48 protein-coding genes, 3 tRNA genes and 1 rRNA gene (1 of these 52 running past the window's edge) are annotated in these 57,671 nt (G+C 68.4%); 24 read left to right on the forward strand and 28 right to left on the reverse strand.

From position 1 onward, the window contains the following. Nucleotides 1-101: ribosomal RNA gene (gene rrf, locus HGB39_RS21185) — 5S ribosomal RNA — on the forward strand; the annotation flags it as partial. Nucleotides 102-182: 81 nt separating this feature from the next. On the opposite strand, the gene HGB39_RS21190 is transcribed toward rrf, so the two are convergent. Then, entirely contained in the window at nucleotides 183-1,793 is a 1,611-nt protein-coding gene (locus tag HGB39_RS21190; protein WP_043790161.1) for a PucR family transcriptional regulator, read from the reverse strand. 140 nt (nucleotides 1,794-1,933) lie between these two features. Here HGB39_RS21190 and HGB39_RS21195 point away from each other — a divergent pair, with 140 nt between their 5' ends. Then, nucleotides 1,934-2,308, forward strand: coding sequence for a UBP-type zinc finger domain-containing protein (locus tag HGB39_RS21195; RefSeq protein ID WP_005262064.1), 375 nt, complete (start codon nucleotides 1,934-1,936; stop codon nucleotides 2,306-2,308). Here HGB39_RS21195 and HGB39_RS39925 read toward each other — a convergent pair. Together HGB39_RS39925 and HGB39_RS21205 are read right to left on the reverse strand one after the other, a co-directional pair. Then, nucleotides 2,274-3,047, reverse strand: coding sequence for an SWIM zinc finger family protein (locus HGB39_RS39925; protein ID WP_064080148.1), 774 nt, complete (start codon nucleotides 3,045-3,047; stop codon nucleotides 2,274-2,276). The genes HGB39_RS21195 and HGB39_RS39925 overlap by 35 nt on opposite strands. Next, nucleotides 3,044-5,845, reverse strand: coding sequence for a DEAD/DEAH box helicase (locus HGB39_RS21205; protein WP_064080149.1), 2,802 nt, complete (start codon nucleotides 5,843-5,845; stop codon nucleotides 3,044-3,046). Before HGB39_RS21205 ends, HGB39_RS39925 begins: the two co-directional genes overlap by 4 nt. 89 nt (nucleotides 5,846-5,934) lie before the next feature. Between HGB39_RS21205 and HGB39_RS21210 the strand changes: the two genes are divergently transcribed. Continuing rightward, nucleotides 5,935-6,717, forward strand: coding sequence for a TetR/AcrR family transcriptional regulator (locus HGB39_RS21210; RefSeq protein WP_043793467.1), 783 nt, complete (start codon nucleotides 5,935-5,937; stop codon nucleotides 6,715-6,717). Here the strand turns inward: HGB39_RS21210 and HGB39_RS21215 are convergent. After that, a complete protein-coding gene (locus HGB39_RS21215; protein ID WP_005262057.1) occupies nucleotides 6,664-8,259 on the reverse strand; it encodes an adenylate/guanylate cyclase domain-containing protein in 1,596 nt (531 codons plus the stop codon). The genes HGB39_RS21210 and HGB39_RS21215 overlap by 54 nt on opposite strands. A 42-nt stretch (nucleotides 8,260-8,301) precedes the next feature. On the opposite strand from HGB39_RS21215, the gene nucS reads away from it, so the two are divergent. Together nucS and HGB39_RS21225 are read left to right on the forward strand one after the other, a co-directional pair. Next, the gene (gene nucS / locus HGB39_RS21220; protein WP_005248359.1) at nucleotides 8,302-8,976 is read left to right on the forward strand and encodes an endonuclease NucS; all 675 of its coding nucleotides are present in this window, start codon (nucleotides 8,302-8,304) and stop codon (nucleotides 8,974-8,976) included. A 16-nt stretch (nucleotides 8,977-8,992) separates the two neighbouring features. Then, nucleotides 8,993-9,319: an Rv1322 family protein gene (locus tag HGB39_RS21225; protein WP_005262055.1), complete on the forward strand. Its 327-nt coding sequence runs from the start codon at nucleotides 8,993-8,995 to the stop codon at nucleotides 9,317-9,319. Here the strand turns inward: HGB39_RS21225 and HGB39_RS21230 are convergent. After that, nucleotides 9,316-10,401 carry a coiled-coil domain-containing protein gene (locus tag HGB39_RS21230; RefSeq protein WP_005262054.1) on the reverse strand — a complete coding sequence of 362 codons (1,086 nt, stop codon included), beginning with the start codon at nucleotides 10,399-10,401 and terminating at the stop codon, nucleotides 9,316-9,318. The genes HGB39_RS21225 and HGB39_RS21230 overlap by 4 nt on opposite strands. A 68-nt stretch (nucleotides 10,402-10,469) precedes the next feature. Beyond that, nucleotides 10,470-10,943 carry a methylmalonyl-CoA epimerase gene (mce, locus tag HGB39_RS21235; protein WP_005248354.1) on the reverse strand — a complete coding sequence of 158 codons (474 nt, stop codon included), beginning with the start codon at nucleotides 10,941-10,943 and terminating at the stop codon, nucleotides 10,470-10,472. A 94-nt stretch (nucleotides 10,944-11,037) separates the two neighbouring features. Here mce and HGB39_RS21240 point away from each other — a divergent pair, with 94 nt between their 5' ends. From HGB39_RS21240 to HGB39_RS21250, 3 genes are all read left to right on the forward strand, one after another. Next, entirely contained in the window at nucleotides 11,038-12,231 is a 1,194-nt protein-coding gene (locus HGB39_RS21240; protein ID WP_005262053.1) for an acetyl-CoA C-acetyltransferase, read from the forward strand. 64 nt (nucleotides 12,232-12,295) lie between these two features. Next, nucleotides 12,296-12,667, forward strand: coding sequence for a DUF3817 domain-containing protein (locus HGB39_RS21245; RefSeq protein WP_005262052.1), 372 nt, complete (start codon nucleotides 12,296-12,298; stop codon nucleotides 12,665-12,667). 118 nt (nucleotides 12,668-12,785) lie between these two features. Continuing rightward, the gene (locus HGB39_RS21250; protein WP_043790304.1) at nucleotides 12,786-13,703 is read left to right on the forward strand and encodes a tetratricopeptide repeat protein; all 918 of its coding nucleotides are present in this window, start codon (nucleotides 12,786-12,788) and stop codon (nucleotides 13,701-13,703) included. Between the two features lie 54 nt (nucleotides 13,704-13,757). On the opposite strand, the gene HGB39_RS21255 is transcribed toward HGB39_RS21250, so the two are convergent. Genes HGB39_RS21255 through HGB39_RS21270 form a run of 4 tightly spaced genes read right to left on the reverse strand, consistent with a single transcriptional unit; the run spans nucleotide 13,758 to nucleotide 17,911 of the window. Further along, nucleotides 13,758-15,071 (reverse strand): MFS transporter, encoded by a 1,314-nt coding sequence (locus HGB39_RS21255; RefSeq protein ID WP_005262050.1) that lies wholly within the window; start codon nucleotides 15,069-15,071, stop codon nucleotides 13,758-13,760. 5 nt (nucleotides 15,072-15,076) lie between these two features. After that, complete coding sequence (gene dgoD / locus HGB39_RS21260; protein ID WP_005262049.1) at nucleotides 15,077-16,225, reverse strand: galactonate dehydratase; 1,149 nt, start codon at nucleotides 16,223-16,225, stop codon at nucleotides 15,077-15,079. Nucleotides 16,226-16,277: 52 nt separating this feature from the next. After that, the gene (locus HGB39_RS21265; RefSeq protein ID WP_005567778.1) at nucleotides 16,278-16,904 is read right to left on the reverse strand and encodes a 2-dehydro-3-deoxy-6-phosphogalactonate aldolase; all 627 of its coding nucleotides are present in this window, start codon (nucleotides 16,902-16,904) and stop codon (nucleotides 16,278-16,280) included. Further along, on the reverse strand, nucleotides 16,901-17,911 hold the full coding sequence (locus tag HGB39_RS21270; protein ID WP_005567780.1) for a 2-dehydro-3-deoxygalactonokinase: 1,011 nt from the start codon (nucleotides 17,909-17,911) through the stop codon (nucleotides 16,901-16,903). Before HGB39_RS21270 ends, HGB39_RS21265 begins: the two co-directional genes overlap by 4 nt. 51 nt (nucleotides 17,912-17,962) lie before the next feature. Between HGB39_RS21270 and HGB39_RS21275 the strand changes: the two genes are divergently transcribed. Beyond that, nucleotides 17,963-18,748: an IclR family transcriptional regulator gene (locus HGB39_RS21275; RefSeq protein ID WP_005567782.1), complete on the forward strand. Its 786-nt coding sequence runs from the start codon at nucleotides 17,963-17,965 to the stop codon at nucleotides 18,746-18,748. Between the two features lie 32 nt (nucleotides 18,749-18,780). On the opposite strand, the gene HGB39_RS21280 is transcribed toward HGB39_RS21275, so the two are convergent. The 3 genes from HGB39_RS21280 to HGB39_RS21290 are packed head-to-tail and all read right to left on the reverse strand — an operon-like array spanning nucleotide 18,781 to nucleotide 24,465. Beyond that, nucleotides 18,781-20,202, reverse strand: a complete 1,422-nt coding sequence (locus tag HGB39_RS21280; RefSeq protein WP_005567784.1) for a neutral zinc metallopeptidase — start codon at nucleotides 20,200-20,202, stop codon at nucleotides 18,781-18,783. Between the two features lie 46 nt (nucleotides 20,203-20,248). Continuing rightward, nucleotides 20,249-22,447 (reverse strand): 1,4-alpha-glucan branching protein GlgB, encoded by a 2,199-nt coding sequence (gene glgB, locus HGB39_RS21285; RefSeq protein ID WP_005567786.1) that lies wholly within the window; start codon nucleotides 22,445-22,447, stop codon nucleotides 20,249-20,251. Next, on the reverse strand, nucleotides 22,447-24,465 hold the full coding sequence (locus tag HGB39_RS21290; RefSeq protein ID WP_005567788.1) for an alpha-1,4-glucan--maltose-1-phosphate maltosyltransferase: 2,019 nt from the start codon (nucleotides 24,463-24,465) through the stop codon (nucleotides 22,447-22,449). The genes glgB and HGB39_RS21290 overlap by 1 nt, the downstream gene beginning before the upstream one ends. A 160-nt stretch (nucleotides 24,466-24,625) precedes the next feature. On the opposite strand from HGB39_RS21290, the gene glgP reads away from it, so the two are divergent. After that, nucleotides 24,626-27,223 carry an alpha-glucan family phosphorylase gene (glgP, locus tag HGB39_RS21295; protein ID WP_005567789.1) on the forward strand — a complete coding sequence of 866 codons (2,598 nt, stop codon included), beginning with the start codon at nucleotides 24,626-24,628 and terminating at the stop codon, nucleotides 27,221-27,223. Between the two features lie 17 nt (nucleotides 27,224-27,240). On the opposite strand, the gene HGB39_RS21300 is transcribed toward glgP, so the two are convergent. From HGB39_RS21300 to HGB39_RS21320, 5 genes are read right to left on the reverse strand one after another with little or no spacing between them, the layout of a single operon-like run. Then, a complete protein-coding gene (locus HGB39_RS21300; protein ID WP_248949719.1) occupies nucleotides 27,241-28,833 on the reverse strand; it encodes an ABC transporter permease in 1,593 nt (530 codons plus the stop codon). Further along, complete coding sequence (locus tag HGB39_RS21305; protein WP_005570830.1) at nucleotides 28,830-29,750, reverse strand: ABC transporter ATP-binding protein; 921 nt, start codon at nucleotides 29,748-29,750, stop codon at nucleotides 28,830-28,832. Before HGB39_RS21305 ends, HGB39_RS21300 begins: the two co-directional genes overlap by 4 nt. Nucleotides 29,751-29,805: 55 nt before the next feature. Continuing rightward, nucleotides 29,806-31,854 (reverse strand): ATP-dependent DNA helicase, encoded by a 2,049-nt coding sequence (locus HGB39_RS21310; RefSeq protein ID WP_005262018.1) that lies wholly within the window; start codon nucleotides 31,852-31,854, stop codon nucleotides 29,806-29,808. 9 nt (nucleotides 31,855-31,863) lie between these two features. Continuing rightward, a complete protein-coding gene (locus HGB39_RS21315; RefSeq protein WP_005570832.1) occupies nucleotides 31,864-32,496 on the reverse strand; it encodes an isochorismatase family protein in 633 nt (210 codons plus the stop codon). Beyond that, nucleotides 32,493-33,872, reverse strand: coding sequence for a nicotinate phosphoribosyltransferase (locus HGB39_RS21320; RefSeq protein ID WP_005570834.1), 1,380 nt, complete (start codon nucleotides 33,870-33,872; stop codon nucleotides 32,493-32,495). Before HGB39_RS21320 ends, HGB39_RS21315 begins: the two co-directional genes overlap by 4 nt. Between HGB39_RS21320 and clpS the strand changes: the two genes are divergently transcribed. The 10 genes from clpS (at nucleotide 33,871) to rdgB (ending at nucleotide 40,798) form a co-directional block, all read left to right on the forward strand. Then, the gene (gene clpS, locus HGB39_RS21325; protein ID WP_039950843.1) at nucleotides 33,871-34,209 is read left to right on the forward strand and encodes an ATP-dependent Clp protease adapter ClpS; all 339 of its coding nucleotides are present in this window, start codon (nucleotides 33,871-33,873) and stop codon (nucleotides 34,207-34,209) included. The genes HGB39_RS21320 and clpS overlap by 2 nt on opposite strands. Nucleotides 34,210-34,245: 36 nt before the next feature. After that, nucleotides 34,246-34,833, forward strand: a complete 588-nt coding sequence (gene aosR, locus HGB39_RS21330) for an oxidative stress transcriptional regulator AosR (protein ID WP_005248321.1) — start codon at nucleotides 34,246-34,248, stop codon at nucleotides 34,831-34,833. Continuing rightward, complete coding sequence (locus HGB39_RS21335; protein WP_005570839.1) at nucleotides 34,830-35,900, forward strand: P1 family peptidase; 1,071 nt, start codon at nucleotides 34,830-34,832, stop codon at nucleotides 35,898-35,900. Before aosR ends, HGB39_RS21335 begins: the two co-directional genes overlap by 4 nt. Before the next feature lie 73 nt (nucleotides 35,901-35,973). Continuing rightward, complete coding sequence (locus tag HGB39_RS21340; RefSeq protein WP_005570841.1) at nucleotides 35,974-36,450, forward strand: M67 family metallopeptidase; 477 nt, start codon at nucleotides 35,974-35,976, stop codon at nucleotides 36,448-36,450. A 63-nt stretch (nucleotides 36,451-36,513) separates the two neighbouring features. Then, entirely contained in the window at nucleotides 36,514-36,786 is a 273-nt protein-coding gene (locus HGB39_RS21345) for a MoaD family protein (RefSeq protein WP_005262004.1), read from the forward strand. An 8-nt stretch (nucleotides 36,787-36,794) separates the two neighbouring features. Then, complete coding sequence (locus tag HGB39_RS21350) at nucleotides 36,795-37,757, forward strand: PLP-dependent cysteine synthase family protein (RefSeq protein WP_005570843.1); 963 nt, start codon at nucleotides 36,795-36,797, stop codon at nucleotides 37,755-37,757. Between the two features lie 10 nt (nucleotides 37,758-37,767). Further along, entirely contained in the window at nucleotides 37,768-38,451 is a 684-nt protein-coding gene (locus tag HGB39_RS21355) for a rhomboid family intramembrane serine protease (RefSeq protein WP_005570845.1), read from the forward strand. Between the two features lie 132 nt (nucleotides 38,452-38,583). Then, the gene (locus HGB39_RS21360) at nucleotides 38,584-39,342 is read left to right on the forward strand and encodes a cyclic nucleotide-degrading phosphodiesterase (protein WP_043792108.1); all 759 of its coding nucleotides are present in this window, start codon (nucleotides 38,584-38,586) and stop codon (nucleotides 39,340-39,342) included. A 45-nt stretch (nucleotides 39,343-39,387) separates the two neighbouring features. After that, nucleotides 39,388-40,176, forward strand: a complete 789-nt coding sequence (rph, locus tag HGB39_RS21365; RefSeq protein WP_005570849.1) for a ribonuclease PH — start codon at nucleotides 39,388-39,390, stop codon at nucleotides 40,174-40,176. Nucleotides 40,177-40,180: 4 nt separating this feature from the next. Beyond that, nucleotides 40,181-40,798 (forward strand): RdgB/HAM1 family non-canonical purine NTP pyrophosphatase, encoded by a 618-nt coding sequence (gene rdgB / locus HGB39_RS21370; protein ID WP_043792111.1) that lies wholly within the window; start codon nucleotides 40,181-40,183, stop codon nucleotides 40,796-40,798. Nucleotides 40,799-40,934: 136 nt separating this feature from the next. Here rdgB and HGB39_RS21375 read toward each other — a convergent pair whose 3' ends face one another. The 5 genes from HGB39_RS21375 to HGB39_RS21395 all read right to left on the reverse strand — a co-directional run bounded on the left by HGB39_RS21375 (nucleotide 40,935) and on the right by HGB39_RS21395 (nucleotide 43,108). Next, complete coding sequence (locus tag HGB39_RS21375) at nucleotides 40,935-41,300, reverse strand: DUF3817 domain-containing protein (RefSeq protein WP_005248298.1); 366 nt, start codon at nucleotides 41,298-41,300, stop codon at nucleotides 40,935-40,937. Next, a complete protein-coding gene (locus HGB39_RS21380; protein ID WP_005248296.1) occupies nucleotides 41,297-41,698 on the reverse strand; it encodes a hypothetical protein in 402 nt (133 codons plus the stop codon). Before HGB39_RS21380 ends, HGB39_RS21375 begins: the two co-directional genes overlap by 4 nt. Nucleotides 41,699-41,839: 141 nt before the next feature. Then, nucleotides 41,840-41,922 (reverse strand) — tRNA-Leu (locus HGB39_RS21385). Nucleotides 41,923-41,969: 47 nt separating this feature from the next. Then, nucleotides 41,970-42,452, reverse strand: a complete 483-nt coding sequence (locus HGB39_RS38895) for a hypothetical protein (RefSeq protein WP_005570851.1) — start codon at nucleotides 42,450-42,452, stop codon at nucleotides 41,970-41,972. Continuing rightward, nucleotides 42,449-43,108 (reverse strand): DUF8548 family protein, encoded by a 660-nt coding sequence (locus HGB39_RS21395; RefSeq protein WP_005570852.1) that lies wholly within the window; start codon nucleotides 43,106-43,108, stop codon nucleotides 42,449-42,451. The genes HGB39_RS38895 and HGB39_RS21395 overlap by 4 nt, the downstream gene beginning before the upstream one ends. A 454-nt stretch (nucleotides 43,109-43,562) precedes the next feature. Between HGB39_RS21395 and HGB39_RS21400 the strand changes: the two genes are divergently transcribed. Next, the gene (locus tag HGB39_RS21400; protein ID WP_064080151.1) at nucleotides 43,563-52,886 is read left to right on the forward strand and encodes a type I polyketide synthase; all 9,324 of its coding nucleotides are present in this window, start codon (nucleotides 43,563-43,565) and stop codon (nucleotides 52,884-52,886) included. Between the two features lie 9 nt (nucleotides 52,887-52,895). After that, a complete protein-coding gene (gene acpS, locus HGB39_RS21405; RefSeq protein WP_005248288.1) occupies nucleotides 52,896-53,288 on the forward strand; it encodes a holo-ACP synthase AcpS in 393 nt (130 codons plus the stop codon). Between the two features lie 68 nt (nucleotides 53,289-53,356). Here the strand turns inward: acpS and HGB39_RS21410 are convergent, their stop codons facing one another. Both HGB39_RS21410 and bcp read right to left on the reverse strand, forming a co-directional pair. Further along, the gene (locus HGB39_RS21410) at nucleotides 53,357-54,046 is read right to left on the reverse strand and encodes a TetR family transcriptional regulator (RefSeq protein WP_005248286.1); all 690 of its coding nucleotides are present in this window, start codon (nucleotides 54,044-54,046) and stop codon (nucleotides 53,357-53,359) included. A gap of 260 nt (nucleotides 54,047-54,306) precedes the next feature. Continuing rightward, nucleotides 54,307-54,780 carry a thioredoxin-dependent thiol peroxidase gene (gene bcp, locus HGB39_RS21415; RefSeq protein ID WP_005261992.1) on the reverse strand — a complete coding sequence of 158 codons (474 nt, stop codon included), beginning with the start codon at nucleotides 54,778-54,780 and terminating at the stop codon, nucleotides 54,307-54,309. A 161-nt stretch (nucleotides 54,781-54,941) separates the two neighbouring features. Between bcp and HGB39_RS21420 the strand changes: the two genes are divergently transcribed. Beyond that, the gene (locus HGB39_RS21420) at nucleotides 54,942-55,163 is read left to right on the forward strand and encodes a DUF3618 domain-containing protein (RefSeq protein WP_005261991.1); all 222 of its coding nucleotides are present in this window, start codon (nucleotides 54,942-54,944) and stop codon (nucleotides 55,161-55,163) included. Nucleotides 55,164-55,318: 155 nt separating this feature from the next. Here HGB39_RS21420 and HGB39_RS21425 read toward each other — a convergent pair. Beyond that, nucleotides 55,319-55,391: transfer RNA gene (locus HGB39_RS21425), tRNA-Lys, on the reverse strand. 289 nt (nucleotides 55,392-55,680) lie between these two features. Here HGB39_RS21425 and HGB39_RS21430 point away from each other — a divergent pair. Next, on the forward strand, nucleotides 55,681-56,919 hold the full coding sequence (locus HGB39_RS21430; protein WP_043791692.1) for a L,D-transpeptidase: 1,239 nt from the start codon (nucleotides 55,681-55,683) through the stop codon (nucleotides 56,917-56,919). 62 nt (nucleotides 56,920-56,981) lie between these two features. Here HGB39_RS21430 and HGB39_RS21435 read toward each other — a convergent pair. Both HGB39_RS21435 and orn read right to left on the reverse strand, forming a co-directional pair. After that, nucleotides 56,982-57,057, reverse strand: a tRNA-His gene (locus HGB39_RS21435). An 85-nt stretch (nucleotides 57,058-57,142) separates the two neighbouring features. Continuing rightward, nucleotides 57,143-57,671, reverse strand: partial view of an oligoribonuclease gene (gene orn, locus HGB39_RS21440; RefSeq protein ID WP_005570251.1) — the 3' portion only. 71 nt of this gene lie beyond the right edge of the window; 529 of the gene's 600 nt are visible here — the last part of the coding sequence; its start codon lies off the right edge, out of view; the stop codon is at nucleotides 57,143-57,145.

The raw sequence follows: 57,671 nt of genomic DNA on the forward strand, positions 1-57,671 counted from the left end.
GAGGGGAAACGCCCGGTCCCATTCCGAACCCGGAAGCTAAGCCCTCCAGCGCCGATGGTACTGCACCCGACAGGGTGTGGGAGAGTAGGACACCGCCGAACATCCGTTACCGAAAGCCCCCCAACCATGTTGGGGGGCTTTCGGCATTCCCGGGCACGAACACCCATGCCGCGCCTGTCTTTTCACCCCGACGCACCCCCGGCCAGGACCTGCAGTGCGCGGGACGCCAGATGAAGATTCAGGCGTGTGTCGACGCTGCGGAGATCACGCCCGGTCAGTTCGTGAATGCGAGACATCCGGTATCGCAGGGTGCTGCGGTGGATCCTGAGTGCCTGCGCGGTCTCGTCGTACTTGCCTCCGCATTCGAGGTATTGGGCCAGTGTGGCCGTCATCGTGCTGCGGTGTTCCCGGTCGTAGTCGAGCAGCGGGCCGAGCCATTCCTGCACGAATGCCTCGACGTCTCCGGTGCTGCTGTGCGAGTCGAGGATCCGGTAGACGCCGAGTTCGTCGAACAGCGCCACCCCACGGGGCGACAGCGACTGTTGTCTGATCTCGAGCGCCCGTATCGCGTGGGTGTACGAGTCGGGAAGACCACTGGGGGAGGTGCATTCGGATCCGACACCGATCACTCCCATCGCGGGGCCGAGTGACTTCTCCAGCGCTGTGAAGATGATGTTCACATCTGTCTTCGCATCCATGACGGCGGCGAGGACCCCGGTTCGGTGCTCGGTGTTGTGGACGAGGAGCGCCGACGAGTCGGAGGACGCCAGGTGACGCCGGAAGGCTTCCGCGACGGACTCGACGGGTGTGTCCGGCCCCCAGCGGACCACCAGGACGCGTTGCGGGGTGTGCAGGTCGTAGCCGAGTGCGTCGGCCCGGGAATAGGCGCTGTCGTCGTCGGTGCCGCCGAGCAGGTCGGCGCCCAGGTCGCGGCTCAGCCGCGCCTCCGCCTCGGCGAGTGATCTGCGATGCGCCATGTCGACGGCGAGCATCGTCGCGGCGTATTCGAGGGCGGCGGTGTCGAGGTCGGTGGCCCGATGTTCCGGGTCGGACAGATACAGAACGCCGAGAAGTGTCTGGCCGGGCCGGACTATCTGCACGATCCGGTTGTCGTGCCGCAGCGGGCGCCCTTCCATCGCGGCACGGCGCAGGACGTCGACTCGGTTCCCGCCGCCGATCTTGCGGTACCGCGGGGCCTTGTCCGGGCCGGCCCAGACGCGGAGATTGCCGAAGGCGTCCTCGATCCCGACGGCAAGTCCGGTCACGTGGTGGAGGGTCTCGGCGATGGCGGTCTCGTCGGCGCCGGTCGCGGCGAGGCGTCCGAACGTGTTCTGAATCTTCGCTTCCTCCTCGAGCCGCGCGACCCGCGCGCCGAGCGCGGTGATCTCGTCCGCGGCCTCGCGCAATTGACGTTCCTGTGTGGCCGCCCGGGAGCGGAGCGATGCGGCGCGCAGGGCCGACCCCGTGTGCTGAATCAACAACTCGAGCAGCGTGGCCTGCACCGGGGTAGGCGGGTAGTCGGCCCGCAGGGTGAGCGACACCGGCCTCGACCACGAATCGTCGAAAAGCACGCGGTGTCGACAGACGTCGTCGTCGTGGCGTTCGCCCGTCGGAGCCGACACGGGTTCCACCGTGAAGGGACCGACTTCGGGGAGAGCTTCGACCAGCAGGGCGAGGATCTCGTCCCGATTCCCGCAGTCGTGCATGTGCGCGGTGACGGCCAAGACCGCGGACAGGTTCGTCGCCCGCGGCGTGTGATCCACCCTCGGGTCTGGGGCTGCTTCCAGATCCATGGCTTGGAACTACCCCGTTTTGCGCCGTCGAAACCGGGACGCTGTCCGCTGAGGCCGGATTTCGGTGGATTCTTTCGTTCCGCCGTGACCATGTGGGGAGACGGATCAGCCGCCACTCTTGGTAACTGAGGGGTGGCACTATGACCCAATCCAATAATTGGCACGATCCCGATCTGAACATGATTCGCGATGTCGTCGCGCACACGTCGGACGGGTGCGAGGGCTGTCTCACGCTCGGTACCCGCTGGGAGCACCTGATGTTGTGCCTGACGTGCGGCTATGTCGGATGCAGTGACGGATCACCGATGCGGCACGCGCGACACCACGCCGAACGCAGCGGTCATCCGATCGTCCAGTCGCTCCACGCGGGGGACAACTGGCGCTGGTGCTTCGTGCACGACGCCCAGATCTGCACGCCGTATCCGGCGACCGGGGCCCGGGTGGTCGCACCGAGCCTCGTGCCCGGACCGTCGGACGACCTCAGACACGGTCTCCGTATCGCGAAATCGCAGTGACGATCGCAGACCACACGGCGTCCGCCTGAACCTCGGGGGGAGCGTCGTCGAGCCAACGTGGGCGTACCAGGATTCCGCCGGAACGAGGCGACGTCGGAAGCGGTCCGGGAACTGCGGCGTAGGCGTCCGACGCCGACACCGGGGCGGACGAACCATCGAACGAGGAATGAGACGTCTCCTCGTGTGCGCCGTGCCTGAGCTGGAGAACCTCCTGTCCCTCCCGTCCGCGCAGGAGGAAGAAGAGCAGCGGGTCGTCGTCGAGCACCCACGCGGCCTGATACAGCACCGCGGCAGCGTGGCGGCACGGCACGTCCCACTCCTCGCAGGTGCACGTCGCGTCGGCGTCGAACATCGACGGCACGAGGGACGCGTCGACGGCAGCGAGGTCGTCGTCGAGTTCGCGGGGAAGCGTCCCACTCGACAACTGGGCGACGTGACCGCTCCGCGACGCGAGGGTCGCGAGCACCTCGCCCCACTGGCGCTCGTCCAGCTGGTCCACCCGGATCCGCACGTGCAGGCTCTCCTCGTCCGTGTGCACGTCCGCGGAGACGAGCCCGGCCGCGAACGTGAGCGGACCGACCAGTCCACCACGGGCATAGGCGCGTCCGCGTTTCAGCGTGTCCGAGTCGAGTGCGGCCTGCTCGACATCGTCGACCCATCGCTGCGCCCACCAGGTCCAGCCGCGGGTGCGGCGGCCCTTCTGCGCCGGAAAGCGGGGAAGCGTGACGGCGTCGCTCACAGATCACCTCCGAAGTCGTAGTCGGGGCTCAGCGCCACCAGCCGGGTGAGTTCGCGATCGGTCAGTTCGGTGAAGGCGTCGGCACCGTGTGACAGGACGGAGTCGGCGAGCTGCCGCTTGGACGCGAGCATGCCGGCGATGCGTTCCTCGATGGTTCCGGCGGTGACGAGCCGGTGGACGACGACCGGGTGGGTCTGCCCGATGCGGTACGCGCGGTCGGTGGCCTGGTCCTCGACCGCGGGGTTCCACCAGCGGTCGAAATGGACGACATGATCGGCCCGGGTGAGGTTCAACCCGGTACCGGCGGCTTTGAGGGACAGGATCAGGACGGGAATGTCGCCGTTCTGGAAGCGTTCGACCAGTTCCTCCCGGGCGGGGACGGGTGTGCCCCCGTGCAGGAATTCGCAGCCCACTCCTCGCGCCGTCAGGTGCCGCCGCAGCAGCCGTCCCATCGTGGTGAAGTGGGTGAAGACGAGCGAACGCCCGCCCTCCGACAGGTTGGTGTCGATCAGCTCGTCGAGCAGACCGATCTTGTGGGAGCGGCCGGTGAGCGCGGCGTGCTCCTGCCCGAGGTACTGGGCGGGGTGATTGCAGATCTGCTTGAGTCCCGTCAGCAGCGACACGATGCTGCCGCGCCGCCCGATGCCGTCGCTCGTCTCGATCTGCTCCATGGCCTCGCGCACGAGGGCCTCGTACATTCCGGCCTGTTCCGGGGTGAGCGTGACGTCCAGGTCGATCTCCGTCTTCGGCGGAAGCTCGGGGGCGATCCCCGGATCGGACTTCGTGCGCCGGAGGACGAACGGCGAGATCAACGCCGCCAACTCCGCCGCGCGGTCGGCGCCGTCCTCGGCGGCCGAGCCGTCGTAGCGGCGGTGGAACTGCGCGTACGGACCGAGGAGGCCCGGTGTGACGCCGTCGAGGATCGACCAGAGGTCGCTGAGCCTGTTCTCCACGGGTGTCCCGGTGAGCGCGACGCGGGCCTGTCCCGCAATCGTCCGCAGTGCCCGGGTGACGGACGCGGCGCGGTTCTTCAGGTGTTGCGCCTCGTCCGCGACGACCAGACCCCACACAGTCCGGGCGAGTACGTCGCAATCGAGCCGCATCGTCGCGTACGTGGTGAGGACGACGGTGTCGCTGCCGCCTGCGACCGTCTCACCGGGAGGGCGCCGCTTCGGACCGTGGTGGACGAGGACGCCGGTGCCCGGCGCGAAGCGTTCGATCTCCCGTCGCCAGTTTCCGAGCAGAGACGCGGGACAGACCACCAGCGTGGGTCCTGCCGTTTGCGGTGTCTGCTGTCGGTGCAGGTGAAGTGCGATGAGGGTCAACGTCTTTCCCAGGCCCATGTCGTCGGCGAGACAGGCGCCCAGGCCTCGTGACGTGAGCCCGGCCAGCCAGCGGAATCCGGTCAGCTGGTAGTCCCGCAACTGCGCGCGCAGGGCTGCGGGGACCGGCACGGCCTCCGGATCCTGGTCGGACAGCTCACGCGCCACCGCCGCGGCCGCTCCATAGGAGTCGACGCGGACGTCCTCCTCGCCGCGCCGGGCCCGGCCGGTCAGCGACGCGCGGAGGGCCTCGATGGACGTCATCGTTCCGGTCCGCCGCTGGAGGGTCTTTCGTATCAACGCCGAGTCCGCGACGACGTATCGGTTGCGGAGTTTCACGACGGCGCGCTCCGCCGAGACGAGCTCCTCCATTTCCTCGCGAGTCAGAACGTCGTCGCCCACCGCCACGCGCCAGTCGAAGTCGAAGACGCGGTCGCCGCCGAAAGCGGCTGCGCCCTCGCGGGACCCGGGCTCGCCGAGGATCATGCGGGTGGAGGTGCGGGCGACCAGTTCGCGCGGCCAATGGATCTCGAGTCCACGCTCACGCAGCCGACGGCCGGCGTCCCCGGCGAGGGACGCCAGGTCGTCGTCCTCGAGCCGGATGCGGTGCGGCGCCTCGGCTCGCAGCAGGTCTTCGAGCGGCGCCCAGTCCTGGGCCGCGCGGCGGAGGGCGTCGAGAACCTCGATCCGCGGGTCGGCGGCGAACGCGGACTCGGCGAGCGTCGGATGCCGCCACAGGTCGACGGCGTCGCACACCACCCCGGGCCGCGCCACACCGTGCACCTGGACTGTCGCGTCGAACTCGCCGGCCGAGAGGTCGACCGCGTGCGGATCGACGGGGTCGATCCGCAACGACAGCGCGATCGCATCGGGTGCCAGGGCGTCCGCCCACGCCCGGAGTGCGGGGAAGGTCTCGGCGTTCCATCCCCGGTAGGGTCCGGCGTCGGCCGGTGAGTCGAGTCGCGGGATCGTGTCGACGGCAGCGGTGAGGAAGTCGCGCAGCACGTCCACCGCGGCGGGGAGGCGAACTCCGGCGGCGGACGGATCCCCGAGTGGAATCGCGCGCGCTTCCGGCGGGAGGGCGGCGGCCAGCAGGCGCAGATGAGATTCGTCCTCGTCGTCGAGGACGCCGAGCCGCCAGCGGTCGCGGCCACTCGGCGCAACCGCGGGAAGGATCTTGCCCGCCCCGACGTATCCGAGAGCGGTCCGGGTGCAGGCGGCCCAGAACGCGACCGATCGATGCGTTGTCTCGCCGGGTCGCAGTGCCAGGAGCATCGGCAACGCTTCGGCGAGCGAGATGCTCTGCGTCGGAACGCGTTCCACGGTGCTTCCGATTGCCATCCGGGTGTGGGAATCGATACTCGGTGGCAGCGGCCCGTCCGGGGAATCACGCCAGAACGCCAGGCGGGAGTCGCGCGGAGGATCGGACGGCACGAAGGTGGCCGCACAGGCGGCGAGGATGGGCCCTGCTGTCACTACTGCGCCTTTCGCCTGGTTTACAGTACGCCGTACGTCAACGAGGCGGCGGACGGAATTGTTCCCGGGCGCCGTGGGAAGATCTCGGCATGGGTAGAAGCGCGACACCGGAGGGCGACCCCGCCCGCACCATGGAGCTGCTCTGGGGTGGCGGCAGTACACCGATCTCTCGCCCCCGCAACGGGAAGCCGGGCCTGACGCTCGACCGGATCGTCGAGGCCGCGATCTCCGTCGCGGATGCCGAAGGGCTGGACGCCGTCTCGATGCGCCGGCTGGCAGCCGAACTCGGCGCCGGGGCGATGTCGCTGTACACGCACGTTCCCGGGAAGACCGAACTGGTGGAGGTGATGCTCGATCGCGCGCTGTCCACCCTCGAGACGGCCGACGACACCGAAGCGGGGTGGCGGGAGCGTCTCGCGGCCGCCGCTCACGACTATTTCCATCTGCTGTGCGCCCACCCGTGGATGCTCGGCGTCGTCGCGCTGAGCCGGCCGGTCCTCGGGCCCGGCGGGATGGCCAAGTACGAGCGGGAACTGCGCGCGGTCGAGGGACTGGGACTGTCGGACCTCGACATGGATTCGGTCGTCACGCTCCTCGACAGTTTCATCGCGGGCGCGGCGCGGGCCGCGGTGGACGCGGCCGCGCTCGCCGCCCAGGGGGAGGCGGACCGTGAATGGTGGCAGCGCGTCGCTCCGCACTTCGAAAAGGTCTTCGACCCCGACCGGTTCCCGCTGGCCGCCCGGGTCGGGGCCTCCGCCGGGGAACACCACGACGCCGCGTACGCGCCCGCCCACGCCTTCGAATTCGGGCTGGCCCGGCTACTCGACGGCGTCGGCGCCCTCATCGTCGACGGCGGAACCGGCGGGGAGTAGTTCGGCCGGAACGGCCAGCGTGGTCGGTTCGACACGGCCGCGCAGGGTGACGGTGTCGGTGAGTTGCCACCGTGTGCGTTCGTCCTCGGCTGCCGCGTCGATCGCCCGCTCGGATGCGACGACGTGTCCGGACACGTTCTTGGCGAGTTCGGACAACCGCGCTGCCTCGTTGACGGGATCGCCGATCACCGTGTACTCGAACCGTTCGTGGGCTCCGATGTTTCCGGCCACGGCGCGACCCGCCGCCACCCCGATTCCCGCATCGCACTCCGGGACCTCGGCGGTGAGCCGTTCGCGGAGGGCCCGAGCGGCGGAGAGCGCGGCACCTGCATGGTCGTCGAGCGCCACGGGTGCCCCGAAGATGGCCAGCGCGGCGTCACCTTCGAACTTGTTGACGAACCCGCCTCGCCGATCGACCTCGTCGACGACCACGTTGAAGAACCGGTTGAGCAGGTCCACGACCTCCGCAGGCGACCGGGTGGCCGCGATCGTGGTGGACCCGATGATGTCGACGAACAGGACCGCCACGTCACGTTCCTCGCCGCCGAGTTCGGGGTTGTGCCGCAGGGCCTGGGAGGCCACCTCCTGCCCGACGTGGCGCCCGAACAGGTCGCGGATCCGCTCACGTTCGCGGAGTCCCTCCACCATCCGGTTGAACCCGGTCTGCAGCGCGCCGAGTTCGGTGCCGTCGTACACGACGACCTCGGCGTCGAGATCGCCCTCCGCCACCTTCGCCATGCCCAGCGACACCGAGCGGATCGGCGCCTCGGTGGCACGCACGCTGATCACGACCAGCAGCAGGCCGAAGAGCAGGATCACACCACCCAGCGCGAGGATCGACACCGCGAGGCTGGTCGGGCTCGCCGGCCGGATGAAACTGAAGATCGCGATGAGCATCAGACCGAGCACCGGAACACCCGTCCCGAGGATCCACGCCAGCGCGGTGCGGCCGGTGATGCCCAGGGTTCGGCGGGGACGCGGTCCGTCCGATCCCAGTGCCCGGGCGGCGATGGGGCGGAGGGCGAACTCCGTCAGCAGGTAGCAGAACGCGCAGACCGTGATCCCGGCCAACGCAATCGTGAATGCGACTTTCGGAATGGTCTGGGGATCGATGAGGCCGTACAGCGTCGTGAAGAAGACCAGCCCGATGCCCCACAACGCCGCCTGGACACGCGTCAGACGCCACGGTGCGCGAAACGCCGCCGACCGGTCGTGGTCCGTGGGCGCGTCGTCCTCCGTGGCCCACCGGAGATCCGACACCAGTCGTTTGGTGCCCCACGTCACGCCGATCAGGACCGCGCACAGCACGAACACGGGCACCGCGACGAAGTTGGCGATCATGAACTCGCTCGACCACACACTCGGGCCGGGGACGACGACACTGACGAGCAGGCAGGTGATCACCGCGCCGACCAGGTTCGTGAACACCAGCGGGGCGGTGAGTAGCAGCTGGACACGGATACGCCGCCTGCGGGGACTCTCGTCCGGTGATCCGAGCAACCACGACCCCAGCGGGGCGACGGATCGGCGAGGGCGGCGCATAGTCATTCGAGACTAGTCGGCACGATCCCTTAGGGTGGGCGGGTGCGCCTAGTGATTGCCAGATGCCGAGTCGACTACGTAGGCCGTTTGACGGCACATCTGCCCACCGCTCGTCGCCTGTTGTTGATCAAGGCCGACGGTTCCGTGAGCATCCACGCCGACGACCGCGCCTACAAGCCGCTGAACTGGATGAGCCCGCCCTGCTGGCTCGTCGAAGACACCGTGGAAGACGCCGAAGCGCTGTGGGTGGTGACCAACAAGGCCGGTGAGGAACTGCGGATCACCATCGAGGAGATCGAGCACGACTCCAGTCACGAACTCGGTGTCGATCCGGGGCTCGTCAAGGACGGTGTCGAGGCACACCTGCAGGAGTTGCTCGCCGAACACGTCGAAACGCTCGGCAGCGGTTACACGCTCGTCCGGCGTGAGTACATGACGGCCATCGGTCCCGTCGACCTGCTGTGCCGGAACGCCGACGGGGCTTCCGTCGCCGTGGAGATCAAGCGCCGCGGAGACATCGACGGTGTCGAGCAGCTCACTCGGTACCTCGAACTGCTCAACCGGGATCCGCTGCTGGCGCCGGTGAGCGGTGTCTTCGCCGCCCAGCAGATCAAGCCGCAGGCCAAAACCCTTGCCACCGACCGCGGAATCCGGTGCCTCGTGCTCGACTACGAAGCGCTGCGCGGTACCGAGAGCACCGAGTTCCGGCTCTTCTGAGGCCTAGGCTGAACCCGTGCCCCGTCGTAAACCGCAGCGGAAGAACACACGCCGCAGTGCGCCCCCGGACGACTCCGAGGGGTCGCTGTTCGGTAGTGCGATGATGCGTCAGGAGTCCGGGCCCGCAGGCTACGCCGACGAGAGTTTCATCGTCCGCACGATCCCCGGGGCCCGGGCGACCAAGTCCTACCGGTGCCCCGGCTGCGATCACGACATCCGGCCGGGCGTCGCCCACCTCGTCACCTGGCCGGCCGAATACGGCGGAGCCGAGGACCGGCGGCACTGGCACACCGGGTGCTGGTCGGGACGCAGCACCCGGGGCCTCACGCGCAGGTGGTCCTAGCTTCCCGTCTTCACGGTTCGCTGATCCGCCGGCCGGTTCGCCGGGTTCTTCTCGACGGTGGACAGCACTGCGGTGTCCTCGTCCGAGTTGTCCGTCTCGTCCGCGGAGTTCTTCCCGGACTCGCTCTGCGTGGACTTCCGGTCGGCGGCACCGCCCGGTGCCGGCTTGCTGCTCGTGTTCTCGGTCGAGCGCTTCTCCGAGTTCGATGCCGCGGTGTCGGGCTGCGCGTCCAGGAGTTCACTCTCCCGGTTGACCGACGCCAACATGGCGGGAACGGAATCGAGCTGACCCCGAATTCCCAAGAGCTGCGCCAGGATCCGGCCGCGTAGCACGCGAAGTTCTTCCGCGAGTTCCTTGGCGTGGGCGATTTTGCGCTCCGACTGGTCGGTGGCCGCCTGCAGCCTGCGCTCCGCCTCGTGCGTGGCGTCCGCGAGACGGCGATGCGCCTCGGCCTTGCTGGTGGACTCGAGTTCGTTGACGGCCGTGATCGTCTTCTGACGACGCTCGGACATCGCGAGGTCGAAGTCTTCCTGCACCTGCGACCGACGCAGTTCGGCCTCGGCGGCGAGGCGGTCGCGCTCGGACTGAGCGGCCTCGACGATCTTCGCCGCCTCCGTGCGGGCCTTGGCCATCGTCTGCTCGTGCTGAATCTCGAGAGCACTCCGGCGGTCTTCGAGTTCCGCGACCAGCGACTCGTACTGGCCGCGGAGCTGCGCGCCCTCCTGCTCGGCGACGGAGATCATCTCGGCGGCGTCGGCCTCGGCCTTCGCACGCACCTCGGACGCCTCGTCCGACGCGAGCCGGAGCATGCGCGAGATGCGGTCGCTCATTCCCTCCGCGGTGGTCGGCGGAACGGACAGGCGGTCGACATCCTTGCGGAGATCGTCGATCTCGTCCCGCGCATCGTCGAGCTGCTTGGCGAGATCCCGCGCCTGCGCCGCCGCGGCGTCGCGGTCGGCGGCAGTGACGCGGAGCTCGGCGTCGAATCGCTCGAAGTAGTTACGTACCTCGTCCCGATCGAATCCCTTGCGCACGGTGGAGAAGGGAAGGGGGATCGAACCACGGTCCTGCTCGTTTACCATGGCCGCCAATCTACCTGGGCAAAGTAGAACTTGTCTCTGCGCCTGGTACCCGGCGGCCGGCCACAGCTCTAGTGAGTCGCCGACGGCTCGACGAGCTCGACGAGAACTCCGCCTGCGTCCTTCGGGTGGACGAAGTTGATGCGCGAGTCGGCGGTTCCGCGGCGAGGTGCGTCGTACAGCAGGCGCACGCCGCGCTCGCGCAGCTGGGCGGAGATGGCGTCGATGTCCGTCACGCGGTACGCGAGCTGCTGGAGACCGGGACCGCTGCGATCGATGAACTTGGCGATGGTCGAGTTCTCGTTCAACGGTGCGAGAAGCTGCAGCGCGGTGCTGCCCTCGGGGGAGCCGACGACGCTGAGCATCGCTTCGCGCACGCCCTGCTCCTCGTTCACCTCTTCGTGCGTCGACACCATGCCGAGGTGTTCGGAGTACCACGCGATGGCGGCGTCGAGGTCGGGAACGGCGATACCGACGTGGTCGATGGCGGTCACCAGGTCCGAGGACAGCGGTGACGTGGTCTGGGTGGGGGAGGACTGTGTCATGGTCCCGACGTTAGCGCTACCGTTTCGGTAGTTCTCGTCGGGATGTGACTTCCGTCGCCCCGCACCTGCCTACTCGTCTCACGCGGAGGAAATCGTGACCAGTTCTGTGATCGTCGCCGGAGCCCGGACCCCGATGGGCCGGTTGCTGGGTTCGTTGAAGGATGTGTCGGGTTCGGATCTGGGTGGGGTGGCGATTCGTGGTGCGCTGGAGAAGGCGGGCGTCGCTCCCGAGCAGGTCGAGTACGTGATCATGGGTCAGGTGCTCACGGCGGGGGCGGGGCAGATCCCGGCGCGGCAGGCCGCGGTGGCCGCGGGGATCGGGATGGATGTGCCGGCGCTGACCATCAACAAGGTGTGCCTGTCCGGGATCGATGCGATCGCGTTGGCGGATCAGCTGATCCGGGCCGGCGAGTTCGAAGTGGTGGTCGCCGGCGGCCAGGAGTCGATGTCGCGCGCCCCGCACCTGCTGGAGAAGTCGCGGGAGGGTTTCAAGTACGGCGACGTCACGATGCGCGACCACATGGCCTTCGACGGGTTGTACGACATCTTCACCGATCAGGCGATGGGGAGTCTGACAGAGGCGAAGAACGCGGAGGACGGGCAGCGGATCAGCCGTGAGGAGCAGGACACCTTCGCGGCGGCGTCGCATCAGAAGGCGGCGCGGGCCTGGAAGGACGGGGTGTTCGACGACGAGGTGGTGCCGGTGCCGGTGCCGCAGCGGAAGGGGGATCCCGTGCTGGTCGGCTCCGACGAAGGCGTGCGCGGCGATACGACGGCGGAATCCCTGGCCAGGCTGCGGCCGGCGTTCAGCAAGGACGGCACGGTCACCGCCGGGTCGGCGTCGCAGATCTCCGATGGCGCGGCCGCTGTCGTGGTGATGAGCAAGGCGAAGGCGCAGGAACTCGGGTTGTCGTGGATCGCGGAGATCGGCGCGCACGGGGTCGTTGCGGGTCCGGATTCGACGCTGCAGTCGCAGCCGGCGCGGGCCATCGCGAAGGCGTGCGCCAAGGAGGGGATCGAGCCGAAGGACCTGGATCTGGTGGAGATCAACGAGGCGTTCGCGGCGGTGGGGATCGCGTCGACACGGGAGCTGGGGTTGGATCCGGAGATCGTGAACGTCAACGGCGGGGCGATCGCGATGGGGCATCCGCTGGGCATGTCGGGGGCGCGGATCGCATTGCATCTGGCGCTGGAGTTGCGTCGTCGCGGCGGGGGTGTGGGCGCTGCGGCACTGTGCGGTGGTGGCGGTCAGGGTGACGCCCTGATCGTCCGCGTCCCCAAGGCCTGACCAGACGACAGTCCGTGGTGGTGTATCTCACACCACTACGGACTGTCGTAGATGGTCGGGCACAATGGTCGGCATGGCGAACGTCTTCGATCTCAGCACCACGGCCACGCGCTTCCGATTTGTCGCAATTCTGGAGGCATTCACCTGGCTCGGCCTCCTCATCGGCATGGCCTTCAAGTACCTGCCCGCCGACGGCAACGAGATCGGCGTGAAGATCTTCGGGCCCATCCACGGCGGTGTCTTCGTCCTGTACCTGCTCATCTCGCTGTGGACCGCCCGCAAGCTGAGCTGGAATCTGGTCACCACCTTCTGGGCGCTCGTCGCCAGCGTCCCGCCGTTCGGCACCGTCGTGTTCGAGGTCTGGGCGGCCCGCACCGGCCGGATGGGCGAACTGTCCCGGTCGAGCGCCGTGAAGAGCGAACCGTCGCTCGTCTGATCCGCTCCGCGGTAGGCACGGCCCGCATTCCGGTGCGCGCTCAAATCGTGACAAACTGGTGGACGTGACTCGACCAGGTTCTCGTCCGTCAGCGCGTTCCTCAGCAGTGGCCGCGGCCATGAGCGGAGCAGTCGATCTCTCCGCCCTCAAGGAGCGTGCGGCCGCTCCACCCCCGCCGGCACCCGCACCCTCCGGGGACGGCGCGGCCCCGGCCGCACCCGGGAGTACCGGACTCATACTCGTCATCGACGTCACCGAGGCGACGTTCGAGGCGGAGGTGCTCGTCCGGTCCCAGCAGGTCCCGGTCGTCGTCGACCTGTGGGCCACCTGGTGCGAGCCGTGTAAACAACTCTCACCCCTGCTCGAGAAGCTGGCACACGAGGCCGGCGGCACCTGGGTGCTCGCCAAGGTCGACGTCGATGCCAACCCGCGGATCGCACAGGCTTTCGGCGTCCAGTCCGTCCCGACCGTGGTCGCCATCGCCGGCGGGCAACCGCTCGCCGACTTCCAGGGCGCGCAGCCCGAACCGCAACTGCGTCAGTGGCTCGCCGCCGTTCAGCAGGCCACCGCCGGAAAGCTGTCCGGACCGCCGGCCGGTGACGGCAACGAGGACGAGCCCGAACCGGAGGACCCGCGTTTCGTCGCGGCCGAGGCCGCGCTCGACGAAGGCGACCTGTCGGCAGCCGAAGCCGAGTTCCAGAAGATCCTCGACGACGAACCGGCCAACGCCGAGGCGCAGGGCGCGATCCGGCAGGTGCGTTTCCTCGCCCGCGTGCAGTCCGTCGATCCCGGTGCCGTCGCCGCGGCGGACGCCGCCCCGAACGACATCGACGCCCAGTTGCAGGCCGCGGACGTCGAGCTCTACTCCCAGGCCCCCGACGCGGCGTTCGCCCGTCTCATCGGTGTCGTCGCCCGCAGCGCCGGCGACGACAAGACGCGGGTACGGACGCGTCTGCTGGAGTTGTTCGAACTGTTCGACCCGGCCGAGCCGGTCGTCATGACCGCGCGACGGAAACTCGCCGCCGCACTGTACTGACGAGGAACCGGGGTGAGTGCTGTCGGCACTCACCCCGGTCACCTCGTCTGATGGTCAGCTTCGAACGCGCTCCACCCGTCCGACCAGGAAGACGTAGGACGCGACCCCGACCGCGGTCACCACGGTCATGTAGACGAATCCCGGCGCGAAGCTGTCGTCGGTGACGAGCAACCCGATCACGATGGGCGTCGCGATCGACGACAGGTTGCCGATGAAGTTGAACATTCCACCGGTGAGCCCGAGCAGTCGTTCCGGCGCGAGCGCCGAGACCAGCGACCACGTGATCGACGCGAGCCCGTTGCCGAAGAACGCGATGGACAGGAACACGATCACCATCGCGGTCGAGTCGGTGAAGTTGGCGCCGATCATCGCGACCGTCAGCAACAGGCCCACGATGATCGGACCCTTCCGGGCGACTCCGAGAGACACTCCCTTGCGCAGCAGGAAATCGGAGAACACCCCGGAGAACAGCACACCGACGAGTGCCGCGACGAACGGCAGCGAGGCGAGAAATCCGGACTTGATGTAATCCATGTCCCGGTACTCGACGAGATACGTGGGGAACCAGGTGAGGAAGAACCACAGCGTCGACGTGAGGCAGAACTGCCCCAAGTAGATCCCCCACAGCTTGCGCCGGCCGAGGACGGTGGCGACATCGTTCCGGGTCACCGCCGGACGTTCGGGTTGCTGCTCGTCCGCGAGGTCGACGAGTCCGCCGCCGTCGCGGATCAGGTCGATCTCGGCGTCGTTCGCCCGCGAGTCGCGTGGCTCGCGATAGAACGCGTACCACACGGCACCCCAGACCGCCCCGATCGTTCCGGTCACGATGAAGACCCAGTGCCACGACAGCACGGACTGCAGCCAGGACAGGAACGGCGTGAGCAGGGCCAGTCCGATGAACTGCCCGGAGGTGTAGAAGCCGATCACCGTCGCCCGTTCACGCTCGGGGTACCAGGCCGTCGCGACCCGGTTGTTGATCGGATACGCGGGCGCCTCGAACACACCGACCAGCAGGCGCAACGCGATGAGCGCTACGAAGCCGCCGATGACCCCCATGAACGCGGTCGCGACCGACCACAGGATGAGGCAGGCGGGGTAGAGCAGTCTCGGGGGAATCCGGTCGACGAGCCATCCTCCGGGGATCTGCAGCGCCGCATAGGTCCAGCCGAAAGCCGACAGCAGAAGTCCCTGCTGCGCCTTGGAGAGATCCATTTCGTCCGCGATCGCAGGCATCGCGATCGACAGGTTTGCCCGGTCCATGTAGTTGATGACGACGGTCACGAACAGCATCACCGCGATGAGAACGCGCGCCTTCGACGCCTGCGCGGCGACCGTAGTGGACTTGCCGATCTTCTGGGTCTGCACCATTGCCCTCACCACTCCGCAAAGGATCCGTCGGTGTGGCGCCAGACCGGGTTTCGCCAGCGATGGCCTTCGGCGGCCCGTTCGATCACGTACTCCTCGTTCACCTCGATGCCCAGTCCCGGACCGGTGGGGATTCGGACCTGACCGTCCGCGTACGTGAACACGGACGGGTCGACGAGATAGTCGAGGAGATCGTTCGACGTGTTGTAGTGGATGCCGAGGCTCTGTTCCTGGATCGTCGCGTTGTAACAGCCCGCGTCGATCTGCAGGCACGTGGCCAGGGCGATCGGCCCGAGGGGGCAGTGCAGCGCGAGTGCCACGTCGTACGCCTCGGCCATGTGCGCGATCTTCCGGGCCTCGGTGATGCCACCGCAGTGCGACGGATCGGGCTGGATGATGTCCACCGCCCCGGACGCGAGGACGGTTTTGAAATCCCAACGAGAGAACAATCTCTCACCCAGCGCGATCGGGATCGGCGACTGTCGCAGCACGTCGACGAAACCGTCGACGTGCTCGGAGAGGACCGGTTCCTCGACGAACATCAGCCGGAACGGCTCGAGTTCCTTCAGCAGCACCTTGGCCATCGGCTTGTGCACCCGGCCGTGGAAATCGACGCCGATGCCGATGTTCGGGCCCACTGCGTCCCGTACCGCGGCGACGTTGGCGAGGCACTGGTCCACCTTGTCCCAGGAGTCCAGGTACTGCAGTTCCTCCGTGCCGTTCATCTTCACGGCGGTGAACCCCCGGTCGACCACTTCGCGTGCCGCCTTCGCGGTGTCCGAGGGGCGGTCGCCACCGATCCAGGAATAGACCTTGATCCGGTCCCGGACGCGGCCGCCGAGAAGCTCGTACGCAGGCACGCCGAGGGCCTTGCCCTTGATGTCCCACAGGGCCTGGTCGATGCCGGCCAGCGCGCTCATGTGGATGCCGCCACCGCGGTAGAAACCGGACCGGTACATGACCGTCCACAGGTCTTCGATCTGCGTCGGATCCTGTCCGATCAGGTAGTCGGACAGTTCCTCCACCGCCGCGGCGACGGACGCGGCCCGGCCTTCGAGCACCGGTTCGCCCCAGCCGACCACGCCGTCGTCCGTCTCGATCCGCAGGAACAGCCACCTGGGGGGAACGGCGTACGTGGTGAGTGACTTGATCTTCATGGAGTCCTCCTGTGCGGGGCTGTGGTGGTGGCCCCGGGGTGTAGGTGTCGGTTCAGGCGGCTTCGGCCGACCAGATGTTCATCAGGGTGAGGGCGCGGTCGCGGACGGTCTCGGCGCCGTCCCCGGGCCGGTACAGGCAGGTTCCGAGTCCCGCGCCGCCCGCGCCCGCGGATGCCCACTCGGCGAGGTTGGTTCGGTCGACGCCGCCGACGGGGAGCAATTCGACCTCCGTCGGCAGGACGGCCCGCCATGCCTGCATCCCGGCTGTCCCGACCGAGTCGGAGGGAAACAGTTTGATGCTGCGCGCTCCCGCACCGACGGCGCGAAACGCCTCGGTGGGAGTGGCCGCTCCCGGATACGGGTGCAGGTTCCGGGCAACGGCGGCGCCGATGACCTCCACGTCGGTGTTGGGCGAGACGATGATCCGGGAGCCGGCTGCTTCGGATCGGATCACGTCGTCGACGCTCAGTACCGTTCCGGCCCCGACGACGCAGACGTCGCCGACGGCCGCGACCAACCGCTCTATCGAGTCGAACGGTCGCGGCGAGTTCAGCGGGACCTCGATCGCGGTGAACCCGGCGTCGACGAGGGCCGAGCCGACGGCGACGATCTCGTCCGGGGTGATGCCGCGCAGAATGGCGATCAAACCGGTCCTGGTGGTGGTGGCTGTGCTGCTCATAGGGACTCCTTCTCGGGATTCGTGGATGGCGCCGGGTCGACCAGCCCCGCATCGACCGCCACGCGCCACAGACCCTGTGCGGCGGCCTCCTCGGCGACGATGTCGGCGGCCACGCCGTGAACGCGCAGTCCGGCTGCGTAGCGTCGGCAGAGATCGGCGTTTCCGCACAACAGGATTCGGCTTCCGGCGGCGTAGTGGGGCAGGAGATGCCGGACCTCGTCGGCGATGATCACGCCGGAGACGTAGTCGGGAAGCGACGCCGGATCGAGGAGTCCGTCGAGCACGAGGGCTCGTGCTCCGAACAGCTCCGCGGGTAGTCCGCGACTCGGTGTCGACGTTCCGGTGGCGAGGCCCCGCTCGAACGCGGCGTCGTCCCGCACCTCTGCGGTTGCCGTTCGGCCGAGGATGCCGTGCTGGATCACCAGGCCGTACAACTCGCCCGACATCGATGTGGCGAACGAGGCGATCTTGCGGTTCTCGACTCGTGCCCACTTGCTGTGTGTTCCGGGGAGCACGATCGTGAGTGGTCGGTCGGTCGGCGGGAGCAGGCCCAATGCTCCGATGATCTGCGTCTCCTCGCCCCGCATGACGTCGCCGGCCACCGTGCCGTCGGCCGAGGGTGCGACGCGCAGGCCGGGTACGAGATGCAGTACTCCGCGCGAATGAGGAACCGTCGTCAGATCGCCGGCGTCGATCGCGAGATCGGTCGGCGTGGTCAGATAGCCGGCTTCACGCCAACCCTGGGCGCTGCCGACCATGCCGCAGGCGATCGCCGGGAGACCGGGGGTGGCCGCGATCCAGTCGCCGCAGGCCTCGTCGAACGCGGCTTCGTAGTCACGCGTGCGCGATGCGGGGTCGTCTCCGGCGGTGCCGAGCAATCCGAAGTCCGGCCGGCGAACGTCCAGAATGCGGCCGCCGTCGCCGAGGAGCCAGGCACGCTGTGACGACGTACCCCAGTCGAGGGCGATCAGGCGCGGTGTCGATGTGTCGGGGGTGTTCTGGATCACGCGAACCACTATCGGACGTGAATCCCATAATGACGAACACGGTCCCTATATATGGGACAGTGGGGTGTGGCGAATCCGACGTACGACATTCCCCCCGGCACTCAGACGCTCGCGAGGGGGCTGGCCGTCATCCGCGCCGTCTCCGACGGCGCGCAGGATCTCCGCGCGGTCGTCGAGAGCACCGGGCTGGGACGCAGCACCACCCACCGGCTCGTGCAGTTGCTGGTCCACGAGGGATATCTCCGGAGCGGAAGCCGCGGCTACACACTCGGCCCGACGTTGATCGAACTGGGTTTCAAGGCCCTCCACGGCAACCCACTGCCGGTCGTCGCGCGCCCGATTCTCGAAGAGCTGTCGGCGCACGTCCACGACACCGTGCACCTGGCGGTCGAGGACGGCGGATCGGTGCTGTATCTCGACAAATTGCCGGGGTCTCGGGGTGCCGAGATGCGCTCCCGCATCGGTCACCGCATGCCGCTGACCCGCGCCGGTGTCGGAAAGGCGCTGCTGCTGGACTCGGCCGACCGCTGGGATGCGCTGTACGAGAGCGATGCCGCACACGCGCAGCGGCCACCGAGTCCCCGCGGAGTGGCGGACTTCCGCGCGCGGATGGAGGACTACGCGCGGAGGGGCGCGGCGATGGACCTCGAGGACAACGAACCCGGAATCCGCTGTGTGGCGGCACCGGTGCGGGACGCGTCGTGCGCGATCGTCGGTGCGATCAGCGTGTCGGCCACGAGCCCGTACATGCCGGACGAGCGCATGCGCGGACTCGTGCCGGTCGTGTGCCGGGCCGCGGGGCGGATCTCCGCGGCGCTCGGCTACCGGGAGATCTGAGACGGCGATCGGGTGATCCGCTGGTGGGACGGTCAGCGGTACCGGCCCTCGCAGGCCTGCTCGCCGCCGAGCACTCCGGTGCGGAACGCGTCGACCCGGGAGAATCCGCTCGGAACGGTCTCCCCGTTGACGTCACTGGCGGCGAGTCCGTCGGTGAGCAGCCCCGACACGGCCTCGTCGAGATCGCCGGGGGACAGCCACACGCTGCCCGCCTCCAGGGTGGCGGGACTGTCCGGGCTCAACGCGCTGGTGATGACGCCGGACAGGCAGGCGGCTCGCAGCGCGGTCTGGGGTGAGTGCAGATCGTTGCCCCGGTCCCGCTGCAACGCCAGGGTGTACCGCGAGGCGAGCAGGACGTATGCGTTGTAGTCGCCGGTGAGTTTGGTCTGGAAGAGTTCCCGCCTGCCCGGGCGGCCCGGTGTGCCGCGTTCGGCGAGGGCGTCGACACTGACCCCGATCGTGTTGGTGGCCGGGCAGTACGACACCGGTTCGGTCGCGTCGGCGTCCGCGCAGTCGAGGTCGGCGCCGTCGAGTTGCAGCGTCGGGGGATCGCTGAGATCGAAGATCTGCTGGAAGGACGTGAAGAACGCCTCGAGCGCCTCCTCGGTGACGGGGAGTTCGCCGTCGTCGCTCTCGTCGGCGAACCGCTGAGGCAGATCCGCGCGGCGCGAGTCGATCTCCTTCTCGTCGATGCGCGTGCAGGACGCCGGACCGTCCGTGAATCCGATCTGGGTGGCGGTGACGCGTTCGAACGCCGAGCCGTGCACGTTGTCGGGATCGTTCGGGTCGCTGTCACCGATCGCCACCGCCGACGCCAGTACCTTGTTCAGCCCGTCCGACGTGTTCAGCGTGAAATGGGTCGCCTTGTCTTCCGCGATGTACCGCATGAACGCCCCCGCGAAGCAGTCGGCCTGCTGTTCCCGCACGATGCCACCGCCCACGTTCTCGTCGGCGATTCCCGCCTTCGTCTGCACGGCGTGCCCGTACTCGTGTGCCAGAACGAAGACGGCGGCGACGACGCCGAACTTCTCCACGACCTCGGGCAGCAGCAGCGCCCGGTCCCAGCCGATCGTGTGGTCGGTGCTGCAGTAGCCGGCGTTGAGGAGTTCCTCGGTGCTGTCCCCGCAGAACCGTGGGCCGTCGGACTCGCGCGGATCCCAGGAGATCAGTTCCTCGACCGGCTCGAACTTGCGCTGGAACAGCGCCGGGAACTCGGTGCGCCAGTAATCCTCGATGTCGCTCACCGCGTTGGCGGCCATCGTGTCGATCTCACCGCCGTCGGTGCCGGTGACGGGCACGTCGGCGTCGGCCACGCCCTTGCGGGCACCGCTCGGACCCGACGTGGCATCCAGCCCAGCCACCTTGAACGGATCGTCGTAGATGGACGCGGCCTCGCCGTCCACCGACCGCGTGCACCCGGACAGGACGACCGCAGCCACGGCCAGAACGCCCACGCTCGCAGCCCACTGCCGACGTCGGGTCAGCAAGGCCGTGCCTTCATCAACGCTCCAGACTCATCCAGATCGCGCCGTTCGCGGGCAGTGCCACCTCTGCAGAGGCGGGACGGCCGTGCCACGGCTGCGACGTTGCCGTCACCGCACCGAGATTTCCCCAACCCGATCCCGCGTAGATCTCGGCGTCGGTGTTGAGAATTTCACGCCATTCGCCCCGTTCTGGCAAGCCCACACGATAATTCGCGTGCGGCGAACCCGAGAAATTGAACAGGCAGGCCAGGATCGACCCATCGGTGCCGTAGCGCAGGAAGCTCAGGACGTTGTTCGCGGTGTCGTTGGCGTCGATCCAGGAGAACCCGCCCGGTGACGTGTCGAGAGTCCACAACGCCGGGTGCTCCCGATAGGTGGCGTTGAGGTCGTGGACGAGCCGGAGCAGACCGCGGTGGAAGCCGCCGGTGTACGGGTCGTCGAGCTGGTACCAGTCGAGTCCGCGCTCCTCGGACCACTCCGCGGTCTGTCCGAATTCCTGACCCATGAACAGCAGTTGCTTGCCGGGGTGCGACCACATGTACGCCAGCAGGGCCCGTACACCGGCGGCCTTCGCGTAGTCGTCGCCGGGCATCCGCGTCCACAGCGTGCCCTTGCCGTGCACCACCTCGTCGTGGCTGATGGGCAGCAGATAGTTCTCGCTCCACGCGTACATCAGGGAGAACGTGATCTCGTGATGGTGATAGCTGCGGTGGACGGGATCGTGTGCCATGAATCCGAGGGTGTCGTGCATCCACCCCATGTTCCATTTCATGTTGAAACCGAGACCGCCGACATTGGTCGCGCGGGTGACACCCGGCCACGCCGTCGACTCCTCCGCGATGGTGACGACCCCGCGGTGCTGCTTGTGGACCGTGGCGTTGGTCTCCTGCAGGAAGGCGACAGCCTCGAGGTTCTCCCTGCCGCCGTGGATGTTCGGCGTCCAACCGCCCTCCGGCCGCGAATAGTCGAGGTAGAGCATCGACGCGACCGCGTCGACGCGCAGACCGTCCACGTGGAACTCGTCGAGCCAGTACAGCGCGTTCGCGACGAGGAAGTTGCGGACCTCGCGCCGCCCGAAATCGAACACGTACGTTCCCCAGTCGAGTTGCTCGCCGCGCTGAGGATCGCTGTGCTCGTAGAGCGGTGTGCCGTCGAAACGTGCCAGCGCCCACTCGTCCTTGGGGAAGTGGGCCGGTACCCAGTCGACGATGACCCCGATGCCGGCGGCGTGCAAGTGGTCGACGAACCACCGGAAGTCGTCGGGGGAGCCGAACCGTGAGGTGGGCGCGTAGTACGACGTGACCTGGTACCCCCACGAACCGCCGAACGGGTGCTCGGCGACCGGCAGCAGCTCGACGTGCGTGAATCCCGTCTCCGTGATGTGGGCCGCGAGTTGTTCGGCCATCTCGCGGTAGTTCAGCCCGGGCCGCCACGAAGCGAGGTGAACCTCGTACACGCTCATCGGGGATTGCGCCGGCTCGGTGGCCGCGCGCTGCGCCAGCCAGTCGGCGTCGTTCCATTCGTACGAGCTCACCGACACCCGGGACGCGGTAGCCGGAGGGACCTCGGTGGCGAAGGCCATGGGGTCGGCCTTGTCGCGCACGGTGCCGTCCGGTCCGTGGACCCGGAACTTGTACAGGTCGCCGGCCTCGATACCGGGAACGAACAACTCCCACACCCCGGTGGAGCCGAGCACCCGCATCGGGAAGTTCCGCCCACTCCATCCGTCGAAATCGCCGATCACACTCACCCCGCGGGCATTGGGAGCCCACACGGCGAACGAGGTGCCGGTGACGGTGCCGTCGGGGGTGTCGTAGCGGCGGCGGTGCGCGCCGAGGATCTCCCACAGCCGCTCGTGCCTGCCCTCCCCGAACAGGTGCAGGTCGAGTTCGCCGAGCGTGGGCAGGAACCGGTACCCGTCGGCGGAGACGTCGTTGTGACCACCCGGCCACGTCGTGGACAGCCGGTAGTCCATCAGATCCCGGTACGGGACGAGTGCGCCCCACACACCGTGCGCCAGGTGTTCCAGCGAGAAACTCGTCCCCCCGATGACGGCGTCGACAGCCTCGGCGTGGGGGCGCAGTGCGCGGATCACCGTGCCGTCGGGGTGCGGGTGCGCGCCCAGGATCGAGTGCGGGTTGTGGTGCTCGCCCCGGGACAGCAGGTCGAGGTCGGCGGCGTCGGGTGCGATGGCGACAGGCGGTTCGACGGTCACTATGTACCTCCGCGGTAGGCCAGCTTCGTTCTGGCCGGATAGGGGATCGACGGTAATGCCAGGATATGGGCCACCGCGCGCCAGGGTTCCAGGCGCACGAAGTTGGCCTGCCCCCAGTGATACTGCTCCCCGGTGACCTCGTCTAGCACGGTCAGGTGGTCGTGCCAGTCGCGACCCAGCGCGGGCATGTCCAGCCACACGTTGCCCTGCTCGGCGCCGTACGGGTTGAGGTTGATCACCGTCAGCACGGCGTCGCCGGTGGTGGCGTCGAACTTGGAATAGGCGATCAGGGCGTCGTTGTCGACGTGGTGGAAATGGATGTTGCGCAACTGCTGCAGCGCCGGATGCTGCCTGCGGATCCGGTTGAGCGCGGTGATCCACGGTTCGAGGGACTCGCCGCGCGCGGCAGCACCCTCGAAATCTCGGGGACGCAGCTGATACTTCTCGGAGTCGAGGTACTCTTCACTGCCCACTCGCAGCGGAACATGTTCGTACAGTTCGTATCCCGAGTACACCCCCCACGTGGGGGACAGGGTGGCCGCCAGCGCGGCGCGCAGGGCGAACATTCCCGGGCCGCCGGTCTGCAGGCTCTCGTGCAGGATGTCCGGGGTGTTGACGAACAGGTTGGGGCGCGCCTCGTCGGCCTTGGCGGCGATCTCCTTGCCGAACTCCGTCAGCTCCCACTTCGCGGTCCGCCACGTGAAATACGTATAGGACTGCGTGAAACCGCGGCGGGCGAGACCGTACAACCGCGCGGGACGGGTGAACGCCTCGGACAGGAACAGGACGTCCGGATCCGATTTCTTGACCTCGGCGATCAGCCACTCCCAGAAGTCCGGCGGCTTGGTGTGCGGGTTGTCGACCCGGAAGATCTTGACGCCCGCCGCAACCCAGTGCCGGACGACCCGCAGGACCTCCGCGTAGATCCCGTCGCGGTCGTCGTCGAAGTTGACCGGGTAGATGTCCTGGTACTTCTTCGGCGGGTTCTCGGCGTAGGCGATGGTGCCGTCGGGGAGCACGGTGAACCATTCGGGGTGCTTCTTCGCCCACGGATGGTCCGGTGCGGCCTGCAGGGCCAGGTCGATCGCCACCTCCATGTGCAGCTTCCGGGCGGCAGCGATGAACGCCTTGAAATCGCGCATCGTCCCGAGCTGGGGATGAATCGCGTCGTGGCCGCCCTCGTCCGAGCCGATGGCCCACGGCGAACCGACGTCGTCGGGGCCGGGTGTCAGCGTGTTGTTGGGGCCCTTCCGGTTGACCTTGCCGACCGGGTGGATGGGTGGGAGGTACACCACGTCGAATCCCATCGACGCGATGCGGGGAAGCGCAGCCACGGACGTCGCGAACGTACCGTGCCGCGGCTTGCCGTTCTCGTCCCAGCCGCCGGTGGATCGCGGGAAGAACTCGTACCAGGACCCGAACAGGGCGCGCGTGCGATCGACGAGCACGGTGTGCGGTTCGCTCTTCGTGACGAGATCGCGCAGCGGATGTGCGCGCAGCAGTTCCGTGACATCCGAGCCGAACGCCGGGGCCACACGTTCGGACAGGTGACGGTCGGAACGCAGCGACGCCGCGACCCCGGCCAGCCGCGAGCGGTCCGCGCGGGGGACGCCCTTCGCGGCTCGCTCGAACAACCGCGCACCGATCTCGAGGTCGTTGGCCAGTTCGGCCGGCCCCTGTCCCACTGCCAGCTTGGCCTCGACCGCGTGCTTCCACGTGGTGAGCGGATCGCTCCAGGCCTCGATCCGGAACGTCCAGATGCCCTCGCCGGTCGGGGTGAAGGAACCGTCGACGGTGTCGGGCACCGGACCGCCGGTCATCGGAATGCGGAAGGTCGCCGAGCCGCCCGACGCGGCACTGCGCGGTCCCCGCACCGCAAGCGTGGCGGCTACGGCGTCATGACCTTCACGCCACACGGTTGCCCGGACGGGAAACACCTCACCCACAACGGCCTTGGCGGGATAGCGACCGCACCCGATGTTCGGTTCCACGTCGTCGATACCGAGTCGACCTGTCACACTGGGCTCCGTTCCATAGCCGGAAGTTGCCGGCGGCTCGTGGGCTGGGCCGCCCGTTCAACCGTAATGGAGTCGACCGGTTCCTGTCCGTATTGGAGATCTGACGTCTACCCGCCCCGACACGGCGCAACGACGCCCGCGGTGCGTTATCGTTCGCGAGGTGAAAGCCTTGCGTCGGTTCACTGTCCGAGCCCACCTTCCGGAGCGGCTCGCTGCCCTCGGTCCGCTGTCCACCAATCTTCGCTGGTCGTGGCATCCGGCCACGCAGGAACTGTTCGGATTGCTGGACGAGGAACTGTGGCGGCAGGTGCAGTTCGACCCGGTCCGGATGCTCGGTGAGGTCGATCCGGCCCGCCTGGACGAACTGGCCGAGGACGTCGCGTTCCTGGCCCGGCTCGACGCCGCGGCCGCCGACCTCGACGACTACCTGTCCCGCCCCCGCTGGTATCAGAACCAGCAGGCCAAGGGCGTGTCGCTGGACGGTGGGATCGCGTATTTCTCAATGGAGTTCGGGGTCAGCGAAGTGCTGCCCAATTACTCCGGCGGTCTGGGAATTCTCGCAGGCGACCACCTGAAGGCGGCGTCCGATCTGGGCCTGCCGCTGATCGGTGTCGGCCTGTTGTACCGCTCGGGTTACTTCCGGCAGTCACTGACCGCGGACGGCTGGCAGGCCGAGCACTACCCGCCGCACGACCCGCAGGGCCTGCCGCTGCGCCTGCTCACCGAGTCCGGGCCGCAGTCGTCGGACGGGGCGCCCGTCCTTGTCCACGTCGCGATCCCGGGTGGCCGGGTTCTGCGCGCCCGCGTGTGGATCGCCCAGGTGGGGCGCGTCCCGCTGCTGCTGCTCGACTCCGACATCGCGGAGAACGACGCCGAGATGCGGGGCGTCACCGACCGTCTGTACGGCGGCGACCAGGACCACCGCATCAAACAGGAGATCCTCGCCGGCATCGGCGGTGTCCGTGCCGTGCGCGCCTACACCCACGCCTACGGCCTGCCCGATCCCGCCGTCTTCCACATGAACGAGGGACATGCAGGTTTCCTCGGCATCGAGCGGATCCGTGAACTGGTCACCACCGGCGGACTCGACTTCGACGAGGCGCTGGCCACGGTCCGGGCCGGCACGGTGTTCACCACCCACACCCCGGTTCCTGCGGGAATCGACAGGTTCCCGGCCGACCTCGTGCGGCACTACTTCGGCGGCGACAACGCTGCGAACGAATCCTCGCTGCTGCCGGGGCTGACGATCGACCGGATCCTCGGACTCGGCCGCGAATCGGATCCGTCCGTGTTCAACATGGCCCACATGGGCCTGCGGCTCGGGCAACGGGCCAACGGTGTGTCCAAGCTGCACGGCATCGTCAGCCGCGAGATGTTCCAGCCGCTGTGGCAGGGATTCGACGCCGAGGAGGTGCCGATCGGCTCGGTGACCAACGGTGTCCACGCGCCCACCTGGGCTGCACCCGAATGGATCGATCTCGCCACCCGCATCCTGGGCCCCGAACTGGTGGAGGAGGCCCGCGGCTGGGAGCGGCTGCAGGACCTGTCCGCCGAGGAACTGTGGTCGACCCGCAACGTGCTGCGCGGAAAACTGGTGGAGGAAGTGCGCCGCCGGGTCCGCGCGTCCTGGATCGAACGCGGTGCGACGTCCGCCGAACTCGGCTGGACGGACGAGGTGTTCGACCCGAACGTGCTCACCGTCGGCTTCGCCCGGCGGGTGCCCACCTACAAGCGACTGACGCTGATGCTGCGCGACCCCCAGCGGCTCCGCGCCCTCCTCCTCGACGAGAAGCGGCCCGTGCAGCTGGTTGTGGCCGGGAAGAGTCACCCCGCGGACGACGGCGGGAAGGCCCTCATCCAGCAGGTCGTGCGGTTCGCCGACGCCGCCGACGTCCGGCACCGCATCACCTTCCTTCCCGACTACGACATGTCGATGGCGCGGTACCTCTACTGGGGTTGCGACGTGTGGCTCAACAACCCGCTGCGCCCGCTGGAGGCGTGTGGCACGTCGGGTATGAAGTCCGCTCTCAACGGCGGACTGAACCTGTCGATCCGGGACGGCTGGTGGGACGAGATGTTCGACGGCGAGAACGGCTGGGCCATCCCCACCGCCGACGGCGTCGTCGACGAGGCACGGCGTGACGACCTCGAGGCCAGCGCACTGTACGAACTGCTCGAGCGCGCCGTCCTGCCGAGGTTCTACGACCGCGCGGACGGCCTGCCGGTGCGCTGGGTGGAGATGGTCCGTCACACCCTGCAGAATCTCGGGCCCAAGGTGCTTGCATCGCGGATGGTGCGCGACTACGCCGTCCAGTACTACGCGCCCGCCGCCGAATCGGCCCGGACGGTGGCGGCGGAGAACTTCGCCGGCGCCCGCGAACTCGCCGCGTTCCGTCGCCGCGTCGAGGCCGCCTGGCCGTCGGTGGCGGTCCTGCAGGTCGACGGCGCGGGGCTGCCCGACACCCCCGAGATCGGCGCCAATCTGGTGCTCCGCGCCCGCATCCGCCTCGGCGAACTGTCCGTCTCGGACGTCACCGTGCAGGCCGTGATCGGAAAGGCCGGACCGGACGAGGAGCTCACCGACATCGTCACGGTCCCGATGACCCACTCCGCATCGGACGAGTCGGGGGAGTTGTTCGTCGCCGACCTGGCCCTGCCGTTGTCGGGGTCGGTCGGATACACGGTGCGGGTCCTTCCGCACCACCGGTTGCTCGTCGACCCGTCGGAGCTGGGTCTGGTGACGGTGCCGAACCCCTGACCGGCGCTACCGAGCCGTCACCGGCCGACGTCCCGGCGCTGGAATCCGGTGACGGCGGCGAGGAACAGGGCCGCCGCGAGAAGCAGCAGAACCGCGAGGGGAGTCGCCGAGAAACTCTCCGCAGGCAGGGCCGGCGTGTAGTGGAAGGGGGAGAGTACCCCGAACCGGTCCGGGAGCACTTCCCCGAACATTCCGGCGACGAGGACGTAGCCCAGGAATGCCCACAACGCCGGCAGCGCGCGGGGAATCAGGCCATAGACGGCTGCGCACGCACCGACGATCACCAGCACTGCCGGCACGGTGTTCAGGGCCGCGCCGATCAACCGGCCGAGCGCGCCCGCATCGGACAGCGTGAACGCCGCGGTGATCCCCATGCCGACCCCTGCCGCCACCGTGATCGCGACGGCCGCACCGGCGATCACGGCCAGCTGGCCACCGAGCCACGACGTGCGGGACACCGGGGTGGCCAGTGCCTCCTCGGCGCGACCGGACGATTCCTCCGAGCGGACGGATATGACGGCACCGACGGCGTACATCGCCGCCATCACCACCAGGAACACCAGATACAGGGCGAATGCACCGTCCGCGGCCGCCGCGGCGCCACCCGGCAGCAGCTGTGCGAGATCGGGATCCTGGTCGATGAAGTCGCTGATCTGCCTGCCGAGTGAACCGATCGGCAGCGACAGCGCGAACACGCCGACACCCCAGGCGAGGATCTGGCCGCGCTGCTGACGCGCCGCCAGCGCGGTGACACCGGTCAGGCGGGGGGACGCCTCGGCGCGCCCGCCCCGCGGCGCGAGGAGCCCCGCCCCGACGTCCCGTCGACCGATGGCGGCATACGCGCACCCGACGGTCAGCCCCGCCGCGACGATGCCGATCAGCAACGGCCACCACCGTTCGTCGACGTAGGCGCGAGTGGCCTGCGTCCAGCCGATCGGCGACACCCACGTCAGCAGGCTCCCGCTGTGTCCCTGCTGCACGTCGCCCACCGCACGCAGCAGATACGCGACGGTGATCGCAGAGATCCCGACACCGCTTGCAGTGCGGGCGTGCTCGGTGAACTGGGACGCCAGCGCCGACAGCGAGGTGAATACCAGACCCACCACCAGCACACCCGCGGACATGTTCAGCGAACCCACCGGAGGCAGACCCACGGCGAGCAGCCCGATGACGAGCAGAAGCGCGACGAACACATTGGCGAGCGCCGCGGAGATCAACCCCGCCGTGATTCCCGCATACCGCCCGACGACGCCGGCGCGTACCAGTTCCGTGCGCCCGGTCTCCTCCTCCGTCCGCAGATGCCGCGTCACCAGCAGCACCGACATGATCGCCACGGCCACCATCGTCATGCCGGCGATCTCGTTGGCGACCATCGCACCGAGCGTGTAGTCGTCCAGGCCGTACCCCGGCCCGGCGAGTGCCGTGGCGGCCGGGGACGAGATGAGTTCGGCACGGGCCTGCCGGGATTCGGCGGTCGGGTAGATGGTGGAATAGCTCGACGCGATCAGGACGGTGAGGCCCGCCACCGCGACCGTCCACACCGGAATCCGGACCCGGTCGGTGCGCACCGCCAATTCGGCGAGCACCCCCGTTCCGCTCAGTCGACTCACTGCGGCCGTCCGATCCCGAGTGCCTCGACCTCGTCGCGGTACTCACGGAGGAACAGGTCCTCGAGTGTGGGCGGGTTGGCGGTGATCGAGACGATGCCCAGCCCCGTCAACGTGGTCATGACCGGATCGATCTGATCGGAATCGACGTCGAACGTCACCGTGTTCGCATCCTCACCCTTCTGCAGGTTGTGCACACCGGGGACGTTCGCGATAGGAGTGGGCCTGATCCGGGTGGTCGCCGTCACCGTGGTACGGGTGAAATGGCGCAGTTCGGACAGCGTTCCCGCCTGCACGGTCCTGCCCGCGCGAATGATGGTGACGGCGTGACACAGCGCGTCGACCTCGGCGAGGATGTGGCTGGACAACAGCACTGTGCGTCCGCTACGGGCGAATTCGGTGATGCACTCCTGAAACACCGCCTCCATCAACGGGTCCAGGCCCGACGTCGGCTCGTCGAGGATGAGGAGTTCGGTGTCGGCGGCGAGCGCCGCCACGAGGGCGACCTTCTGTCGGTTGCCTTTCGAATAGGTGCGGCCCTTGCGGGTGGGGTCAAGTTCGAACCGCTCGATCAGCGACGCGCGACGGACCGGATCCAGCCCGCCGCGCAGCCGCCCGAGGAGGTCGATCGCCTCGCCACCGGACAGGTTGGGCCACAGGTTCACGTCACCCGGAACGTAGGCGAGTCGCCGATGCACGGGAACGGAATCACGCCACGGATCGGAACCGAGAACGGACGCTGAACCGCCGTCGGCGCGCAGCAGACCGAGGAGGACCCGGATCGTCGTGGACTTGCCCGAGCCGTTGGGGCCGAGGAATCCGTGCACCTCACCCGACTTCACCTCCAGATCGAGGCCGTCGAGGGCGAGGACTTCGCCGAACTTCTTGGTGAGTCCGCGGACTGAGATCGCAAGGTCCATCGGTCGAGCATAGGTGCGCACCGATCCGCTGTCCGACTCAGTGCGCGACAGCGGTTCAGGGGCGCGAATCGCGGATCCGCCCCAGCGCCTTCCGCACGACTTCCGGATCGGACGTCTCCCAGAACGGTGGCAGCGAGGCCCGCAGATACCCGGCGTAGCGGGCGGTGGCGAGCCGCGGATCGAGGACGGCCACCACACCCTTGTCGTCGACGCTGCGCAGCAGACGTCCCACACCCTGGGCGAGCAGCAGCGCCGCGTGATTGGCTGCGACGGAAAGGAACCCGTTTCCGCCGCGCGACTCGACGGCCTTCTGCCGGGCGACCAGCAACGGGTCGTCGGGGCGGGGGAAAGGGATGCGGTCGAGGATCACGAGGCTGAGGGACGGGCCCGGCACGTCGACACCCTGCCACAGCGATAGCGTGCCGAACAGCGACGTCGGCTCGTCTCCGGCGAACGCCCGGACGAGAGCGCCCGTCGAGTCGTCGCCCTGGCACAGGATCGGGGTGTCGAGCCGGTCGCGCATCGCCTCGGACGCGGCCTTCGCGGCCCGCATCGACGAGAACAATCCCAGCGTGCGCCCACCCGCCGCCTCGACGAGCTCGGCGATCTCGTCGAGATACGTGGGGGACAGGCCGTCCCGCCCCGGCGGCGGAAGCTGCTTCGCGATGTAGATGATGCCGGCACGGGCATGGTCGAACGGCGACCCGACATCGAGGGCATTCCATTTGAGAGTGCCCGAATCGGACGGCGCCTCGGAGCCGGTGGCCATCGCCGGATCGATCACGACGGACGATTCGGCCGGAAGTCCCCAGTTGACGGCCAGACCGTCGAACGACCCGCCCACGGTCAGCGTGGCGGACGTCAGGACCACGGTCGATTCGGCGAACAGCCGGGAACGCAGCAGCCCGCCGACCGACAGCGGCGCCATCCGCACAACCCGGCGGATCGACCCGCGGTTGTCGTCGGCGGCCAGCCACACCACGTCGTGACGCTTGGCCGGATCCGGCTCGTCGAAGGCGCTCAGAACGCGGACGGCGCTGTCGTGCACCTCCTCGACCGACGCGAGTGCGGTGTTGCGTGCCGCCGCGGCCTCCGGGTCGCTCAATGCCATACCGGGGCGGGACGGGCCGATGGCCGTGCGCAGCGACCAGGCGGCGTCGCGAACAGCGGCGAGGGCGGGGGCTGCGCCGGGCGGCAACGCCTCCCACCGTTCCGGCCGCAACTCCTCGAGCAGTGCCGCCCAGCCCTCGCCCGCGGCCTCGAGACGGTCTGCGTCCTGCTCCTCGACGAGCTTCGCGCAGCGCCGCGCCGCGGCACTGATCGTCGACGCCGCCAACTCCGCGGTGGCGACGTTGGTGACGCGGTCGACCAGTTCGTGCGCCTCGTCGATGACCACGACGTCGTGTTCGGGGAGGATCGCGATCCCGGTGATGGCGTCGATGGCGAGCAGGGCGTGGTTGGTGACCACGACGTCGACCTGCGAGGCCTCCGCGCGGGCCCGCTCCGCGAAGCAGTCCTCGCCGACCGGACAGCGGGACTTGCCGAGGCATTCCCGGGCGGTGACGCTGACCTGGCGCCACGCCTTGTCGCTGACTCCGGGGGCCAGGTCGTCGCGGTCGCCGGTCTCGGTGTCCGAGGACCACTCGGTGAGGCGCTGGACCTCCCGTCCGAGCCGCGACACCGCGAACGGGTCGAACAGCTCGTCCGTGGGAGGCTCCTCGGCGGACCCGGTGTGGATCTTGTTCATGCACAGATAGTTGTTGCGGCCCTTGAGGATCGCGAAGTGCGGTCGCCGTCCGAGTGATCCCTCGAGCGCGTCCGCGAGCCGCGGCATGTCGCGGTCGATCAGCTGACGCTGCAGTGCGATGGTGGCCGTCGAGACGATGACCGTCTTCCCGCTCTGCACCGCGTGCCGGACGCTCGGCACCAGATAGGCGAGGGACTTGCCGGTGCCCGTCCCGGCCTGGACGGCCAGATGCTCCCCGGTGTCGATCGAATGCGCGACGGCGGAAGCCATGGTCAGCTGGTTGGACCGCTCGGCACCGCCCAGCGACCGCACCGCCGTGCGCAACAGCTCGGGGACGTTGGGGAGGTTTTCAGGCACCCGAGCAGGTTACTCGGGACCTACGTCAGAAATCGTCACGCGGTCCGAGGGGGTGTCTGCGTCGCGGCCCACGAGGCGCACCCCGGCGGCCCGCATCGCGGTGATCGCGGCCTCGACGGTCGCGGGGGCGACGCCTGCGGTGAGGGGGAGGCGGACGCGCGTCGGGAACCCGGCGGCCACGGCGTCGAGAGCCGTCGCGACCACGCAGTGATCAGTGGCGATCCCCACGACGTCGACCTCGGTGACTCCGGCCGCACGCAGCCATTTCTCCAGGCTCTGGCCGTCGGAGTTCTTGCCCTCGAAGCCCGAGTAGGCCGCCGAGAACTCGCCCTTGGAGAACACCGATTCGATGCCGCTCAGGTCGAGGTCGGGGTGGAAGTCCGCGCCGGACGTTCCCGATTTGCAGTGCACCGGCCAAGTGTCGACGTAGTCCGGGTCGTCGGAGAAGTGGTGGCCCGGGTCGATGTGGTGGTCGATCGTGGCCGCGACGGCGTCGTACTCGGTCGCCGCCAGGAAGCGGCTGATCGCGGCGGCGACCGCGGAACCGCCGTCGACGGCGAGGGAGCCGCCCTCGCAGAAGTCGTTCTGGACGTCGACCACGAGCAGCGCCCGCCGGAGGTCGGTGTTCTCGATGTCGGTCATGGTGCCCTCCTGGGTTCGGGTTCGGCGAAGCGCACCGGGATCGCGGGCTCGCCGTGGGAGAGCTTCAGGCCCTCCCAGGGCAGGCTGACGAGGCCCGCCGCCAGGAGGGATCTGCTGTCTTCCAGGGTAGTCGTGTCGCAGACGGTCTCACCGCCCCGCACCAGCGGGACCAGCAGTTCCCGCGTCTCGAGGCCGGCCGAGCCGGGTGCGTCCGAGTGGGCCGAGTACACGACCTCCTCCACCAGGGTTCCGGTGTCACGGGCGAATCGCAGCGCCCGCTTGGTGCCGCCCCGCGACGCCTTGTTGCTACTCCTCTTCTCGACGGGGATGCCGTCCACCTCGACGAGTTTGTAGACCATTCCGGCGGTCGGCGCGCCGGAGCCGACGACGACGGACGTGCCGACGCCGTAGACGTCCACCGGTTCGGCCCGCAATGCGGCGATGGCGTATTCGTCCAGGTCGCCGGAGACGATGATCTTCGTCCCGGTCGCACCGAGGTCGTCGAGTTGCCTGCGGACCTGCCGGGCCAGCACACCCAGATCGCCGGAGTCGATCCGGACACCCCCGAGGCCGGGGCCCGCCACCTCGACGGCGGTCTTGACGCCTGCGGTGATGTCGTAGGTGTCGACGAGGAGCGTGGTCCCGGCTCCGAGTGCCGCGACCTGCGCGCGGAACGCCGCCGCCTCGTCCGGCCCGTCCGGGGTGGTGTGCAACAGGGTGAACGCGTGCGCGCTGGTACCCGCACCGGGTACTCCATGCCTGCGGACCGCCTCCAGATTCGACGTGGCCGTGAAGCCCGCCAGGTAGGCGGCGCGGGAAGCCGCCACCGCGGATTCCTCGTGGGTGCGCCGCGAACCCATCTCGATCATGGGGCGTCCGTCGGCAGCGCTGACCATGCGGGCGGCGGCGGACGCGATCGCGCTGTCGTGGTTGAGGATCGACAGGCTCAGCGTCTCGAGGAGGACGCATTCGGCGAACGTTCCGCGGACGGAGAGGATCGGGGAGCCGGGAAAATAGAAGTCGCCCTCCCGGTAGCCGTCGATGTCCCCGCTGAAGCGATAGTCACGCAGCCATGCGACGGTCGCCTCGTCGAGGAAGCGGGACACGATCTCGAGTTCCTGCTCGCCGAAACGGAAGTTCGACAGCGCGGCAACCAGACGGGCGGTGCCGCCGACCACTCCGTACCGGCGGCCGTCGGGGAGCCGGCGGGCGAACACCTCGAAGCTGCAGCGTCGGTGGGCGGAACCGTCGGCGAGGGCCGCCGACAACATCGTCAACTCGTACTGGTCGGTGAACAAGGCGGTGCTCTCTCTGGACACCCGGCCACTGTAAGCCGCGGTGTCGCCCAGTGGAGGAGCGTCGTACCCTGGTGTCATGGCTCATTGCTCGACGACAGCTCCATTCGTGGATGCCATGCCGGCATCGCCGCAGGTCACCCCTGCAGAGTCGGAGGTCGCCGAGATCGATGAAGCCAATGATCGTCCCTGGGTCACCGTCGTGTGGGACGATCCGGTGAATTTGATGCACTACGTCACCTACATTTTCCAGAAACTCTTCGGGTACAGCAAAGCCAAGGCCACGGAATTGATGATGCAGGTCCATTCCGAGGGAAAGGCCGTGGTGTCGAGCGGTTCCCGGGACAAGGTCGAAAACGATGTACGCAAGCTGCACGCGGCCGGCCTGTGGGCCACGATGCAGCGTGACGGCAGCTAACTTTCCGTTCGGACAGTAAGGAACTCGGTACACGACGTGCGGATGTGGAGCAGGAAGAACTCGCTCGGCGGTGTGAAGCTGCGTTCGGAGATGGACGCGCACGAGGCCACGGTGCTGCGATCGCTGGTCGCCTCCGTCCTCGGTCTCCTCGAGGAGCGGGCCGCGTCCGCCCCGGAGGACGAACTCGCGGCGCTCACCGGGATGCGGACCGGCAACACGGCGGCACCCGACGAGGAGGTCCTCGCGCGGCTGCTGCCCGACTTCCACCGTCCCGACATGGACGCGCCGGACGACGACGAGATCCGCGCCGAATCGAAGGCCGACATCAACGGTGCGCTGCGCGGACTCCACGAACCGGAGATCATCGACGCCAAACTGGCGGCGGGCTCGGTCATTCTCCACACGGTGCCCGAGAACGGCGGCAAGGTGCTGCTCACGCCGGAGCAGGCCGACGCCTGGCTCAGCGGTCTCAACGACGTCCGGCTGGCGCTGGGCACCAACCTGGGCATCGACGCCGACACACCCGACGAACTCGATCCCGCCGATCCCCGCGCACCGCACCTCGACATCTACCACTGGCTGACCTGGATGCAGGACTCGCTCGTTCAGGCACTCGCGCCGTGACGGCCACGACGCCGGGCCGCACCGATTCGCTCGTCGATGTGGTGGGCCTGAGCGTCGGGCACCACCACGAACTCGACGCGGACGCCACGCTCGGAAGCGGTGCCGCCACCGGGTGCACCGTGGTCCTCGCGCCGCACGGCGCGACCGGAGCGGTCGACGTCCGTGGCGGGGGACCGGGCACCCGGGAAACCGACCTTCTCGACCCCAGCCACAGCGTCCGGAAGGTGCACGCGATCGTCCTGACCGGCGGCAGCGCCTACGGACTCGCCGCCGCGGACGGCGTCATGCGGTGGCTCGAGGAGCACGGTCACGGAATCGCCATGGGGGAGCCCGATCAGGTGGTTCCGATCGTTCCCGCCGCCGTGATCTTCGATCTGCCGGTCGGTGACTGGCACACGCGTCCTACCGCCGAATTCGGTTACCGGGCAGCAGAGTCCGCGTCGCACGCCGTGCTCTCCGGTTCGGTGGGCGCCGGAGTCGGGGCGCGTGCGGGCGCGCTCAAAGGGGGGCTCGGAACGGCGAGCGTCGTCGTCACGGACGGTCCCGCGAAGGGCATCACGGTGTCCGCGCTGATGGTGGCCAACCCCGTCGGAACCGTGTTCGACCCGGCGACCGGACTGCCGTGGGGTGTCGCCACCGTGGGTGCAGCCGCTTTCGGGCTCAGGCCCCCCGTCGCCGCCGAGGTGTCGGCGGCGCGCGAACTGATCGCCAAGAGCACGGTCCTCAACACGACCATCGGGGTCGTCGCGACCGACGCCGTCCTGGGGAAGGCGGCGTTACGCCGCGTCGCCGTCGCCGGCCACGACGGGTTGGCCCGCGCGATCCGGCCGGCGCATTCGCCGCTCGACGGCGACACGATCTTCGCGCTCTCCACCGGCATCCACCCGGTTCACCACCCGCCGGGAGTGCCCGACGCGTTCCCGCCCGATCTGCCCGTCGTCGACGCCGTCTGCACCGCGGCCGCCGAAGTGGTGGAGAAGGCCATCGTCGACGCCGTCCTCAGCGCCACCCCCGTCGCGGGAATTCCCACCTACCGCGAACTGTTCCCCTCTGCACTGCGTTCCTGAGGTTCGCGTACCTGAGGTACCCGTTCCTGAGGTACCGGCCGGTCGGTGGCCGACTCGCCGGTGCGCACCTAGGATGGCGCTCACGGAGGTGGATGACGTGCTGGTGATTCGATCGGACTTCGTCGAGGCGATGGTGGCGCATGCGCGCGCCGACCACCCCGACGAGGCGTGCGGGGTCATCGCCGGGCCGGAAGGCTCCGACCGCCCCGAACGGCACATCCCGATGATCAACGCCGAGCGTTCGCCGACGTTCTACCGCTTCGACTCGGGTGAGCAACTGAAGGTGTGGCGGGCAATGGACGACGCCGACGAGGTGCCCGTCGTGATCTACCACTCGCACACCGCCACCGAGGCGCACCCCAGCCGGACCGACATCTCCTTCGCATCCGAACCGGACGCCCACTACGTGCTGATCTCCACCCGCGACCCCGACGCCCACGAACTGCGCAGCTACCGCATCGTCGACGGTGTCGTCACCGAGGAACCCGTCGACGTGGTCCAGAGCTACAAGTTCGCCCACACGTCCGTGGCAGACATCCCCGACAAGTGACGGTGCCGTCCCTCGCGACGGGCCCGCGGCATGCAAAGACACCCACATCCCGAGGAGCCGACCATGGCTGTCACAGTTTCGATCCCCACCATCCTGCGAACCCACACCGGCGGTGAAAAGCGGGTGGAGGCAACAGGTCCCACACTCTCCGACGTCATCGACGATCTCGACGGCAACTACGGCGGCATCAAGGACCGCCTGATCAACGACGGTCGTCTGCACCGCTTCGTCAACGTGTACGTCAACGACGAGGACGTCCGATTCTCCGGCGGACTCGACACCGAGGTGACCGACGGGGACTCCGTGACGATCCTGCCCGCCGTCGCCGGAGGCTGATCGCGGCCGTGGCGCGGTTCGGTTCGCTGATCGACACCCTCGGCGACACACCCCTCGTCGGGCTGCCCCGCCTGTCTCCCAGCTGGAACGGCGCTGCGCCGGTCCGGCTGTGGGCGAAGCTCGAAGACCGCAACCCCACCGGTTCGGTGAAGGACCGGCCCGCCCTCCGCATGATCGAGCAGGCCGAGAACGACGGCACCCTCACACCCGGCGCCACGATCCTCGAACCGACCAGCGGGAACACCGGGATCTCGCTCGCGATGGCCGCGAAACTCAAGGGCTACCACCTGATCTGCGTGATGCCCGAGAACACGTCCGTGGAACGCAGGCAACTGCTCACGATGTTCGGTGCACAGATCATCGACTCACCCGCGCGCGGTGGCTCGAATCAGGCTGTGGCCGTGGCCAAGGAGCTGTCCGCGGAGCACCCCGACTGGGTGATGCTGTACCAGTACGGCAATCCCGCGAATGCGCTGGCGCACTACGAGACCACCGGCCCCGAGATCCTGCGCGACCTTCCCGAGATCACCCACTTCGTCGCGGGCCTCGGCACCACCGGCACCCTGATGGGTGTGGGACGCTACCTCCGCGAACACGTCGACGGCATCGAGATCGTGGCGGCCGAGCCCCGCTACGGCGAACTCGTCTACGGCCTCCGCAACATCGACGAGGGCTTCGTCCCCGAGTTGTACGACGAATCCGTCCTCACCTCACGGTTCTCCGTCGGCCCCGCCGACGCCGTCCGCCGCACCCGGCAACTGATCGACAACGAAGGCATCTTCGCGGGCATCTCGACCGGCGCGATCCTCCACGCCGCGCTGGGGGTGGCGCGCAAGGCCGTCAAGGCCGAACGCGCGGCGAACATCGCGTTCATCGTCGCCGACGGCGGATGGAAATATCTGTCGACCGGCGCATACGGCGGTACGGTCGAGGAAGCAGAAGAAGCACTGGAAGGGCAGTTGTGGGCATGACGACAGGGGTGTGTGGATCGTGACTTCGTCGTTCGACTCCTCGCGATTCGACTCGCCGGTGCCCAGGGGCGGCGCGAAGCCGGCGCCCGCGTCGAAGTCGAAGCCGCTGTGGCTGCAGTCCGCAATCCTCATCGGCACCTTCACGATGCTGCTGTACGTCATCGAGATCGTCGACGTGGCGTCCGACGAGCGACTCGAAGAGAACGGCGTCGGGCCGCGCTCCGTCGACGGGCTCCGGGGGATTCTGTTCGCCCCGGTCCTGCACGACGACTGGGCGCACCTGTTCGCGAACACCGTCCCGCTGCTGGTCCTCGGGTTCCTCGTGCTGCTGTCGGGCATCGCCCGCGGCCTCGCCGCCACCGGGATCGTCTGGGTGGTCGGAGGTCTGGGCACCTGGTTGACCGGCGGATCCTATTCCAACCACATCGGCGCCTCCGTCCTGATTTTCGGCTGGCTCGCCTACCTGCTGGTCCGGGGAATCTTCGCCCGCAGCCTCGGTCAGATCCTCGTCGGTGTGGTGGTGTTCGTCGTCTACGGCAGCCTGCTGTGGGGTGTGCTGCCCAGCGCTCCCGGTGTGTCCTGGCAGGGACATCTGTTCGGCGCCGTCGGCGGTGTCGTCGCCGCCTGGCTGCTCTCCGCGGACGCCAGGAAACAGCGGGCCCGGAAAGCAGTGGGGCCACAATCGTTCGGGTGATCGCCCCGGCCCGGTCGGCGCAAGCCCCCGACGCGTGCGATCAGGTCACAGTTCCCCATCGGTTGTGAGGTCGACGCGCCAATTCGGTCGGAAGCTTTTTCCGAAACGGGTCGTCGTGGCAGCATGGCGGGTATGCGCATTACCGTCCTGGGGTGTTCAGGGAGCGTCTCCGGACCAGACTCACCTGCATCGGGTTATCTGTTGACAGCGCCGGACACACCGCCGCTGGTACTCGACTTCGGACCCGGTGTCCTCGGGGCGCTCCAGCGGTTCGCCGATCCCGGCGAGGTCTCCGTCCTGCTCAGCCACCTGCACGCGGACCACTGCCTGGACCTCCCCGGACTGCTCGTCTGGCGTCGCTATCATCCTCACCCGCCGAAGGGGCGCGCACGCGTCTACGGCCCGTCCGACACCGCCCGCCGGATCGGCGTCGCGTCCGCGGAGTGCGGCGGCGACATCGACGACATCTCCGACACGATCGACCTGCGTCACTGGATCGACGGCGAACCGGTCACGTTCGGCGACCTCACCATCACCGCGCGCCGGGTCAACCACCCGCCCGAGGCGTACGGGTTCCGTGTGACCAACGGTGCCGGGCGCACCCTCGTGTACACCGGCGACACCGGCATGTGCGAAGAAGTGATCGACCTCGCCCGCGCGGCCGACGTACTGCTCGCCGAGGCGTCGTGGACACACAGCCCGGATCGGCCCGAAGGGATCCACCTCTCGGGCACCGAGGCCGGTCAGGTCGCACACCGCGCCGGTGTCGGCGAACTGCTGCTCACCCACATACCGCCGTGGACGTCGCGCGAAGACGTCATCGCCGAGGCCAAGGCCGAATTCTCCGGCCCCGTGCACGCGGTGTCCGCGGGCGGCGTCTACACCGTCTGAAGCCGTGTGCCCGCCCCCCGCACCGGGGCGACTAGGCTCTCTGCCGTGACCACACGAGAAGACGGTAGGGCGGACGACGAACTCCGCGAGGTCAAGATCACCCGCGGTTTCACCACTCATCCCGCGGGATCGGTGCTGGTGGAATTCGGAAACACCAGGGTGATGTGCACAGCCAGCGTCGAGGACGGTGTTCCCCGCTGGCGTCAGGGCTCCGGACTCGGCTGGCTGACGGCCGAGTACGCCATGCTGCCCGCCGCCACCCACACCCGCAGCGGCCGAGAGTCCGTCAAGGGCAAGGTCGGTGGACGAACCCAGGAGATCAGCCGGCTGGTCGGACGCTCCCTCCGCGCCTGCATCGACCTCGCCGCCATCGGTGAGAACACCATCGCCCTCGACTGCGACGTGCTGCAGGCCGACGGCGGAACCCGCACCGCCGCCATCACCGGCGCCTATGTGGCCCTCGTCGACGCGGTGACCTATCTCCGCGCCGCCGGCCGTCTCGCGGACCCCCAGCCGATCTCCTGCGGCATCGCCGCGGTGAGTGTGGGCGTCGTCGACGGCCGTGTGCGCCTCGACCTGCCGTACGAGGAGGACTCGCGCGCCGAGGTCGACATGAACGTGGTGGCCACCGACACCGGCACTCTCGTCGAGATCCAGGGCACCGGCGAGGGCGCGACGTTCCCGCGGAGCACGCTCGACAAACTGCTGGATTCCGCGCTCACAGGGTGCGAGCAACTGTTCGAGATCCAGAAGGCCGCACTCGAACTGCCCTACCCCGGTGTGCTTCCGGAGCCGAAGATCCCGGAGACGTCGAAGAAGAAGTTCGGGAGCTAGATCGGTGCCGGAAACCACACGAGTGCTGGTGGCCAGCCGCAACGCGAAGAAACTCCGGGAACTGCATCGCGTGCTCGCGGCAGCCGGTGTCGACGGAATCGAACTGGTCGGACTCGATGCCGTACCCGAATACGCCGAGGCCCCCGAAACGGGTGCGACGTTCGAGGAGAACGCCCTGGCGAAAGCGCGCGACGGTGCCGCCGCAACCGGATTGCCCTGTGTCGCAGACGATTCCGGAATCGAGGTGGACGCACTGAACGGCATGCCCGGAATTTTGTCCGCACGCTGGTCGGGCACGCACGGAAACGATCCCGCGAACACCGCCCTGGTCCTGGCTCAGCTCGGCGACGTGCCCGACGACCGCCGGGGGGCGGCGTTCGTCTCGGCGTGCGCGCTCGTGGTGCCCGGCGGCGAGGAATCGGTGGTCCGCGGCGAATGGCGGGGGAGCATCGCCCGCGAGCCCGTCGGCGACGGCGGGTTCGGCTACGACCCGGTCTTCGTGCCCGACGGGGACACCCGATCGGCCGCCCAGCTGTCACCGGAGGAGAAGGACGCGTCCTCGCACCGGGGGCGGGCACTCGTTCAGCTCGTCCCCGCCCTGGCGGCGCTCACCGGGCGCTGACACTCGCTACGCTTCACGGGAGGAGGTTCGCATGTCGCCGATGATGGTGCCGCAGACGCCGCTCGGCTGGCTGACCTACGTGATCGCGATGATCACCGGGCAGCCGGTCATCATGTGAGGAAGCCGACCGGTTCGATCAGAGACCGAAGTCGCGGCGGACCTGCTTGGTCCGCTGGTGCTCCACGTAGAACGACAGGAACGGAATGGTGCCCGCGAGGAGCGTCCCGACCGTCCGGCCCGCGGGCCAGCGCACCTTGACCGCCAGGTCGAGCGTCACCAACAGGTAGACGAAGTACACCCAGCCGTGGACGACGGCGATCCAGGTGGGCAGGTTGTCGACCTTGAAGATGTACTTGGCCACCATCTCAGCGGTGAGTACCAGCAGCCACACACCGGTGGCGTAGGCGAGGACGCGGTAGCGCAGGAGCGCGGGGGCGATCTTCTTCTGCTTCGCGGTGTCTGCGACCGAACCGGCAGTCGTCTCGTCTTGGCCCGTGCTCACGTGGTGCTCCTATCGGTCTCGCGAGCGGACAGCTCGGCGAGGTACTGGTTGTACTGCGAAATCTGCCGGCTCTCGAGGTCGTCCGGATCGTCGTCCTCGGCCACCGAGGGACGAGGGGGCAGGACGTCTGCCGGGATCTCCCGCAGTTCGGTGGGAGCATCCGGGACGTCGGCGGGGTCAGCCGGTTCGGCGTCCTCGAGCTGCACGAATCGCCGATAGGCGTAGACGAGGAACGCCGCGAACAGCGGCCACTGGAACGCGTATCCGAGATTCTGGCCGGTCCCGCCCACCGCTTCGAAACGTGTCCACTGCCACCAGCCGAGTGCGAGGCACCCGACAGCCCCGACGACCACCAACAGGATCAGCGCGGGGCGGCGTTGCTTACGGTTACCGGACACGTAACGACGGTACCTGAATCGCTGAATGCGCTGCTAGGAGAGGTTGCCGCTATGGCGGCGGTCACAGCCGCCGCAGCGCCCGACAAGCCGTAAATCTAAGCGAAACAGGGCCGCCGAAAAATTGGCAAAGAACCCGAGAAGTGCGCGAGGGGGGATTCGAACCCCCACGTCCTTTCAGACACCAGGACCTAAACCTGACGCGTCTACCCTTCCGCCACTCGCGCGCGAAGCACAGACTACGCCATGTGAGCGACACTCTGGCGCACACGCGTCAGCCGGTGTGCTCGCCTCCGTTCCCGCTCCTTCGCCCGGCCCACGTCGCAGTCTGGCTGTGGCAGTTGGGGCACAGGAATCGAACTTGCTCCAAGCGGGAGTCCGACGGGTCACCCCGTATGTGGTCCACGTGCAGGATCAGTGGGAGTCCGCACCAGTCGTCACCGAGGCCGCAGAGAACGCATTTGTATTCGACTCCGGCCTCGATCAGGGCACGGCACAACAGATGTGGTTTCACGCGTGCGCTACCTGGTGGTCGTTTCACCAGAATCTCCTCCCACGACATGCGATTGCGAGCCCGCTTGCCCTTGGTGTGTGCACTCCCCGTGAAGTGCGTCGTATCGATCCCGAACTTCTTGATCTGCCGACTCAGGTGCGCGTGTGTCCCACCCGCGGGCTTCAGTCCGAGGTAGCGCATGACGCCGGCGTAGCTCATCGATTCTGCGACCGCCTGCTCGAATACTTCCCGCGTGTACTTCATCTCGCACCCGCCACCCGTCGCTGCGCGCGCTGGTACCGCCAGACGGCGTGGGTGAAGGTGGTAGGTGTGATCTCGAGCCGTGCTGCTGCTGCGGCGACGAGGTGTTCGGCGTCTGCAGTCGATGGGGGTGCTTCGAGATCGAGTGCCTCGCCGAGGAAATCGCACACCAATTGGTGAGATTCGGTGGTGCGGACGCCGAGTTGCATGGCGAAGCACTCCCAGGTGGCGATACCGAACCCGGGCACCCCGACGATCGCGTTCCGCTGTGCCGCGTCGTCGCGGAGATCCGCCGAGGTGGTGCAGCCCAGCTCGGCGAGCGAGCGTGCCGCCGAGGCGACGGCCTCGGCCTTGGTGGTGTAGTTCCCCGGTACTCGCTGCCTGTTGTTCAGGACGGCCAGGAGGTCTTCGGGTTCATCGGCGTGCGCAGCGAGTGCCGTGAGGTCGTCGAGGGGTCCGGCCCGGTGATCGCGCCAGCGGGTGATGACGGCGCGGACCCCCGTGGTAGGCGTTCCGTAGGTGGCGCGGGCGGAGAACGCGGCATCGAGGAGCCCGGCTTCGATCTCGCGCGGCCAGCCCTCCGTCCAGTGCGGCCACGGCTCTCGTGGCAGTTCGGCGGCGACGTGATCGAGTAGGGCGCGGACGTGGGCTGTGCTCATTTCTTCCCCCCGGAGAATGGCTGTCGGCAGTTCCTGGATTCGAACATTAGTGCGAGGGTCCGACAGGTTCGCTTTCGCTGGTCGCGGACCCGGATTCGAGGACGCAGACCTGCATGAACCTGGGACTTCGTCAAGGTGGTAACAGATTGATAACGATTAATATGAGGCTTTCCTCAGGTTCTTGGACGTCCTTGCACCGCCCTCGTCCAGCACGGACGCGTTCTACTCGCCGGTCACTTCGCGGGAGATCTGTGAGGGACATCACGGGATATTTCTCCGATGCACGGCTGTGACACCACGACGGCTCGTGAACGTGAGGAAATCCTCATGATTCTGTGTCAACCTTGAACAGCCCGGAAGAGCTGATCAGAGCCGATACAGCTGGCACACGATGCCGAGGGCGGCAGACACTATCCCCACCTCCCCCCAGAGGGGACCAGGAGAGGACATACGCGTGACGATTGACGACACGACACCCGCAGGAAACGGAAAAAACTCGAAGGGTTCGCGGCGCATCGGCGTAGACCGGGACGACACTCGGTCGTCGAGCAAGGGCACCCTCGTGGATCGTCTGCTCGGAGGTGAGCCGTACGCGCTCGCCTTCGGTGGTCAGGGCGCGCCCTGGCTGAGCTCGCTGGAGGAACTGAGCCGCGACAACGGACTCGAGCCGGCACTCACCACGATCGTCAACGACGCGGCCGACTACCTGGCCCCCGTGGCGCAGGAACTCCTCGTCGTGCGCCCGGTCGGATTCGACCCCATCGCCTGGATCCTCGAGCAGGAACTCGCCGACGAAGAGGACGGCGCCCAGGCGGCCGGTCCCTCCGCGGCAGCCCTCACCTCGGCGGCGGTGTCTCTCCCCGGCGTCTTCCTCACCCAGATCGCAGCGCTGCGTGCGCTGGCTGCTCAGGGCCTCGATCCCGCGGTTACGGCTCCCGTGTCGGTGATCGGCCACTCCCAGGGGCTCCTCGCCGCGGAGGCCGTTGCCTCCTCGGGTCAGAAGGACGGCGAACTCCTCGCCCTCGCTCAGCTCATCGGTGCGGCTGCCGGCCTCGTCGGCCGTCGTCGCGGAGTGATCGCCGCCGCCGACTCCACCCCGATGCTCGCTGTATCGAACGTCGACCCGGAACGACTGCGTCAGATCGTCGAGGAGCTCGCCGAGGGCCTCGAGCCCGAGCGTGCAGCCGTCCTCGGCATCCGTAACGCCCGTCGCCGTGTCGTGCTGTCCGGCCCGCCCGCCCAGCTGGCACGCGTTCAGCAGCGGTGCGAGCAGATCGAGGCCGACGAGGCCCGTGAGCGCGACGCCAAGAAGCGTGGCGGCTCCATCTTCGCGCCTGTCTTCGAGCCCCTCGCGGTCGAGATCGGCTTCCACCACCCCGCACTCGCGGAGACGATCGACATCGTCGGCCAGTGGGCTGTGCGCTGCGGTCTCGACGAGGAGAAGGCCCGCGCTCTCACGAGCGCCTGCCTGGTCGATCCCGTCGACTGGGTTGCTGCCGTCGACAGCACCCTCGAAGCCGGTGCCGCGTGGATCCTCGACCTCGGACCCGGTGACCTCCTCACCCGCATGACGTCGGCCAGTGTCCGCGGCCAGGGCGTCGGCATCGTTGCCGCCGCGACCCGTGGCGGTCACCGCAACCTGCTCACGCCGGGCGCAACCCCCGAGGTTCCCGCCGCGTGGACCGAGTTCCTCCCGAAGCCGGTGTCGCTGCCGGGCGGTCGCATCGGCGTCGAGACCGCGTTCACGAAGCTGACCGGTCGTTCGCCGATCCTGCTCGCCGGTATGACCCCGACCACGGTCGACCCGAAGATCGTCGCCGCAGCAGCCAACGCAGGCCACTGGGCCGAGCTCGCCGGCGGTGGCCAGGTCACCGAGCAGATCTTCGCCGACAACGTCGAGAAGCTCACCGGGCTGCTCGAGCCGGGCCGCGCTGTGCAGTTCAACTCGATGTTCCTCGACCCCTACCTGTGGAAGCTCCACGTCGGTGGCAAGCGCCTCGTGCCGAAGGCCCGCGCCGCGGGCGCCCCGTTCGACGGTGTCGTCGTCACCGCCGGTATCCCCGAGCTCGAGGACGCCGTCTCGATCATCGGCGACCTCACCGATGCCGGCTTCAGCTACGTCGCGTTCAAGCCGGGCACGGTCGCGCAGATCCGCTCGGTCATCCGCATCGCCAACGAGGTTCCCTCGTTCCCCGTCATCGCCCACATCGAGGGCGGCCGCGCCGGCGGCCACCACTCGTGGGAAGACCTGGACGACCTGCTCCTCGACACCTACGCCGAGCTGCGTACCCGGCCGAACCTGGTCCTGTGCGTCGGTGGCGGCATCGGCACGCCCGAGCGGGCTGCCGACTACCTGACCGGCCGCTGGTCCGTTGCACACGGCTTCCCGGCCATGCCGCTGGACGGCATCCTGGTCGGTACCGCCGCCATGGCCACCCTCGAGGCGACCACCTCTGCCGAGGTGAAGCAGCTCCTCGTCGACACCCCCGGTACTCCGGACTGGGTCGGAGCAGGCACCGCCGAGGGCGGCATGGCCTCCGGCCGCAGCCAGCTCGGCGCCGACATCCACGAGATCGACAACGCAGCGTCCCGCACCGGCCGTCTGCTCGACGAGGTCGCCGGAGACGCCGACGCCGTCGCCGAGCGTCGCGACGAGATCATCGAGGCACTGAACATCACGGCGAAGCCGTACTTCGGCGACGTCGCGACCATGACGTACGAGCAGTGGCTGCGCCGCTACCTCGAGCTGGCCGTCGGCATCGACGCGGCGAAGGCATTCGACTGCGGCACCGACCTCCAGGACGCCATCACCGAGGCCACCTCGAGCCCGTGGCTCGACATCACCTGGCGTGCGCGCTTCGGCGAGATGCTGCAGCGCACCGAGTCGCGTCTGCACCCGGTCGATCGTGGCCCCATCCCCACCCTGTTCGCCGACGACGCGATTCTCGAGCGTCCCGAGGCGGCCGTCTGCGCCCTGCAGGCGCAGTACCCCGACTACGCCACCACGGTTCTGCACCCCGCGGACGTCTCCTTCTTCGTCTCGCTGTGCAAGACCCCCGGCAAGCCGGTCAACTTCGTGCCCGTCGTCGACGGTGACGTCCGCCGCTGGTGGCGTTCCGACTCGCTGTGGCAGGCACACGATCCTCGCTACACGGCCGACCAGGTCTGCGTCATCCCCGGCACCGTCGCCGTCGCCGGCATCACGCGCGTCGACGAGCCTGTCGGCGAGCTGCTGGACCGCTTCGAGAAGGCCACGTACGACGAGCTGGTCACGGCCGGTGTCGCGCCGCTGTCGCTGCCCGCACGCCGTCACGCGGACATCGCCCGCGGCCTCCTCGACACCGTGCTGTCGGCTCCCGACATCCAGTGGGCCTCGCGCCTGACGCTGAACCCGGTTCGCCGGCTCGGTGACCTCGACAAGTGGTCGATCGAGTCCGACACCCTCGCGGTGCACGAGACCACCGGTGCCGAGCTGTCCGTCATCGACGACCAGCAGGTGCTCCTCACCGTCCCGCTGGTGGCAGCCAAGTCCGTCCAGATCACCATCACCGTTCCCGCGTCCGTCGCGGACGGTGGCGCTCCCGTGGTCACCGAGGCCGACGCCGAGAAGTCGATGACCGCACTCCTCGCGGTCGCGGCCGGTCAGGAACTGCCCGCCGTCAAGAACGGTGTCGCACGCCTCAACCTCGCCTGGACGCCCGACCTGGTCGCCGACCATGCCGGTGTCACCGGCTCGGGTCTGCCCACGACGCTGAGCGTCAGCGGCAAGGCCGTCCCGGACGTGGTCGTCGGTGCTTGCTGGCCGGCCGTGTTCGCCGTGCTCGGTGCTGCCAAGACCGAGGACTCGCTGTCCGTCATCGAGGGCATGCTCGACCTGGTCCACCTGGACCACAGCGTCGATTTCGTCGGCGAACTGCCTTCGGAGACCAGCATTCTCGTCGTCAAGGCCGAGGTCGCCTCGGTTCTCGACACCGACCTGGGCCGCGTCGTCGAGGTCAAGGTCGAGGTCGGCGCCATGCTCGGCGAGGGCCTGGACGCGCCTGCCGTCGTCACCCTGTCGGAGCGCTTCGCGATCCGCGGCCGCACCGGCAAGGGCGAACTGACCGACCCGGCCCGCGCCGGTGGCTCGCTGAGTGACGAGGCCGTCGACACCCCGCGTCGTCGTCGCCGCGACACCACGATCGTCGCTCCCCGCAACATGGGCTCCTTCGCCCAGGTGTCGGGCGACCACAACCCGATCCACACCTCCGACAACGCGGCACTGCTCGCCGGCCTCGGCAGCCCGATCGTGCACGGCATGTGGCTCTCCGCCGCCGCCCAGCAGGTCGTCACCGCCGTGGATCCGGCCGAGACCAAGACGCCGCCGCGTCGCCTCACCGCCTGGACCGCACGCTTCCTGGGCATGGTTCGCCCGGGCGCCGAGATCGACGTCCGCGTCGACCGCATCGCGGTGGACCGTGGCGCCGAGATCGTCGAGGTCGGTTGCCGCATCGACGGTGAACTGGTGATGGTCGCAACGGGTCGCACCGCCGCCCCGAAGACCGTCTACGCGTTCCCCGGACAGGGCATCCAGCGTCCCGGCATGGGCCTCGACGCCCGCGCCCGCTCCAAGGCCGCCCGTGAGATCTGGGACCGCGCCGACAAGCACACCCGCAAGGCCCTCGGCTTCTCGATCCTCGCCGTGGTCCGCGACAACCCGACGGTCGTCAAGGCCCGCGGTGTCGAGCACAAGCACCCGGACGGTGTTCTGCACCTGACCCAGTTCACCCAGGTCGCGATGGCGACGCTCGGTGTGGCTCAGGTTGCCGAGCTCCGCGAATCCGGTGCCTTCGTCGAGGGTGCCCTGCTCGCAGGCCACTCGGTCGGTGAGTACAACGCCCTCGCCGCCGTCGCCGGTGTGCTGCCTCTCGAAGCCGTTCTCGAGGTGGTCTTCCAGCGTGGCTCCGCGATGCACGCACTCGTACCCCGCGACGAGGCCGGCCGCTCCGACTACCGGATGGCTGCCATCCGCCCGTCGCAGATCGGTCTGGCCGACGACGACGTCGAGGCGTTCGTCGCCGGTGTCGCCGAGGCGACCGGTGAGTTCCTGCAGATCGTGAACCTGAACTTGCGTGGCTCGCAGTACGCCATCGCCGGTACGGTCGCCGGACTCAACGCGCTGGAGGTCGAAATCGACATCCGCCGTGAGGCTTTCGGTGGCAAGCGCGCGTACATCATGGTCCCGGGCATCGACGTCCCGTTCCACTCGACGGTGCTCCGCGGCGGTGTCGACGACTTCCGCGGACGTCTCGAGGAACTGCTTCCGCAGGACATCGACCCGGCCATCCTGATCGGGCGTTACATCCCGAACCTGGTCCCCAAGCCGTTCTCCCTGAAGAAGGAGTTCGTGCAGGAGATCGCCGACCTGGTGCCGTCGAAGCCCCTCGACAAGGTGCTGAAGGACTTCGACTCCTGGGCGAAGAAGCCGGTCCAGCTCACCCGCGTGGTCCTCACCGAGCTCCTGGCCTGGCAGTTCGCCAGCCCGGTGCGCTGGATCGAGACGCAGGACCTGCTGTTCGCCGACGAGTCCGAGGGTGGACTGGGTGTCGAGCGGTTCGTGGAGATCGGTCTGGGCTCCGTCCCGACCGTCGCGAACCTCGCGTCGCAGACCCTGAAGCTGCCGGGCCGCTTCGGCTACCCGGTCGAGGTCCTCAACATCGAGCGTGAAGCGTCCATCGTGTACTCCACCGACGTCGATCCGGCGCCGGTCGAGGACGACGAGCCCGCAGCACCCGCAGCCGAGGCGCCCGCCGCATCGGCCGCACCCGCCGCGGCTCCGGCCCCGGCCGCGGCACCGTCCGGTGGACCGCGTCCCGACGACATCGCGTTCAAGGCCGCCGACGCCACCAAGGTTCTGATCAGCCTGTGGACCAAGCTCCGTCCCGATCAGGTCGGCCCCGTCGACACGATCGAGGCGCTGTGCGACGGCGTGTCCTCGCGGCGTAACCAGCTGCTCGTCGACCTCGGCTCCGAGCTCTCGCTCGGCGCGATCGACGGTGCCGCTGACGCCGACATGGGCTCGCTCGCCGGCACGGTCGACTCCCTGGCCCGCACGTACAAGCCGTTCGGCCCGGTGCTGTCCGACTCGATCAACGATCACCTCCGCAAGGTCTTCGGCCCCTCGGGTCGTCGCCCGGCGGCCATCGCGGACCGTGTGAAGAAGGTCTGGGAACTCGGCGACGGCTGGGCCTACCACGTCACCGCCGAGGTGGCGCTCGGAACCCGCGACGGTTCCAGCATCCGTGGTGGTGACCTCGGCGGCCTGGCCGGCGGCGGTCTCGCCGACGGCGCCGCAGTCGACGCCGTCATCGACAGCGCAGTGGCCGCAGTGGCCTCGCGCCGCGGGATCAGCGTCTCCCTCCCGTCCTCGGGTGGCGGAGCCGGTGGCACCGTCGACGCCGCGGCACTGGGCGAGTTCACCGAGCACATCACGGGCCGCGACGGCGTGCTGGCCTCGGCCGCCCGCCTCGTGCTCGAGCAGCTCGGCTTCGCAGGCGACACTGCGACGGCAGCGCAACCGACCGACACCGAACTCGTCGACCTCGTGTCGGCGGAACTCGGCTCCGACTGGCCGCGCCTGGTCGCTCCGGCGTTCGACGCCAAGCGGGCGGTCCTGCTCGACGACCGTTGGGCCAGCGCACGTGAGGACCTCGCTCGTCTGTGGATCGACGCGGCAGGCGTGGAGTCTCTCGAGATCGAAGGCTTCGCCGGTGCAGGCAAGTCCGTTGCGGCGCAGGCCGCATGGTGGCAGGCCCGCGCAACCGACGAGGGTCGCACGGCCCTGGCCGAGAAGTACGGACGCATCGCGGAGGCGGCAGCCGTCGTCACCGACGAGACCCCGGAATGGGCAGACCAGGTCGCCGTCGTCACCGGTGCCAGCAAGGGCTCCATCGCGGCCTCGGTCGCAGGCAAGCTCCTCGCCGGCGGCGCGACGGTCTTCGTGACCACCTCGCGTCTCGACGACAAGCGTCTCGGCTTCTACCGCGACCTCTACCGCCGCACTGCTCGCGCCGGTGCCGCCCTGTGGGTGGTCCCCGCGAACATGGCGTCCTACACGGACATCGACGCGCTCATCGAGTGGATCGGTGAAGCCCAGTACGAGACGGCCGGTGGATCGAAGAAGCTCGTCAAGGAAGCGGTCACCCCGACGCTGCTGTTCCCGTTCGCCGCGCCCCGCGTGGCAGGCGACCTCGCCGACGCCGGCGCCCGCGCCGAAATGGAGATGCGCGTTCTCCTCTGGTCGGTGGAGCGCCTGATCGGCGGACTGTCGAAGATCGGTTACGACCGTGACGTCGACACCCACCTGCACGTGGTCCTGCCCGGTTCCCCGAACCGCGGCCTGTTCGGTGGCGACGGTGCGTACGGCGAGGCCAAGGCCGCGCTGGACGCAGTGGTCGGCCGCTGGAAGGCCGAGCGCAACTGGGCCGAGCGCGTCACCCTGGTGCACGCTCTCATCGGCTGGGTCCGCGGAACCGGCCTCATGGGCGGCAACGACCCGCTGGTCGAGGCCGTCGAAGGTGCCGGAGTCCGTACCTGGTCCACCCAGGAAATGGCCACCGAGCTGCTGCAGTGGTGCGAGCCCGAGGCACGTCGCCTCGCCTCCACCGAGCCGCTCGCGGCCGATCTGACCGGTGGGCTCGCCCAGGCGAACCTGGACCTGCCCGCGCTGGCGAAGCAGGCTCAGGAAGCTGCGACCGCAGCCGCCGAGGCCGACGCAGATGCGGACGAGCTCGACACCATCGCGGCTCTCCCCGCCCCGCCGCGGGTCTCCGCGTCGGTGGCACCGGCCTGGTCCGGCGTCACCGCGGCTCCGGAGGACCTCGTCGTCATCGTCGGCGCCGGTGAGCTCGGACCGTTCGGTTCCTCGCGTACCCGCTTCGAGATGGAGGTCGACGAAGAGCTTTCGGCGGCAGGCGTTCTCGAACTCGCCTGGAACACCGGACTCGTCGTGTGGGAGACCACGCCGTCCGCAGGCTGGTACGACGCCGAGACCGGGGAACTGGTTCCGGAGGCCGAGATCGCGGACAAGTACCACGACGCAGTCGTCGAGCGCTGCGGCATCCGCCGCTACGCGGACGACGGCGCCATGGTCGAGAACACCGCACCGCTCCTCACGTCGGTCTTCCTCGACAAGGACCTGAGCTTCGTGGTCAGCACCGAGGCGGAGGCACTGGCCTTCGTCGAGGCCGACCCGGAGAACACGGTCGCGACGCCGGTCCCGGACAGCGGTGACTGGCAGGTCACCCGCCGTGCGGGCACCGAGATCCGCGTCCCCCGCAAGATGAAGCTCACGCGCAGCGTGGGTGGTCAGATCCCGACCGGATTCGACGTCACCAAGTGGGGCATCCCCGCCGACATGGCCGACTCCGTCGACCGCGTGGGCCTGTGGAACATCGTCGCCACGGTGGACGCGTTCCTCACCGGTGGGTTCACGCCCAGCGAACTGCTGCGGTGGGTGCACCCCTCGCTGGTCGCCAACACCCAGGGCACCGGCATGGGCGGCATGACCTCCATGAGGTCGCTGTACATCGACACGCTGCTCGGCGAGAACCGGCCGAACGACATCCTGCAGGAAGCCTTGCCGAATGTGATTGCGGCGCACGTGGTCCAGTCCTACGTCGGCGGTTACGGCGCCATGGTCCACCCGGTTGCGGCGTGCGCCACGGCCGCGGTGTCCGTCGAAGAGGGCGTCGACAAGATCAAGCTCGGCAAGGCCCAGCTCGTGGTCGCCGGCGGGTTCGACGACCTCAGCGCGGAGGGCATCATCGGATTCGGTGACATGTCCGCCACGGCCAAGACCGACGACATGCGGGCCAAGGGCATCGACGACCGTCGATTCTCCCGGGCCAACGACCGTCGTCGCGGCGGGTTCGTCGAGTCGCAGGGTGGTGGCACGATCCTGCTGGCCCGCGGTGACCTGGCACTCGAGATGGGCCTGCCCGTCCTCGGTGTGGTCGCCTACGCCGGCTCGTTCGCGGACGGTGTCCACACGTCGATCCCGGCTCCCGGAATCGGTGCGCTCGGCGCGGGTCGTGGGGGAGCGGATTCGCAGCTCGCCCAGTCCCTCGGCAAGCTCGGTGTCAGTGCCGACGACATCTCGGTGATCTCCAAGCACGACACGTCCACCGCGGCCAACGATCCCAACGAGGCGGAGCTGCACGAGCGCCTCGCCGGGGCACTCGGCCGCAGCGAAGGTGCACCGCTGTTCGTGGTCTCGCAGAAGAGCCTCACCGGACACGCCAAGGGTGGTGCCGCCGCGTTCCAGCTGATCGGTCTCTGCCAGGTGCTCGACCAGGGCATCGTTCCGCCGAACCGCAGCCTCGACTGCGTCGACGAGAAGATGGCCGAGTTCGAACACCTCGTGTGGGCTCGGGAGCCGCTCCGCTTCGGCGAGCAGTTCGCGCTGAAGGCCGGTCTGCTGACCAGCCTCGGCTTCGGGCACGTGTCCGGCATGGTCGCGGTCGTGCACTCGCAGGCGTTCGTCGAGGCCATCCCGGCCGACAAGCGTGAGGCGTACCTCGAGCAGGCACGCAAGCGCACCGTCGAGGGTCAGCGTCGACTGGCGAAGGCCATGGTCGGCGGCGGCAGCCTGTACGAGCGTCCGGCGGATCGTCGCTTCGGCGGCGACAGCGTCCCGGCCGCAGCGTCCCGTCAGCTCGAGGCGGACGTCCTGCTCACCGAGGCCGCGCGCCTCGGAGCGGACGACGTGTACAGCTCGGGTCTGCCCGGCTGCAAGTAGGAACGACGGATGGGAGTTCTGGGGATCGGCTTCGATCTCGTGACGGTGTCGGAGTTCGCCGAGCAGCTGGACCGGCCAGGGACGGCCATGCTCGACAACTTCACACCGGGCGAGCGTCGGGACGCCGTGACCCGGAGCTCCGATCCGGCTAGACATTTCGCCGCCCGGTGGGCTGCGAAGGAGGCAGTGATCAAGGCCTGGTCCACGTCTCTCTTCGCCAGCCCGCCGGTGCTGCCCGAGATGATCCACCACCTGATCGAGGTGGTGACGGATGCGTGGGGGCGACCGAGTATCCGCTTACGCGGAGACGTCGCCAAGCATCTGACCGACGTGAAGATTCACATCTCCCTCACACACGACGGAGACATGGCGGGCGCGTTCGCCGTCATCGAGTCGCTGTAGGCGCCTTCGGCGCCCGTGCGCCTTTCTGGTAGCTCCGGCAACCGGAAGGGCGCACAGGCGCGTAGCGCCTAGGTGGAGCGCGATTCCTTCTCCGCGACCAACAGGTATGCCACCATCAGCCGTTTGAGTTCGGCGACGGCGTCCGCGTGGCTCTGATTGTCCTGCACGGAGAAGTTGAGCATCGAGTACACGACGTGGACGAGCACCTCGGCCATCATCGTGCGCCGCTCCCGCGATGTCTGCGGGGTGAGCGGCGCGAGCATCCGTGACACCTGCTCCGCGAACGCCTTCTCGTGGATGGCACCGGTGGCGCGCGTCGACGGCGTCGACTGCATCGCCAGCCACACCTCGCGCCTCGACGGGTCGGACGTCCACAGGCCCGCCATGTGGTCGACGAAGGAATTGAGGAACCGCAGCCAGTCGAGGGACGGGACCTCACCGTTGAACTGGGCGATCTCGTGCTGGACTCCGACGAGGTCCTGCCGGTTGAGTTCGCAGACGATCACGTACTTGTTCGCGAAGAACTGGTAGAGGGTGCCGATCGGGACGTCCGCGCGTGCGGCGACCTCCTCGCACGTGAACGATTCGAATCCCACGTCCACCAGCAACTCCCGCGATGCCGTGAGCAGCGCGTCGAACTTCCGGCGACTACGTTCCTGGGTCGGCCGTCTGCGGGGCAGGAGTTCCTGCGGGTCCGACTGCAGCTCCAACGCCGGGTCCACTCGGCGCGGCGCTTGCTTGCTGACTGAAGACTCCACCGCCCAAGGCTATCCGTCTTTCGTCCGGATTCCGAAGATCCCTCCCGGTGACGCGTCGGGTTTCACCTGGGCGAGGAGACTCGTCGCGCCGTTTCGGGCGTGACCGATGTGATCGGCCACAAGTGGCCGCTCGCTGAGATTCCGACCCACCACAACGCCGCGGGCAGTGCCGTGGCGTCGGCGTGTGTGCCCGACAGCAGGCCACGGACTGTTTCGGATGGGTCGCGGGCGGCTGACGATGCAGCCGCCCGTCGCGTGGATCAGACGGACAGGTCCCGGCGCAGTTTCGCGACGTGGCCGGTGGCGCGGACGTTGTACTGGGCCACTTCGATCTTCCCGTCCTCGTCGACGAGGAACGTGGAGCGGATGACACCCTGCACCGTCTTGCCGTACATCTTCTTCTCGCCGAATGCGCCCCACGCCTCGAGTGTGGCCTTGTCGGGATCGGACAGGAGGGGGAACGTCAGTCCCTCGTTGTCGCGGAACTTGGCCAGCTTCGCCGGCTTGTCGGGGGAGATGCCGATCACGTCCAGGCCGGCGCCGTTCAGGTCGGCCAGGTTGTCGCGGAAGTCGCAGGCCTGTTTGGTGCAGCCCGGCGTGCTCGCCGCCGGGTAGAAGTACACGACGACCTTGCGGCCGCGGTAGTCGGCGAGCGACACGTCGTTGCCGTCGGCGTCGGGCAGCGTGAAGGCGGGTGCGGTGTCTCCGGGGGCGAGTCTGTTGTTGTCGGTCACGAGAAGTCAGGCTACCGGGAAGGTGTGGACGTGGCCCGAAGCGCGATCGGGGGAGACGGAGTCGCAGGTCGGGAGTTCTCGTCTACGGTTGACGCAAGTGTGGGATCGTCGCGGTAGCGTCGCTCTCGCTGATCGAACCAGTCGAACAAGTTGGAGGACACGTGCCCAGGGACACCGAGAGCATCGAGCGTGAGATCGAGAACGCGCGCAATCAGCTCGCGAGCACTCTCGACGAATTGACGGTCCGCACCAACCCGAAGCGTCTCGTGGAGAACACGAAGCGCACGATGATCGCGAAGCTGAACGAGCCGGCGGTCAAGTACGGACTGATCGCCGTGGGTGCGGTGGCAGGGCTCCTGGTGCTCCGCAAAGCGTTGCGCTGAACGACCCTCGTCGACAACGGGCCGTCGGATGTGAAGTTCGCAGTGACTTCACGTTCCGGCGGCCCGTTCGTCATCTGACCGCCCGAGCGGTGCGTTGAGATGGTGACACGAGAAAGGCCCCCATCCTCGTGAGAGGATGGGGGCCTTCGTGCAAGTGCGCCCACAGGGACTCGAACCCCGGACCCAGTGATTAAGAGTCACTTGCTCTACCAACTGAGCTATAGGCGCTCGCTCTTGCGAGACAGAACATTAGCGGGTCGCTTCTCGGGAATGCAAATCGCCTGGTGGCGACTGCCCATGGCGACCCGGTCCGCACGGTGGCGCGTAACGAGAGCGCCGCTGGTCACGATTGATATTCGAACGTTATTGAGCGGCTCGGCGCTTGGTTGGAACCGGTCTCCAGTGGCTGGCATCATTGGAGACCACACGGTCTCGACGTGCTGATTCGTCTCGCGAAGGCGAGGGACGTGCCGGCTTGAACGTGAATTCGGAGCGAGGACGTGAAGTGGGGTTATCCATGGGTGTGGGGCGTGGCGGGCGCGTGCGTGCGCAATCGGTGAGATCCGTCTCGAAGACGGCGACGATTGTGGCGGCATCACTCGTATTCGCATTGTCGATCGCGGGGTGCACCGTCTCCGGTGCCGACAGCGTCACGTCGGAAGGTGAGGCGCCGATCGATTCCAATCCGGTCACCGAGCTCATCAAGCCGAAGCTGACGGCGTCGGCCGTCGATGGTGCGGTGGGATTCTCGCCCGGACAGCCGGTGACGGTGACGGTGGCCGACGGCACGCTGGCGGCGGTCACCATGCTCAACCCGGAGGGCGAGACGGTCGACGGCGCCATCGCCCCCGACGGGTTGTCCTGGGTCAACACGGAGCCGCTGGGCTACGACAAGGAGTACCGGCTCGAGGTGAAGGCGAACGGACTCGGCGGGGGCACCACCTCGACATCCGCGTTCACCACCAGCGCTCCCGGCAACGTCACCAAGCCGTACGTGATGCCGTCGGAAGGCGACGTGGTGGGCATCGGTCAGCCGATCGCGGTCCAGTTCGACGAGAACATCCCCGACCGCAAGGCCGCGGAGGCCGGCATAAGCGTCACGACGAATCCGCCCGTCGAGGGCGCGTTCTACTGGGTGAACAACCGTGAGGTGCGGTGGCGTCCGCAGAGCTACTGGGCGCCCGGCACGGCCGTGGACGTCAAGGTCGCCGTGTACGGCCGTGATCTCGGTGACGGACTGTTCGGGCAGGAGGACGTCCACACGGCCTTCACCATCGGCGACGCCCTGATCGCGACGGCGGACGACAACACCAAGCAGGTGACGTTCGAGCGCAACGGCGAAGTGATCATGACGATGCCCACGTCGATGGGTAAGGACGACACACCCACCGACAACGGCGTCTACATCATCGGCGACCGGTTCGCGAACCTCGTCATGGACTCGTCCACCTACGGCGTGCCGGTCAACTCCCCGCAGGGATACAAGACTCCCGTCGACTGGGCCACGCGAATGTCCTACAGCGGCATCTTCTTCCACTCGGCGCCGTGGTCGGTGGGGCAGCAGGGCTACTCGAACGCGAGCCACGGCTGCCTGAATCTCAGCCCGTCCAACGCGAAGTGGGTGTACGACAACACGAAGCGCGGCGACATCGTGATCGTCAAGAACACGCTGGGCGGCACGCTGTCGGGTACGGACGGCCTCGGTGACTGGAACATCCCGTGGGATGTCTGGAAGGCGGGCAACGCCAACGCCTGACAGCAGGCGTCAGACCAATCGCAAAGAGGAAAGCCCCCGGCCGAGGCCGGGGGCTTTCCGTTTGGGGTGAGTGACGGGACTCGAACCCGCGACAGCCAGGATCACAACCTGGTGCTCTACCAACTGAACTACACTCACCATGTGCTTCAGGCACCGCCCGGGGGCAGTAACTTCGGCGAGGAAGATACTAGCGCGTCCGGTGCCCGAGAAGCCAATCGGTATCTCAGGCGGGCCCGAGTTCCTCGACAACGGCGGCGATGTCGCTGGTAGACGGTCCGGGCTCGGGCACGAACGCCGTCTTCCGGTAGTACTTCAGTTCCCGGATCGACTCCTTGATGTCGGCCAGGGCGCGGTGGGCGAGACCCTTTTCGGGCTGACCGAAGTAGATCCGCGGGTACCAGCGCCGGGACAGTTCCTTGATGGAGCTGACGTCGATCATCCGGTAGTGCAGGTAGGTGTCGAGGTCCGGCATGTCGCGGGCGATGAATCCGCGGTCGGTCGCGATCGAGTTGCCTGCGAGCGGCGCCGTCCCGGCGACCGGCACGTGCTCGCGGATGTAGGCGAGCACCTGCTGCTCGGCCTCGGCGAGCGTGACCGTGGACTTCCGGACCTCGTCGGTCAGCCCCGAGTTCTCGTGCATCTTGGTCACCACGTCGGGCATGGCCGCGAGCGCGTCGTCGTCGGCGTGGATGACGATGTCGACACCCTCACCGAGCACGTTCAGCTCGCTGTCCGTGACCAGAGCTGCGATC

It is taken from the genome of Rhodococcus opacus (genome assembly GCF_012396235.1).
GTDB lineage: Bacteria > Actinomycetota > Actinomycetes > Mycobacteriales > Mycobacteriaceae > Rhodococcus_F > Rhodococcus_F opacus.

Bases quoted from the DNA above. Each gene is read 5' to 3' on its own strand.
- HGB39_RS21210 (WP_043793467.1), top strand. From the start codon at position 5,935: ATGGGTAGAAGCGCGACACCGGAGGGCGACCCCGCCCGCACCATGGAG.
- acpS (WP_005248288.1), top strand. From the start codon at position 52,896: ATGGGAGTTCTGGGGATCGGCTTCGATCTCGTGACGGTGTCGGAGTTC.
- HGB39_RS21245 (WP_005262052.1), top strand. From the start codon at position 12,296: ATGGTCGGCATGGCGAACGTCTTCGATCTCAGCACCACGGCCACGCGC.
- HGB39_RS21395 (WP_005570852.1), bottom strand. From the start codon at position 43,108: ATGAGCACAGCCCACGTCCGCGCCCTACTCGATCACGTCGCCGCCGAA.
- HGB39_RS21340 (WP_005570841.1), top strand. From the start codon at position 35,974: ATGGCGCTCACGGAGGTGGATGACGTGCTGGTGATTCGATCGGACTTC.
- HGB39_RS21345 (WP_005262004.1), top strand. From the start codon at position 36,514: ATGGCTGTCACAGTTTCGATCCCCACCATCCTGCGAACCCACACCGGC.
- HGB39_RS21230 (WP_005262054.1), bottom strand. From the start codon at position 10,401: ATGGTAAACGAGCAGGACCGTGGTTCGATCCCCCTTCCCTTCTCCACC.
- HGB39_RS21195 (WP_005262064.1), top strand. From the start codon at position 1,934: ATGACCCAATCCAATAATTGGCACGATCCCGATCTGAACATGATTCGC.
- HGB39_RS21190 (WP_043790161.1), bottom strand. From the start codon at position 1,793: ATGGATCTGGAAGCAGCCCCAGACCCGAGGGTGGATCACACGCCGCGG.
- HGB39_RS21315 (WP_005570832.1), bottom strand. From the start codon at position 32,496: ATGACCGACATCGAGAACACCGACCTCCGGCGGGCGCTGCTCGTGGTC.
- HGB39_RS21215 (WP_005262057.1), bottom strand. From the start codon at position 8,259: ATGCGCCGCCCTCGCCGATCCGTCGCCCCGCTGGGGTCGTGGTTGCTC.
- HGB39_RS21275 (WP_005567782.1), top strand. From the start codon at position 17,963: ATGGGACAGTGGGGTGTGGCGAATCCGACGTACGACATTCCCCCCGGC.
- HGB39_RS21265 (WP_005567778.1), bottom strand. From the start codon at position 16,904: ATGAGCAGCACAGCCACCACCACCAGGACCGGTTTGATCGCCATTCTG.
- HGB39_RS21250 (WP_043790304.1), top strand. From the start codon at position 12,786: ATGAGCGGAGCAGTCGATCTCTCCGCCCTCAAGGAGCGTGCGGCCGCT.
- clpS (WP_039950843.1), top strand. From the start codon at position 33,871: ATGGCTCATTGCTCGACGACAGCTCCATTCGTGGATGCCATGCCGGCA.
- HGB39_RS21320 (WP_005570834.1), bottom strand. From the start codon at position 33,872: ATGACACCAGGGTACGACGCTCCTCCACTGGGCGACACCGCGGCTTAC.
- HGB39_RS38895 (WP_005570851.1), bottom strand. From the start codon at position 42,452: ATGAAGTACACGCGGGAAGTATTCGAGCAGGCGGTCGCAGAATCGATG.
- HGB39_RS21305 (WP_005570830.1), bottom strand. From the start codon at position 29,750: ATGGACCTTGCGATCTCAGTCCGCGGACTCACCAAGAAGTTCGGCGAA.
- HGB39_RS21430 (WP_043791692.1), top strand. From the start codon at position 55,681: ATGGGTGTGGGGCGTGGCGGGCGCGTGCGTGCGCAATCGGTGAGATCC.
- HGB39_RS21360 (WP_043792108.1), top strand. From the start codon at position 38,584: ATGCGCATTACCGTCCTGGGGTGTTCAGGGAGCGTCTCCGGACCAGAC.
- dgoD (WP_005262049.1), bottom strand. From the start codon at position 16,225: ATGAAGATCAAGTCACTCACCACGTACGCCGTTCCCCCCAGGTGGCTG.
- mce (WP_005248354.1), bottom strand. From the start codon at position 10,943: ATGACACAGTCCTCCCCCACCCAGACCACGTCACCGCTGTCCTCGGAC.
- HGB39_RS21255 (WP_005262050.1), bottom strand. From the start codon at position 15,071: ATGGTGCAGACCCAGAAGATCGGCAAGTCCACTACGGTCGCCGCGCAG.